Origin of the sequence: Pseudoalteromonas sp. Of7M-16, from assembly GCF_022347805.1 — a bacterium.
Lineage (GTDB): Bacteria > Pseudomonadota > Gammaproteobacteria > Enterobacterales > Alteromonadaceae > Pseudoalteromonas > Pseudoalteromonas luteoviolacea_F.
The window spans coordinates 1-57671 of record NZ_JAKRFY010000012.1 but is presented as its reverse complement, the minus strand read 5'-3'; the positions used below and the strand labels follow the sequence as shown (position 1 = coordinate 57671).

General features: G+C 44.9%; 31 protein-coding genes and 3 tRNA genes (1 of these 34 running past the window's edge). 9 read left to right on the top strand and 25 right to left on the bottom strand.

Annotated elements, in window-relative coordinates; translation table 11 throughout:
* From MHN81_RS13780 to MHN81_RS13760, 5 genes are all read left to right on the top strand, one after another.
* Positions 1 to 526: the end of a protein-disulfide reductase DsbD gene (locus tag MHN81_RS13780; protein WP_023400703.1), read on the top strand. It extends 1307 nt beyond the left edge of the window; 526 of the gene's 1833 nt are visible here — the last part of the coding sequence; its start codon lies off the left edge, out of view; it ends in the stop codon at positions 524 to 526.
* A 216-nt stretch (positions 527 to 742) separates the two neighbouring features.
* Complete coding sequence (gene aroQ / locus MHN81_RS13775; RefSeq protein ID WP_036976820.1) at positions 743 to 1204, top strand: type II 3-dehydroquinate dehydratase; 462 nt, start codon at positions 743 to 745, stop codon at positions 1202 to 1204.
* A gap of 19 nt (positions 1205 to 1223) precedes the next feature.
* A complete protein-coding gene (accB, locus tag MHN81_RS13770) occupies positions 1224 to 1685 on the top strand; it encodes an acetyl-CoA carboxylase biotin carboxyl carrier protein (RefSeq protein ID WP_023400705.1) in 462 nt (153 codons plus the stop codon).
* 20 nt (positions 1686 to 1705) lie between these two features.
* Positions 1706 to 3046, top strand: a complete 1341-nt coding sequence (accC, locus tag MHN81_RS13765) for an acetyl-CoA carboxylase biotin carboxylase subunit (RefSeq protein WP_023400706.1) — start codon at positions 1706 to 1708, stop codon at positions 3044 to 3046.
* A 198-nt stretch (positions 3047 to 3244) separates the two neighbouring features.
* Positions 3245 to 3321, top strand: a tRNA-Ile gene (locus MHN81_RS13760).
* 296 nt (positions 3322 to 3617) lie between these two features.
* Here MHN81_RS13760 and MHN81_RS13755 read toward each other — a convergent pair.
* From MHN81_RS13755 to MHN81_RS13715, 9 genes are all read right to left on the bottom strand, one after another.
* Entirely contained in the window at positions 3618 to 4820 is a 1203-nt protein-coding gene (locus MHN81_RS13755) for a prohibitin family protein (RefSeq protein ID WP_239425973.1), read from the bottom strand.
* A complete protein-coding gene (locus MHN81_RS13750; RefSeq protein ID WP_023400711.1) occupies positions 4817 to 6421 on the bottom strand; it encodes a cyclic peptide export ABC transporter in 1605 nt (534 codons plus the stop codon). The genes MHN81_RS13755 and MHN81_RS13750 overlap by 4 nt, the downstream gene beginning before the upstream one ends.
* A 140-nt stretch (positions 6422 to 6561) precedes the next feature.
* A complete protein-coding gene (locus tag MHN81_RS13745) occupies positions 6562 to 6738 on the bottom strand; it encodes a hypothetical protein (RefSeq protein ID WP_023400712.1) in 177 nt (58 codons plus the stop codon).
* 79 nt (positions 6739 to 6817) lie between these two features.
* On the bottom strand, positions 6818 to 7381 hold the full coding sequence (locus MHN81_RS13740) for a DUF697 domain-containing protein (RefSeq protein WP_211013014.1): 564 nt from the start codon (positions 7379 to 7381) through the stop codon (positions 6818 to 6820).
* A 217-nt stretch (positions 7382 to 7598) separates the two neighbouring features.
* Positions 7599 to 8969: a serine hydrolase domain-containing protein gene (locus MHN81_RS13735; protein ID WP_023400714.1), complete on the bottom strand. Its 1371-nt coding sequence runs from the start codon at positions 8967 to 8969 to the stop codon at positions 7599 to 7601.
* A 95-nt stretch (positions 8970 to 9064) separates the two neighbouring features.
* Positions 9065 to 10033, bottom strand: coding sequence for a TauD/TfdA family dioxygenase (locus MHN81_RS13730; RefSeq protein WP_239425972.1), 969 nt, complete (start codon positions 10031 to 10033; stop codon positions 9065 to 9067).
* Positions 10034 to 10079: 46 nt separating this feature from the next.
* Positions 10080 to 22151, bottom strand: coding sequence for a non-ribosomal peptide synthetase (locus MHN81_RS13725; RefSeq protein WP_239425971.1), 12072 nt, complete (start codon positions 22149 to 22151; stop codon positions 10080 to 10082).
* Positions 22148 to 32041 (bottom strand): non-ribosomal peptide synthetase, encoded by a 9894-nt coding sequence (locus MHN81_RS13720; protein ID WP_239425970.1) that lies wholly within the window; start codon positions 32039 to 32041, stop codon positions 22148 to 22150. The genes MHN81_RS13725 and MHN81_RS13720 overlap by 4 nt, the downstream gene beginning before the upstream one ends.
* Positions 32042 to 32043: 2 nt before the next feature.
* Complete coding sequence (locus MHN81_RS13715; RefSeq protein WP_239425969.1) at positions 32044 to 42063, bottom strand: non-ribosomal peptide synthetase/type I polyketide synthase; 10020 nt, start codon at positions 42061 to 42063, stop codon at positions 32044 to 32046.
* A gap of 931 nt (positions 42064 to 42994) precedes the next feature.
* Between MHN81_RS13715 and MHN81_RS13710 the strand changes: the two genes are divergently transcribed.
* The 4 genes from MHN81_RS13710 to MHN81_RS13695 all read left to right on the top strand — a co-directional run bounded on the left by MHN81_RS13710 (position 42995) and on the right by MHN81_RS13695 (position 46926).
* Positions 42995 to 45481 (top strand): EAL domain-containing protein, encoded by a 2487-nt coding sequence (locus MHN81_RS13710; protein WP_239425968.1) that lies wholly within the window; start codon positions 42995 to 42997, stop codon positions 45479 to 45481.
* A 43-nt stretch (positions 45482 to 45524) separates the two neighbouring features.
* Positions 45525 to 45959 carry a zinc uptake transcriptional repressor Zur gene (gene zur, locus MHN81_RS13705; RefSeq protein WP_023400720.1) on the top strand — a complete coding sequence of 145 codons (435 nt, stop codon included), beginning with the start codon at positions 45525 to 45527 and terminating at the stop codon, positions 45957 to 45959.
* 71 nt (positions 45960 to 46030) lie between these two features.
* A complete protein-coding gene (locus MHN81_RS13700; RefSeq protein ID WP_023400721.1) occupies positions 46031 to 46498 on the top strand; it encodes a chemotaxis protein CheX in 468 nt (155 codons plus the stop codon).
* The gene (locus MHN81_RS13695) at positions 46495 to 46926 is read left to right on the top strand and encodes a secondary thiamine-phosphate synthase enzyme YjbQ (protein ID WP_023400722.1); all 432 of its coding nucleotides are present in this window, start codon (positions 46495 to 46497) and stop codon (positions 46924 to 46926) included. Before MHN81_RS13700 ends, MHN81_RS13695 begins: the two co-directional genes overlap by 4 nt.
* Positions 46927 to 46933: 7 nt before the next feature.
* Here the strand turns inward: MHN81_RS13695 and alr are convergent, their stop codons facing one another.
* The 16 genes from alr to MHN81_RS13610 all read right to left on the bottom strand — a co-directional run bounded on the left by alr (position 46934) and on the right by MHN81_RS13610 (position 57649).
* The gene (gene alr / locus MHN81_RS13690) at positions 46934 to 48019 is read right to left on the bottom strand and encodes an alanine racemase (protein WP_239425967.1); all 1086 of its coding nucleotides are present in this window, start codon (positions 48017 to 48019) and stop codon (positions 46934 to 46936) included.
* 26 nt (positions 48020 to 48045) lie between these two features.
* The gene (gene dnaB, locus MHN81_RS13685) at positions 48046 to 49425 is read right to left on the bottom strand and encodes a replicative DNA helicase (RefSeq protein WP_023400724.1); all 1380 of its coding nucleotides are present in this window, start codon (positions 49423 to 49425) and stop codon (positions 48046 to 48048) included.
* 129 nt (positions 49426 to 49554) lie between these two features.
* Entirely contained in the window at positions 49555 to 50499 is a 945-nt protein-coding gene (locus MHN81_RS13680) for a DUF4097 family beta strand repeat-containing protein (protein WP_023400725.1), read from the bottom strand.
* A gap of 10 nt (positions 50500 to 50509) precedes the next feature.
* A complete protein-coding gene (locus tag MHN81_RS13675; RefSeq protein WP_023400726.1) occupies positions 50510 to 51013 on the bottom strand; it encodes an Anti-sigma-K factor rskA in 504 nt (167 codons plus the stop codon).
* On the bottom strand, positions 51006 to 51551 hold the full coding sequence (locus MHN81_RS13670; protein ID WP_023400727.1) for a sigma-70 family RNA polymerase sigma factor: 546 nt from the start codon (positions 51549 to 51551) through the stop codon (positions 51006 to 51008). Before MHN81_RS13670 ends, MHN81_RS13675 begins: the two co-directional genes overlap by 8 nt.
* A gap of 257 nt (positions 51552 to 51808) precedes the next feature.
* Complete coding sequence (locus MHN81_RS13665) at positions 51809 to 53638, bottom strand: DUF583 domain-containing protein (protein WP_023400728.1); 1830 nt, start codon at positions 53636 to 53638, stop codon at positions 51809 to 51811.
* Positions 53638 to 54147, bottom strand: a complete 510-nt coding sequence (locus tag MHN81_RS13660; RefSeq protein WP_052027411.1) for a hypothetical protein — start codon at positions 54145 to 54147, stop codon at positions 53638 to 53640. Before MHN81_RS13660 ends, MHN81_RS13665 begins: the two co-directional genes overlap by 1 nt.
* A gap of 16 nt (positions 54148 to 54163) precedes the next feature.
* The gene (locus MHN81_RS13655) at positions 54164 to 54658 is read right to left on the bottom strand and encodes a prepilin-type N-terminal cleavage/methylation domain-containing protein (RefSeq protein ID WP_239425966.1); all 495 of its coding nucleotides are present in this window, start codon (positions 54656 to 54658) and stop codon (positions 54164 to 54166) included.
* Entirely contained in the window at positions 54601 to 55065 is a 465-nt protein-coding gene (locus MHN81_RS13650; RefSeq protein WP_023400731.1) for a GspH/FimT family pseudopilin, read from the bottom strand. The genes MHN81_RS13655 and MHN81_RS13650 overlap by 58 nt, the downstream gene beginning before the upstream one ends.
* On the bottom strand, positions 55049 to 55468 hold the full coding sequence (locus tag MHN81_RS13645) for a type IV pilin protein (RefSeq protein WP_023400732.1): 420 nt from the start codon (positions 55466 to 55468) through the stop codon (positions 55049 to 55051). The genes MHN81_RS13650 and MHN81_RS13645 overlap by 17 nt, the downstream gene beginning before the upstream one ends.
* A gap of 349 nt (positions 55469 to 55817) precedes the next feature.
* A complete protein-coding gene (gene rplI / locus MHN81_RS13635) occupies positions 55818 to 56270 on the bottom strand; it encodes a 50S ribosomal protein L9 (protein WP_023400733.1) in 453 nt (150 codons plus the stop codon).
* A 35-nt stretch (positions 56271 to 56305) separates the two neighbouring features.
* Positions 56306 to 56533 (bottom strand): 30S ribosomal protein S18, encoded by a 228-nt coding sequence (gene rpsR, locus MHN81_RS13630; protein WP_005493466.1) that lies wholly within the window; start codon positions 56531 to 56533, stop codon positions 56306 to 56308.
* 11 nt (positions 56534 to 56544) lie between these two features.
* A complete protein-coding gene (gene priB / locus MHN81_RS13625; RefSeq protein ID WP_036976831.1) occupies positions 56545 to 56874 on the bottom strand; it encodes a primosomal replication protein N in 330 nt (109 codons plus the stop codon).
* A 37-nt stretch (positions 56875 to 56911) separates the two neighbouring features.
* Positions 56912 to 57253 carry a 30S ribosomal protein S6 gene (gene rpsF, locus MHN81_RS13620; RefSeq protein ID WP_023400735.1) on the bottom strand — a complete coding sequence of 114 codons (342 nt, stop codon included), beginning with the start codon at positions 57251 to 57253 and terminating at the stop codon, positions 56912 to 56914.
* A gap of 197 nt (positions 57254 to 57450) precedes the next feature.
* Positions 57451 to 57526 (bottom strand) — tRNA-Gly (locus tag MHN81_RS13615).
* Positions 57527 to 57573: 47 nt separating this feature from the next.
* Positions 57574 to 57649, bottom strand: a tRNA-Gly gene (locus MHN81_RS13610).
* Positions 57650 to 57671 lie beyond the last annotated feature (22 nt).

Here is a 57671-nt window from a genome sequence, read left to right as displayed (position 1 = left end):
GCACTATTGGCAAAGCGCACAATCGCAAGGTAAAGGGAAAACATTTTTATGGGCACTGTCGATGACCTTGTTTGTCAGCGCCTTTTTCATGGGTAAGTCAGTCCTTTTCCCACAGCCTGTGACACAAATAAGCGTTGCATCAGGTCCAATCGAAGAGAAAAAGTTTAGATTGATAGAAGGACTTGATGGACTGCATAGCGAAGTCGCTAAAGCAAATCAGCAGGGGCAAATTGCGGTCGTTGATTTATATGCTGACTGGTGTGTGGCGTGTAAAGAGTTTGAAAAGTACACTTTCCCAGAGGCGCAAGTACAAAAAGAGTTCCAACACTTTGAACTGTTGAAGCTGGATCTTACTGAGAGTAACGACACCACTTTCGAGATCATGGAGTACTTCACGGTGTTTGGTTTACCTAGCATGCTGTTCTTCGACAAAGACGGAAAAGAGATCCCTGAATTACGTGTAACTGGCTTTATGAGTGCGGAAGACTTTGCCAAGCACCTACAAAAAGTCCGTAACTATTACTAATCCTCCCCTTTACCCACAGCCTATTTGAATATTTAAGTCAAATAGGCTGTACTTTATCTCTGATTAGACCAGTATTTTGCTGCTATTTACCTCGAACACTCTATAATAGTTCACGAACGTGAGAAATATTTGCTATTTAAGGCGCAAGCGCTTAAGTTAGACAAAGTAAAAGACGAAAAGTCTCGTTATTTCCCATTTAAAGGAATTTCACGCATTATGTCAGCAAATTTTAAGGTTTTAGTACTTAATGGTCCAAATTTGAACATGTTGGGCCGACGCGAGCCAGATAAATATGGCACACAGACCTTAGCGGAAATAATGCAGTCACTTATAAAGTGCGCAGAACAACATAATGTGATGCTGACTCATTTTCAGAGCAACAGTGAAGCAGAGCTGATCAATACCATCCATGACCATTACGGCGAAGTGGATTGTATTATCATCAATCCAGCAGCTTTCACACACACGAGTATCGCCATACGCGATGCCTTGCTCAGTATCAGCGTCCCATTTTATGAAGTGCATATTTCAAATGTGCACGCACGTGAGCCATTTCGTCATAACTCCTACTTCTCGGATGTAGCGAAAGGCGTCATATGTGGATTAGGTGCAATTGGCTATCAAGCTGCATTAATGGCAGCGATTGACCAGTTGCGCAAACAAGATAACTCAAATTAACTAACAGGCGGGCCAAGTTATGGATATTCGCAAGATTAAAAAACTAATCGAACTAGTAGAAGAATCAGGTATTGCAGAGCTAGAGATCACCGAAGGTGAAGAGTCAGTACGTATTAACCGTCACAGCAGTGCTCCTGTTATGGCTCAGCCTCAGCAATTCGCTGTTCCTGCACCTGCTGCAGCTCCAGTAGCTGCTCCTGCGGCGGCACCAGCAGCTGACGCACCGGCAGAAGCCGCAACTCCTGCAGGCCACCAAGTTAAGTCTCCAATGGTTGGTACTTTCTACTCAGCGTCTTCTCCAACTGCTGCGGCTTACGTTGAAGTTGGCACAAAAGTAAACGTTGGTGACACACTTTGCATCGTAGAAGCGATGAAGATGATGAATCAGATCGAATCTGACAAGGCCGGTACTGTTAAAGCTATCCTAGTTGAAAACGGCGAGCCAGTTGAATTTGATCAGCCGCTATTCATCATCGAATAATTCCCAAGAAGGCAAACACTATGTTAGATAAAGTAGTCATTGCAAACCGAGGTGAAATTGCACTTCGTGTATTGCGTGCCTGCAAGGAGCTTGGGATTAAAACGGTTGCAGTACACTCTACTGCTGACCGTGACCTTAAACACGTTCTACTTGCAGACGAAACAATTTGTATCGGTAAACCAGCTGCGGCTGAGAGTTACCTAGATATTCCTCGCATTATCGCTGCGGCAGAAGTAACAGACGCTGTTGCTATCCACCCAGGATACGGTTTCTTATCAGAAAACGCTGACTTTGCTGATCAAGTTGAGCAAAGTGGCTTTATCTTTATCGGTCCAAAGGGCGACACTATTCGTTTGATGGGTGATAAAGTTTCTGCAATCGAAGCTATGCGTAAAGCTGGCGTACCTTGTGTACCAGGTTCTGACGGCCCATTAACAGAAGACAACGAGCGCAACGTGCAAATCGCTAAGCGCATCGGTTACCCTGTTATCATCAAAGCAGCAGGCGGCGGCGGTGGTCGTGGTATGCGTGTTGTTCGCTCAGAAGAAGAGTTACTAGACTCAATTGCACTGACACAAACTGAAGCGCAGCAGTTCTTCGGCAATGGCATGGTTTACATGGAGAAATTCCTAGAAAACCCACGTCACATCGAAGTACAAGTACTTGCTGACGGTCAAGGCAATGCGATTCACCTAGGTGAGCGTGACTGTTCAATGCAGCGTCGTCACCAAAAAGTAGTTGAAGAAGCGCCAGCACCGGGTATCACAGCAGAAATGCGTAAGTTCATCGGTGACCGTTGTACTCGTGCATGTATCGAAATCGGTTATCGCGGTGCTGGTACATTCGAATTCCTATACGAGAATGGCGAATTCTACTTCATCGAAATGAATACTCGTATTCAGGTAGAGCACCCAGTAACAGAAATGGTTACAGGTGTTGACCTAATCAAAGAGCAGCTGAAAATTGCTGCGGGTCAACCTTTATCAATCACACAAGATGATGTTGTGATCAAAGGTCACGCTATCGAGTGTCGTATCAACGCTGAAGACCCAGAGTCGTTCATCCCGTCTCCAGGTAAGATCACGCGTTTCCACCCTGCTGGTGGTTTAGGTATTCGTTGGGACAGCCACATTTACGCTGACTACACAGTACCACCACACTACGATTCAATGATCGGTAAATTAATCACTTATGGTGAGAACCGTGACGTTGCAATCGCACGTGCTCGCAATGCGTTAAACGAACTTGTGATTGACGGTATCAAAACAAATACACCGTTGCACAAAAAGATCTTAGCAGACGAAAACTTCCAAAATGGTGGCACAAACATCCACTATCTAGAGAAGAAACTAGGTCTGTAATTGACGTATTAGTAAAAAAGCCGGTATTTACCGGCTTTTTTGTTTTCTTTGATTCGTCCTAATCATGACTTTTTGCGTTTTTATTAATCAATTGAACAAGATAAGTTATATTTTTCAGTTTTAGATAGTGACAAGCGACGAAAAAGTTCATATACTGCCAGCGCTTCATAAGATTGTTTTCACACAATCACAAAAAATGGCCCTATAGCTCAGTTGGTTAGAGCACCCGACTCATAATCGGTAGGTCCCTGGTTCGAGTCCAGGTGGGGCCACCATTTTCTGAAAGAAAAATTCCCATTTAAATCCGAAATAACTTCTGAACAAACCTTTTCAATTAAACATATATTTTAGTGTTAGCTCCTACACTCTTCAAAGAAGCACTTCTTCTTTACATTATGACTCCATTTCAGTTTTAGGTTCCTTTTCCTTATCACCGCCTAAGCGCTCCTAAATATTCACAACCACTTTTGTTTCTGTGCACTTTGATTTGGGGACTTGTTATGGCAACACGATAGGCAATTCGCTAAGCCAATATAAAAACGCCTCTGTTTTACCAGAGGCGCTTTAGTCTCTACTTTAAATATTCCATAGGTTCACCGGTTTGCAGCGACCTATCAGATAGGGTTTTATCAGGCTGGCGTAAATCAGGTTTTAGTTTGTGGCCAAATTTATCGACACTATTTAAGTAATCGCCTTTTTTACCTATATCACTTTGCTCCTGCAATTTAGCTTCAAGCTCTCCCGGTTTATGGGTTTCTTTAAAGCTGCTGTTTTGCGGGGTGAGGCTGCTTTCAGTATTCAAAATAAGGGGCAAGCCGTCTTTGCCGCTACCAATGACCACTACCTTGGCATTGTTAGATTTGGCCAGCTCAATGGTGGCTTCAATACCACGCCATTTAAGGTATGCCTCAGAGATCCCATCGCTGACCATCTCTTGAAATAGGGCAATACCCTTGGCTTCTTCCTCTTTGCGCAGCGCTTCTTTTTTGGCAACTTCGACGCGCATTTTGTACTCTTCCAAAATATAGTTTTGATTGACCTTAGAGATAATCGCACCATGAACTTTATCAGGTAAATCAACTCGTTTTATCAGCACATCATCCAGATTTACAAGGTGGTGGCCCGCCATCATTTGTGCCTCCTGGCGCAACATGGATTTCTCTTTAAGCTCTAGTTCATTGAGTACTTGTCCTAGTAACTCTTCTTGTACCTCTTTGCGTTGATTGCCATATACCTGCTCTGCATTATATTGAGACACTATCATACGTACCCCAGAACTAACTTCCGGAAGAATGATTTCATCCACATAATCTGGGCCAACTAACTTGTGTAGATAGGGGATAAAGTCCACCTCAGGGCGGTAACGTACCGTAATGTCCAATGTAATACGTAACCCTTCATTGGTGATGGCGTATACATTGGTGTGTGCGGTTTGATAACGGCTGGAATAGATTGTCAGCGTATCCCAAGGGAAGACTAATACCGTTCCTTCATGTAGCGGTGCATCTAAATAAGTACCGCCCGCAAAACGTTTCCATAGCACCCCAACTTCACCCGAGTCGACCTTAATAAAAATAACCGGGATCAATGCAATCACAATGAAAATTGTGACTAACAAAGTTAAGCCAGCGCGAAAGCGCCACGATAAAATCCGTCGTCTGAGTTTAGGTTGGTAGCGCTTCAGTATGCGCATTAAGATATTAGATAGGATTATCGCCACTATGGCACTGATGATTATCGTCAGTGTTATATCAGAAGGGAGAATGATGTTCATGATGTTACTCCTTTACCCTCAACTTCATGGTGTTCCATTAACTGTCCTTCAACCATTTTTAGGTGTACATCTGCCAGATGGAAATAGGCATCATCATGGGTGATGGCGATGACCGTATTGCCTCTAGCTTTGAGCTTAGGCAGTACTTGCTCATAGAATTTCCGCCTAAATATGGGATCTTGATCCGCCGCCCATTCATCGAAAATATAAATTGGGCGATTCTCTAAAATAGTACTTAATAACGCTAGCCGCTTTCTCTGCCCCGATGACAGATCAATGCTGCTAAACGCACCGTCTACCACTTTGACCTTGGTGTTCATCTCTAAAAATGCCAACCAATCGTCGATTTCCTCTTGGCTGGTATGATGAATACCGTACAGCTGTTTGAATAAATGGAAATCGGCAAACACTGCGGTAAATAAGCTGCGATACGCCTCTTTAAGATTATCTGTGATAGGTTGGCCATCAACGAGGATCTGCCCGCCTTGCAACTCATACAGTCCCGTAAGCATGCGGATAAAAGTCGTTTTACCACTGCCATTACCGCCAGTAATAAAAGTGACTTGGCCACGTTTTAAGGTCAAATCAACCGGCCCAACAAAAAACGGTCTGTCGCCGCCTTTTTGGCCATGTTGGTAATATGTCCCTTCGAGTTTGAGTTCCTCAAAGTCATGAACATGAGAAAAGTGGTCTGTATCGAGATGACGATTGTCCACTTTGGCACGTTTTAAGTCTTCCTCTAGCGTCAGGACATTTTGCGCAGCTTCGGTGGCGGTGGTGTAAATTGGGATCCCACCAACAATGCTGGTAATTGGACCAATTAAAAACAGTGATGCAGTGGTTACTTTTATCACCACATCGGTATACACATGAGACAAGCTCGGAACAATAAATACCATGGCCCCAGTTGCAGCAAAAAAGGTTATTTGCGATAACACAAAGTCGGTCGCAAATAACGTTTGTGTGGTCGTTTTGGCTTTTTTGGCCCGCGCTGAGTCCATCACAAATTCATGCTCTAAATCATCAGCGCGGGGAACACTGAGCTTTACTTCTTTAAACCCGTCGAGCAAGTCAGACAAGCGCTGGATCAGCATGTTTTCACTTTCAAAAGACAGCTGCATATTGCGTTGAATTTCATTGGCGCGCAATCGGTGAATACTGGCTCCCATTAAAATTAGGATGGAGATCACCAAAAACGCCACAAAGGAATGCCAGGCAATATAAAGGGAGGTAAAAAACACTAAACTAATTGACTGTCCGATGATCACAAACAATTGTGCAGACTGCGAAATAGTCTGTAACTCTTTGCTCAGCGTATTAAAAATACGCTCTTTGCCAATGGTTTCTAGTGTCGACAGTTCGGTATGACGCACGCATTCAAATAACTCAACACGCAGCCGATCAATGGCTTTTTCAACCATTTTAGCGGCTTTAGTCATCAGCCTTTGCTGGGTCAGACCGTAAATTGAAATTGTCAGGATAAACAGCACCAAATAATAGAGAATATGATTCTCTTTGTGGATATCTGAAATGTTTTCAGACACATTGTTTATCAAGGCAAGGACTAACGCATTAGCAAGGCCAGAGATACAGCCCAACATCACGAAAGTCCTTTTCTTTATTTTTATATTCCGACTGATTAAATCGTATAATACCATTTTGATTTTCTTATCATTGTTGTTATCGGCTCGATAGCCTAAAAGCGAGTTTTATCGCCAAGCGCACATAATCTGGTTTAAAACTAGTCGTCTTCAGCATCCTGCTCTGGCTTGCGGCCCTGTGTCAGCAGCAACATCAATAAACTAACAATTGGCGTCAAAAACAATGAGATAAGAAAAAAGCCCACAGGCCCGGCAAATGTATTGCGTCCCCAATAACCTGATAAAATACATAACACCAAATACAATGCCACTATCATAATGTACTCCTCAAAAGCCCAATGTTGATAAATAAACCAACAGTTAGCCTGTTGGTTTATTATGGTTCAGCCACTGTGATTACACAGTGGCATTGCTCGGTTGTGTGCTGGCATTACCCTTATCTTTACGATATTTTGCTGCAATATCTGCAATATCGCCCTTAATGCTCGCAAGATTAAGGTCAATCAAAGTGCCACCATTTTCAAAATGACGAATGAAAGTGCTGCCTACTGCGTGTGTAGATGCGGCAGACACTACAGGCATAAATGCGATTGCACTCAGCGTGCCAATTACCGGTACCGCTTTTAAGAAGCTGCTCAACCCAGCTCCACCAAGCGTTTGCGGAAATGACCCACCGATCACAGCACTGACCGTGCCACGCAATTTATTGTCACTGTATGACTGACCATACACATTGGCAATTTCGCCAATCATCTTCATTTGAATGCCCGTCAAAGCCACTAAATCAACCGCTGGAATTGGGATTAACCCAGAACCAAACGACCACTTAGAGTACTTGTCGACAATGATCTGCGCCACGGCTGCTCGGTCTTCTGCCTGAACTACAGTGCTTTGCGGCTCCGTAGCAGAAGCATTTGCTTCATTTGCCTTGTCGTCCTTTGCTGTTTTTGTCGCTGTCATAATTCATCCTCTATGATGTAGATTTAAACAGTTGTGAACCCACCAAGTTCATGCGAAGTGTTTAAACATCATTAAACTTTGCATTTACTTGCCCTTATCACTGCAATTTCACGTGAAAAAGCAGAAATTCGCTTCTTTAAGGCCGACAAAAGCACAGAGACACACTTCACCCAACACTCTACCGCAGGCAGCCTTATTCTGATTTTTGTTACTTCACTTAATTTATCGTGCCATCCAATACACCTTGGCACTGCTCAGTACGATGTCGATCGTTATAAAAAATAATGTTGCGAAGCTCTTCTGCAATACAATCGGACTCATAACCGGTTTTGTTGTAATTGCTAAAGGCCATCACAGCTTGATCACGCTCTAACAATCGTGAAAAGCTCGTCACCCATGAATATGGGTAGCTTCCAGAGTACTGTAAAAACTTTTCATATTTGTTCAAATTGGTACTGTTTGGATCATCTGGGCAATCTGGCACTTTGCCGTACTGATTCGGATCGATATACGTCACAAACCAACCGTAGCCAAAGTATTCACACTCATCTTCGCTTTGTGTATTTTGGTAAGGCGCAAACGCCATTTCTTTTTGTGCTTCATTTAAAATCGTATCCCCATACAAGCCTTGATCCCACTTGGACATATCTTTCACTGTGGAGTACATATCTCCTGCGGAATAGAGCACCAGAGGATTGCTGTAAGGGTTTTTAAAGATATTTTCATACGGTGCAGGACCACCTGTTTCTGGTGGACGTCCCGTGGTGAGCGGCAAATATTGGTTTTGGTCAAAGACATACCCAGTGGTCATATTTTCAACTATACCAATGGCATTGAATGTGCCGCTGTCTTGCATATTGAGCGGGTCTAATATTTGCTCTTTAACAATATTTCTAAAATAAAAGTTCGAGTCGATTTGACCTTGCTTGCCCGCTGCTAATTGCTCGAGAATATTACCGATTATGTAATAGTTACAATTGCTATAGTCAAATTTGGAACCCGGCTCAAAGCTCGGCTTATTATCTTGCTCTTTGCATGTACAAAAGCGATTGCTAAATCCCTCAGGTCCATTTAAATTCGTTACATCATTGTATAAATATGGCCGCCAACCCCAGTTTAAAAACACCTCCGGGTTCGCGCTATAATCATTGATCCCCGACGACATGCTCAATAAATTGTGCAGCGAAACATCCGCGCACTGGTTGTCTGGATACCAAGGTAAATAGTCGCGGATCGTTTTGCTGTGTAGATCCTCACCAGCAAGCGTGCGCAGTAAAATAGCGGCAGCAAACTCCTTGGTATTGGAGCCAATACGGAATTTAGAATCAGAGGTATTGGCGACATCATATTGAATGTTTTGTGGACCACAATTAGTCTCATACACCACATCCTCGCCTGAGGTGATATAAATACTGCCAAAAAATACCATTTTATCGCAGTAGTCTCTCACCGTGACTTTGAACTTTTCAATCTGCTCAGCCGTGATTGTATTGTCTTGCGCCACACTGTTTTTAAAACAAGAAGTTAGTAATAAACTCATACAGCATAGGCATACTACCTTGAGTTGTTGCTGATAAAACCCGTTCATTGTGTGTTTCCCTAGCGTTGTTTAGTTACTTTGCCAACTTCTTTACTACTAACAAACCCGTTTTCGACACGAAAAACGCGCATATAGCCTGTTACCTAGCCATACGCCGCTTTTGCCATGCCCACCAGTACCTTTCTGGTGCCTGTATACGCTTCTCGACCATGTGTATACAGCATGTTGTCGAGCAGCATAATGTCATTGCGCTGCCACTGATAAGCAAAGGTCAGCGATTGATAGACCTCATTGATAGTTGCTATGTCGCTTGCATCAATGTCACTGCCATCACCGAAATAAGCATTGCGCGGTAAATTGTCCATTCCTATACTCTCGCGCATCGATTCGGGTAGCTGATTATCAATGCTTGAACAATGAAATAAATGCGCCTGATTGAACCAGACTTTTTCACCCGTTTTTGGATGCGTCACTACCGCTGGCCTGATTTGCCGTGTCTGCAAATGATTGTCAGATTTCCACTCAAAGATAATGTCGTTCTTCCAGCAATATGCTTCAACATCAGCTTTATTTTGCGTTTGAAATACTTCCTGCCAAGGCAAGTCTATCTCGCCATAATTGCGCACGTACATCACCCCGAGCCGTTCAAACTTGTCTCGCAGTGCAACAGGTAACTGCCGATAGACGGCGCGGCTATCCGCAAGAGGCGTATTGCCACCCGTTTTAGCTGGCACCACGCAGAAAAACCCCATTCTCATTGGCCAGCAATTAGAATAGGCATTTTCATTGTGTTGTAATATCACCTGATCAGCATGATATTCTGTGGTGGTGTAAATATTGTTTCTCAGTGCTGTTCGCGGTGACGAACGATAAATATATTGGGCCAAAGGCTCTTGAAAAATGGTTTCTAAAATAGTGCTAAACTGATTGGTACTGACGATGTTCAATCCGCGTAACAATGCCACACCATCCCTGTCTACCCATTCATTGATCTCTTTTATGTGACCTTTAACCCAAGCCAACCCGCTTTGCTTGTGAGCGGACAGATCATGCACAAAACTATTTATTCCTGTCCTCATATCCTCTTTGTCGAGCGCTAGTAACTGATCCATTCTATTCCCATCCTTAACTAGGTAAGATAAAATTACAACATAATATTTACATTTTGCTATGCAGTATGTAGTGATCTTCTATCTGTTCAACGAGTGCTTTCATATCCGTTGTCTTTTGCAATATCGACAGGTGATCACCTGTGATTTCCAGCGTATCTAAATTCGCCACCACGCGCTGCCAGCCCATGTCCAATTTCACTGCTCGCCCCTCAAATTCAGTGGTGTTTTCGGCTTTGATTACTGTGACTTTTGTATTTGTCAGTGGCTTATCAATCGCCACATCTGCCAGTACTTGCGCTTTGTAAACTTGATAAAAATTGCTTAACTGCTGCACTGATATCTGCACATCTTTTTGTGCGAGCCACTCTGACAAAATCGCTAACTTTGCCATTCCAGCCATTTGAATATAGTGCTCAATTTCATTTTGTCGCGGCGAAATACAGAAAAAAGTACACAAGTCTTGCAACATAAATTTATCAATTTGCTGCGCATCCACAGCTGGTTTGGCTTTGCTTGGCCGTGGTGTATCTAAAATTGTCAGGGAATCACAGGTAAAACCGCTGCTTTGTGATAATTGAGCCAATTCGTAACCAATAAATGCGCCAAATGAATGTGCAACAATATGCACATGAGTAAACTCTGTTTGGTTCTGCAGCGCTTGTAAATAGTGTTTGGCGGTCAAGTGAATATTGCCAATCAGTTCAGGGTTATCGGCAATAGCATCAGGTTGTAAACCATACACAGGTATGCGTTTGTCTAGCATGTTCACCAGTTTGACGAACGACATTAACAAACCACCAGCACCCGCAATAACAACGAGCGGTGTGAATCCGATTTCACCGTGTTGCAGGCACATCAACGTATTTGGCATACCGCTTTGCTGCGACTGAGAAGACAACTGTGAGTCAATATAACTCGCCAGTTTTCTCACTGAGCTATGTTGCATTATCGCCGCGATTGGTACATTTAAGTGTAGTTGAGACTGAATCTCAGCGACCAACTGCATAATCAGCAGAGAGTGACCTCCAAGGGCAAAGAAATCATCATCCAAGCCCACTGTGTCTACTTTGAGTAACAGGCCAAATTGTGCTGCAATGCGTTTTTCGAGTGTGCTTTGTGGTGCTTCTACTGCATTAGTGTGAAGAGACAACGCTTGTGCTCGCACAGTCAAAGCTCGGCGATCTAACTTTCCACTCGCGGTGTGTGGTAACGCGTCAATCGGCTCGATGATATTAGGCACCATATAACTGGGTAACTTAATACTAAGCTGCGAAGTAACCTGTGACATATCTTGGCATGTGGATAGCCTTTCAACAAAAGCGACCAACTGCTCATTGCCACTGCCATCTTGGCGCACCACGACGGCACAACTTGCGATGCCGTCAATTGTCATAAGCTGGCTTTCGATGTCAGCGAGCTCAATACGATAGCCGCGCACCTTAACTTGACCATCACGACGACCTAAAAAGACCACTTCGCCACGCGTATTGACTTTCACCAGATCGCCCGTTTTATAGAGCCTTAATCCGGATACTGGGTGGCAAATAAACGCTTTAGCGGTTTTTTGCTCATCGCCCAAGTACCCTCTCGCTAGACCGACACCACTAATGTAAAGCTCCCCTACCACATAGTCAGGTACCGCTCTGAGTTGAGCATCCAATACATGTAGCTGCAATCCTGCCACAGGCCGCCCAATCGCAATATCACCATCTTGCCATTGGGTAACTTCTTGCAAGGTGGCAGATATAGTTGTCTCCGTTGGTCCATAGGCGTTTATCAACCGTATACTTGGGTTCTGGTGCTGCTGCCAAGCTTTAAGCGCAGCCAACTGCATTTGCTCGCCGCCAATGGTGATGAGTCGCAAGCCTGGGTTAAATTGCAGTGGGGCCGCACATAATTGATGCCAGTAGGCAGTCGGTAAACTCATTAAACTGATATCAGCCTCATGAGTTAACTGACAAAGCCTTTGGGTATCGAGCAATTGGGACTGTTCACTGATCACCAAGGTGGCACCATTGAGCAACGTACAAAAAACCTCTTCAGCAAATACATCAAAGCTAAAGCTGGCAAACTGGAGGTAATTGTCTTGCGGCGCAATACCGTACTGCGCAGACAAAGAGTTTACGTAATTTAAAATACTACGCTGTTCAACCATCACCCCTTTTGGCACCCCTGTTGTGCCCGAGGTATAAATCACATAGCCCAAGTCTGCACTTGAGATCTCTCGTTGCACTGGCAGATCAGAATAACTCGTGAGTAAATTATTTAATTCACCGAGCAGGTATGTTGAACAAGGTACATTTTCAGCTTGCCAAATCACCTGATCAGCCAAAACCAAGGAGGCTTTGCACGACTCGACAATCTGCTGTTTTCGCTGTTGAGGAAGGCCCGAAGTCATCGGCACATAGGCCGCCCCCGCTTTTAATACGCCCAAAATTGCCACTATCAACGAAGGGCTCGGCACGAGACAAAGGCCCACAATGGGTTGCTCTGAATGATGCCCAAATTGCTCGACAAGCCAGTGGGCAAGCTGGTTAGAGCGTTTATCCAATTCTCGATAACTCAGCGTACTACCAAAGGGCTCTTGCTTGTCGGCAAAATATGTAATAGCTGTTTCATCGCCATATGCCACAGCCGCTTGTGCAAATGCAGCAGGTAGTGTTTGCTCTCGTGCACCTTGATGTGAGGTGTTTGAGGCGGGCTCGAATGGACCCGAATTTAGCTCAAATGTAGCAAAAGCGGTGTTGCCTTGAGGCGTCAGACAATGTGCCAACTCATTCAGTTTACGCTGCGGGTTTGCACAGACTTGTGTCAGCAAGTGGCTGAGCATCGCAACAAACTGCGCACCGTGACGCCGCGTAAGCAAGCTACTTTGATAACACAAAGTCAGCGACAACTGCTGCTCACCGCCAACAACTAAGGTCAGCGGGTAGTGTGTTTGATCCCGGTAGTCACTACCAATGATGTCAAAAGGTAGATCCGGCCCTTGCGTCAATGGCGAGGTCGGATAGTTTTCAAACACATAAAGTACATCAAAAAGGTCTTGGCTATTGTCAATGCGACTCCAGCGATGCACGTCACTCAAACTGGTATGAGGGTGTTCACTTAAAGCAGTCACGTTTTCTTTAAACTGCTGTAAAAAAGTCGCCACACTCATGTGCATGTCTACCTCGGTGTAGACCACTTGAGTGTTGATGTATGGGCCGACTCTATCCGCCATATTGTTCAATTGGGCAGGACGCCCTGCAATGGTCTGCCCAAACATCACATCCTTTCGACCACAACAAACACTCAGCCAATATGCAAACACACCTTGGATCATATGATTAGATGTCAGACCCAATTCGGCCGCGCTCTGTCCAATGGCGTTACACAGCGACTCACTGAGCACTTCATGCTGTTCGATATACTCTGTGGTAGACGTTGCCCCCGAGTTTAAATGCTCGCTGATTAACATTGGCGTATCAAGCTCAGCTAGATAGCTTTGCCAAAAGCGCGTTTCTTTTTGTATGTCGCGCGCCTGTATATAACCAATAAAGTCGGCAAAATTATCCTGTTGAGTGGTAGCGCTATACCCTGCGATCCGCGCCCGATAAAAACGTAAAATCTCGCTAAATAAAACCGGTAAAGACCACCCATCCATGATCATATGGTGATAAGTCCAAATAAACCCAACGCGCTGCGCCGACATGGGCACGAGTTGCACCCGCATGCTATGACCACCATCTAAGATGGGTCCTTGGTCATACGCTTGACGCGCCTTCACCTTCATATATTCAGCCTGCGCGTCTACTGCGATTCCTTCACACGGTACAATTTCAATGGGTAGTTCACTTTCACGCAATACAACTTGAACTGGCTGACCATCAACCATCTCAAAGCGACTGCGCAAAATACTGTGTTGTTTGATAACCTGTTGCCAAGCATACACAAATGCCTCGCAATCAAATTCTCCGGCAAAGGTAAAACAACACTGTTCAAGGTAGGGGCGTGCTGAGTCATCAGTGGCTTTGGCCAATTGAGTCTGAAACCACATGCCCTGCTGCAATGGGCTCAATGGGTAGATATCCTCCACCGAATCAATCGGATATTTCGCAATCAACTGATTGAGTTTTCTCTCAGAGCACGCGGGCAATAAACTGAAGTCACTCTGGGTATAATGGCGTACTTGCTGTTGCGTACAGTGTAAAGCCACCGTATCAATGGCACGGTGCAGCTGCTGAACAAATGCGTCTGCTGCCTCTGGCGACACCCTTTGTGTATCAAACTCAAATTGAATGGATAAACATGCATTCTGAATGGCAGAGGTCATTTGCATGGCATAAAAACAGTGATTGTTTGCACTTATCAATGTCCCTGATGACTCTGCAGCATCACAGATCACACCGCCTGTTTGGATCACACTGTCAAGCTGACCAAGGTAGTTGAAAAATATCAGCCCGTTGGTGTCTAGATGCAATGCCTCGCGTACCGCAGGATCAGGATGAAAATAGCGTAAAGCGCCAAAATCGCTGGCCTTATCTTGGGTTGCAGCCAGTGTTTCTTTGACTTTGCATATCATATCGCTGAGTGCACTCGAATTGACATACAAATGCAGCGGATACATAGCTGTCATCCAACCTAGCGTTTGACTGCTATCAATGCTGTTTTGCGATATATCACGACCATGTCCTTCCATCATGATCACATGTGATTGCGCACCATACAACTGATTAACTGTTAAGTGCAGTGCTGACAGCAATAGCACTTGAATATTGGTGCCGTAAGGCTGATTTGCGTGGATCAGCAAGGCTTGAGTCATCGAACTAGACAGCTTCAATTGCCGTTTACCCAAGGTGTATTGTTTTGCTATTGGCGTATCTATCTCAAATAGCGTCTGCGCTCGTGCCGCTTGCACGGCGAACTGCCAATCAGTACTGTTTGCTACGTACTTAGCATGATCTACAAATGCCTCGGCGACTTGTTGAAGACTAACGGGCGGACAAGGCAACATGATTGTTTGTCCATTACTACTCGCCAAAAGCCCCTGAGATAAATCTTCCAGTAAAATACGCCATGACACACCATCAATTAACAAGTGGTGTGCAATGATACACAAGCGATTTTGGTCGCTGTGGAGCCCACTTCTAACAAATAGGAAGCGAATTAATGGTTCACCGTTAAAACATAAACTCTGCTGATACTGCTCACATAAACGCTGCAATTCACCTTGCCAATGGGAAGCATTACTTAAATCCGACACGTGCAATAAGGAAGCCGCTGATACATGCTCACTAAAATACATGGTCTCACTACGAGGGTGATCCACAACTAACCTCAAGCTATCATGGCGTGAAATTAAAGCCGTGATAACTGCACTTAATTGGCTTGCTTCAATGCCTTTGCCTAACCCCAACATCACAGCTTGGTTCCAATGGGTCGGCTCTTCAAACTGCTGCTCAAAAAACCACTGCTGTGCAGGCAGCAAGGTGGCTGTTCCACAACTGGCCACATAGTTTGATTGAACATCATTTAATGTTTGGCTCTGACCAATATGGGCGCTCAATTGCGCCACACTGGGATAAGTGAATACATCTGAAACAGCCAGTTCAACCCCCTGAGCTCGGGCCCGGGTGGCAATCTGAATACTGAGGATAGAATCTCCACCCATAGCAAAGAAGTCATCTTCCAAACCGAGTGTGGGGCGTTTGAGTAGTTCCCGGTAGATACTAAGCAGAATATCGCTATGCGCTGAAGCTGTAGTTTGCTTCTGAGAAGCAGCTGGCAAAGTGGCCATCTTGCCAACTCGGGCGCGCAGTGCGCCTTTATCAAGTTTGCCGTGGGAAGTCAGCGGCATATTAGCCAGCAGTACGTATTCACTGGGCAGCATGTGTGCTGGCAACACCTGTCTCAACCGAGTTTCTAACTCGGTGGTCAAAGCTCGCTCTTGCAATTGGCCCGTTTGCGTCACAAATGCGATAAGTCGAGGTCGGGCACCGTCATCATCACACAGCATTACCGTCGCCTGCTCTATGCTTGGCAATTTACTGAGCTGTGCCGTGATCTCATCGAGCTCGATACGGTAACCGCGTAACTTCACTTGGTCATCATTGCGCCCAACATAAGCAATACGCCCACAGGCAAGCTGTCGAACTAGATCACCACTGCGATAAACACGCAACGTCTCACCATTGGGCGCAGTCCACAGTTCAAAACGTTCATCCGTTAAGTCCTGACGATTTAGATAGCCACTCGCTAGACTGGCGCCTGCTATATATAGCTCACCAATGGCCCCTGCTGGCTGTTGTTGTTGCTGTCCATTGAGGATCAACAATTGCGTGTTATCAATCGGCAGACCTATATCTGGCACATCTAAACTGGGGTCAACTATTCCTGATGTCGTTACTACGGCACTTTCGGTAGGGCCATAATTATTGACGAGGTTAAAACCGTATCGAGTCATATCAACTTGGCCCAGTTTGTCGCCACCGACCAGCAAATAACGCAAGGTTTTAGGTGAAAACTCGTGATCCGCCATCACAGCTTGTGCTACTGGGGTCGCCAAAAAGCTATGTGTTACGCCGTACTCATCCATAGTTTGAGTCATCAAGCGTGCGTCACTGTAGTTTGCTTTTGCTACGAACAACAAGGTCGCGCCCGATACCAGATAGGGCCACACCTCCCAAGCTGCAGCGTCAAACGCGACACTGGCTGTCTGTGTCGAGACCGATTGTGCGTTCACCATAAAGGTGCGCTGATGCCACTGGCACAGGTTCATCAAACCTCGATGTTTATTCATCACCCCTTTAGGCTGACCAGTTGTGCCAGAGGTGTAAATCACATAGGCAAGTTGCTCTGCATTAGTTGGCAGTGGTCGCGACGCGCACTCTTTAATGGCGTCTAAATTCAAAGCATCTAAATTGATAAGCGCCTTTGTTTCAATACCTGAACGCTCTAACAATTCGGCACATTCGGAATTTGTAAGTACAAACTTACATCGACTATCCTGAGCAATGTAACGGAGTCGTTCTAAGGGGTACTCTGGGTCAACAGGTACATAGCAAGCTTCAGCTCTCATCACTGCCAACATCGCCTTGACCCACATACTACCTGCTGGTAAGCACACCATAACTCGCTCTTGTGTTTGCAGCCCAGCAGCCACTAAATAAGCTGCCAACTGATCTGCAAAACACAGTAATTCACCATAGCTCGTGCTACTGCCTTGTGGGTCAATTAACGCGACTTTGTCGGCCAATTGAGAATTTTGATGCGCCCAAAGTGGCGTTAAAATACAAGGTGAATTGATTGCATGGTTCTCTCCACAAAGCATATGCTCGCGCCAGCGTTCATGCGCCACTAAAGGAATATCAACAACAGGCTGCGTGATGTCTGTCACTGCCGACTGCACGAAAGTCGTAAACGCATCAGCTAAGTTTTTTATGCTACTGAGATTGAATAGCTCGGAATCAAATACCCAATTCAATCGGATCCCATCAAGCTGTTCGCTGCATGTCAGTTCTAATTCAAACTTCGCGTGCGTTTGCGGCTGGTCAAGTGAACAGACCTCAAGTCCATCCAACAATAACTGACTGTCCTCTTTGGGGTCAAAAGCGAAACTAATTTGAAACAGGCTGTGGTGACTTAAATCTTTACGCTGCTCACACAATTCCACGATTTGCTCAAATGGTAACGATTGATGAGTGTGAACCGCTAATATGTGCGCTTTTTGTTGCACCAGCACATCGTGTAAAGACATTTTCTCAGTAAACTGGGTGCGGATAGGCAGAACATTAATGAAAAAGCCAACGATATGCTTCAGCTGTGCATTCTCGCGGCCAGAAAACGGCGAACCAATAACCACATCAGAAACCTGGCTAATACGCGCAACACACAAAGAGAATAACGTGTGCAACCACATAAAGTGGCTTATTCCCAATGATTGGCACTGGGCAGTTATCTGTTGGCACAGCGATGTGTCAAAATAACTCTCATATTGAGCACCCAGCTGCAATGATTGGTTGTTTCTTGCCCCATCGAGTGCCAAGCTATGAACTTTAGGAGCCCCAGCCAAATGCGCTTGCCAAAACTCTCTATGTGACTCACCAGCGAGACCTTGCAAATGCGCTCTTTGCCAAGCCGCATAATCCAAGTATGTAAGCACAGCTTCGTTTTCCATGCTGACAGCCAGCTTACTTCCTCCTCGTGCCTGTTGATATGCTTGGGCAAGATCTAAAACAAGGCGGCGTAAAGACTGTGCATCACAGGCTATGTGGTGCAAATTAATACGCAACTTATATTGAGTAGGTGCTATTTTCAGTAGCAACACCCTAAGCATCAGATCTTGCTCTAAATTAAAAGCACATTGACTATCATCACGCTGCAATTTCAGCCAAGCCACCTCAAATTGCTGTGGTGTTTGGCCACTAACATCAAGCACACTCACCGGGCTTTTGCTGCATGGCTGAACGGCCTGCCTCGGTACGCCGGCTTGGTCCACAATCAGTACGGTTCTTAATATAGGGTGTTGCTCTAATACCTGTCGCCAGGCCTGCTCAAAAGCGGGAATATCCAATTCACCTTGCAGTGAGAATGACATAGGCACATGATATAAAGCGTGGTTATGTGACCTTCCTTGCAAGCTATCTAACGCCCATAGACGTTGCTGCGCAAAAGATAAAGGCCCGGTTGTTTGATGCGTAGGCGATATTGTTATCTCAGCTTTGTGAGACGACAATGACTTTTCGTTGACCGAATTGGCCAGAGCTTTGACACTCGGATATTGAAAAATATCGCTCAGTGATACATCCAGTGCATACTGTGACTGCAAACAATGGCTCAACTCAACGGCAAGCAAAGAGTGACCACCTAAGGTGAAAAAGTCATCGTGTAACCCGATAGTTTGCGGGCATTGCAACACTGATTTGAAAGCCGCTGCGACTTGACATTGCACTTCAGTAACTGGCACCTCAAATTCAACTTTGCTGCCTTCCCATTGATGCTGCGCTCGCAATGCTTTTTTATCCACCTTGCCATTGGCTGTCAATGGAATACTCGGTAACGACGACAAGGTCGTCGGCAGCATAAAATCAGGTAGCGTCTCTTTTAGAAAAGCAGTTAACTCAGACCTTAAATCAATAAACTCAGCACCTTGATGTTCGGTAATAAATGCTGCGATATAAGCGCCTTGCACAGGGTGCTGATTAAGTATTACTACCACCTCATCAACCCACGGGTGCAACCTCAGCTGATTTTCTATTTCCCCTAACTCAATACGATAACCTCTGACTTTTACTTGATCGTCTATTCGACCAATGTACGTCATTTCACCGTTTGGCGATAAGCGTACTAAATCTCCCGAACGGTAGAGGCGCTCGTTGTGCCCTGCGGCTAGACACAGTTCAGAAAATCTCGCCTGATTCAGCTCTGGACGTTGCCAATAACCTCGTGCAACTCCTTCTCCACCAACATATAGCTCGCCAACAGCCCCCTGAGGCAAGAGTCGCTGTTTATCATCTAATACATAGCAGGATGTGGTGTAAATTGGCTGACCAATATTGCTTTGTCCAAGTGTTAGGTCATCGTCACTTAATCGCTTAAAAGTCACATGTACTGTGGTTTCGGTGATCCCATACATGTTGATCAACTGGCAACTAGGTAACAGTGTACGCCACGGTCTAATTTTACTTGGTTGTAGTGCCTCACCACCAAAAATGACATAGCGAACTGCCGCTGTCTGACCTGTTTTACCCAGCATTCTTTGCATACAACTTTGCAGTACATAAAACGCACTTGGGGTTTGATTTAAAACACTGACTTGTTCTTTTAACAATAGCTGAGCAAACGCTTGGGTATCTTTAGCTGTTGCCTTATCTACCACCACCAGCTTTGCGCCAAACAGCAGTGCGCCATACATTTCCCACACAGAAAAATCAAAGCAAAAAGAGTGAAACAAGCTCCATACATCTTGTTCATTGAAATCAAATAAACTAGGTTCTGTGAACAGCAAGCGAACCACGTGACGGTGCTCTATTTGCACCCCTTTTGGCTTACCTGTTGTGCCAGAGGTATAAATGACATACGCAAGTTGCTCAGGCTTAATTACCGGTGCGTCGAAGCGACAGTTTAAATATTCAGCTATCGCATCTTCAACGACTACACATGTCACGTCGAATAGGGAAAACTGCACAGCAGTGTGCCTGTCACACAGTAATAACTCGCTACCCACATCGGTCAAGATATATTCAATTCTCTCTTGAGGGTAACTGGGGTCAATCGGCACATAGGCCCCACCCGCTTTTAAAATGGCAAGTAAAGCGATCACCATCTCATTGCTGCGTACCATACTCACAGGCAGTAGCTGCTGAGACTGCACACCTTGCGCTACTATGGCACTGGCAAGGGCGTTAACTCGCAGACCAAGTTCACTATAAGTGAGAGCATGCTTGCCGTCGGTAATGGCAATGCGCTCTGAACAGCGCATAACTTGATCATCAAAAAGTGACACTATGCTGTGATCTTGTGGCCAACTCACCTCATGACATTGCGTCTGAGACAATAACTTTTGTATATGTTGCGTGTCTAGCAGTGGCAGCGATCCGACAGCCATAGTCGGATTGTGCAAAATAGCCTCTAACATCACAGCAAAGCTGTTCGCCCAATTTTGAATGGTCTCAAAGTGGAATAAATCGCTGTCATACTTCCAATTTAAGCACAGCACTTGGCCATCTAACTGGGCATGTAGCTCCAAGTCGCACTTTACTGCAATAGACTGTGCATTACTTTCTTTGGACTCACTGACTTTAAGGCCGTTCAGCTCAAGCGGGCTTGGCTGAGTTTGAGTCAGTGAAAACAAAATTTGTACCAGCGGATGGTGGCTCAAATCTCGGCTTTGACCGAGCTGTTCTACCAATTTGTCAAAGGGCAGAGCCCGATACTCTAGCGAAGCCAAATTTCGCGCTTTTTGCTCGGCAAACCACTGCTCACATGACAGTTCACTGTCAATTTTAGCGTGCATCACCAGAGTATTCACGAACATCCCTATAAGGTGCTCAAACTCCGGATGATCGCGCCCTAATACAGGTGTGCCAACAACCACGTTTGACTGCTGATTTATGCGCGCAACAAACAGCATAAAGCTGCTTATCAGCCACATAAACAACGAACTTTGCTGCGCCGCTGACTCGGCGATAATTCGCTGACTCAATGACTCGGGCAAATGCTGAATATACCTCGCCCCGCGATCAGTTTGTATCGCTTGCCTCGGCTTATCACTTGGCAAAGATTGCAGCGGCTCTAGTCCAGCTAACTGCGATTTGAAGTAGTTGATATGCGGGATAAAGTAATCGTCACTTAAATGTGTTTGTTGCCACGCAGCATAGTCGAGGTATTGCCGTTCAAGGGTCTGTAACTCAGGTGATGCATTGCTTACATTGGCATTGTAGATGGCTGCAATTTCTGCGACTAAATTAGCCATAGAGGCACCATCGGAGACAATATGATGCATATTAAAAAAAAGTGTGTGCTGCTGCGCATCAGACACCACCAAAACTCGGATCAAACAGTCTTTATCGAGCTTAAATGGTCGCTCACAAAACGCCTTTATATGTGCATCTATGTGGCCCTCTTTGTCTGACGCAGTGAGGTGCTCCATGTCCACATATTCGAACGGAACACTATCCGTATCTTGGATAACAAGATAGGGTTTACCATTGGATTCAGGCCCTGCAACAAAGCGGCAACGTAAGATCTCATGTCGCTGTATTACTGACTCAATGGCGTTTTTCATCGCATCTATATTGAGCATACCAGTTAAGCAAAAAGAGGCGGGCATATAGTACTGTCGGCCACCTTGAAGCTGCTCAATAAACCACAACCCCTCTTGGGCAAAACTGAGTGGCAAGCGTCCTCTGCGATCCGCCAGCGGGATCTGTTCAGGCGCTATGACTGCGTCTTTTTGTGCTTGTTTCTGAAAATACGCAACTAAATTGGCTTTATTAGCAACCACCTTGGCTTTTAATTGTTCGGGAAACCCCTGCTGTTGACGAAACGCTAACTTGCCATCTTTTTCATACAAGGTGACGCCTGCATCCAGCGCTTGTGTGATTAAATCTTCTATCTCTTGTAACTGAGCGTTTATCACAGGAACATCTCCTCTGACGAATCACTTTCGTTATCAGTACGTTGGGTTTGCTCATAAGCAGTATGGATCCTGACCCACTTGGTCAAAGCGGCAATGGTCGGCCGTTCAAACAAGACTTGCATCGGCATAGCAATATTCAACTGCTCCTGCATTAAACCGACACATTGTGCGGCCAATAGTGAATGACCACCAAGGGTGAAAAAGTTATCTGTGATGCCAAATGTTTCAACGTTCAATACTTGAGCAAATATTGTATGTAACGCGCTTTCCAACTCAGTGCTCGGTGCGATAATGCTTTGCGTTTCAAGACATTGTTGCGCCCACGCATGCAGTCGCGCAACATCAAGCTTGCCATTGCCTGTCAAAGGTAAATGGGGCACTTGAATAAATCGATGGGGCAACATATACGCAGGTAACTGTAATGCGAGCCCTTCGCTATAGGTCATGCTGCAAACTTCATCCAGTAATTGTGGCTGTTGCTCCACGTCATTTGGCATGCTGTCAAGAACCACATAGGCTTCTAAATTATCCCTTTTATCGTTGAGTAATACCCGTGCTTCTCGCACCCCTTTTTGTTGTTTTAAGTGATGTGAAATCTCGCTCAATTCAATTCGATAACCACGCAGCTTTACTTGTTCATCAACACGTCCACAAAAGATAAGCTGCAAACTCTGAGATGCGGCTTCCCACTGCCACTTCGCTTTGTCTCCTGTGCGATAAAAGCGCTCTTCTCGATTTGAGGTAGCGAGCGTTAAATTGACAAACTTGTCTTGATTGAGTTGTGACTGTCCCAAGTACCCTGCCGTCACACCCTTTCCTGAAACATATAATTCTCCTAGCACACCAGCTGGCACTGGTTGATGAAATTCATCGAGCACCACACAGTGACTGTATGGCATGCCTTGCCCAATGGGCACGTCATGTACTAAGGCTGCTCTCAACTGCGCAATAGTTTTACTGTTGCATCGATAAATACTCGTGCCAACGGTCGCCTCTGTCGGGCCGTATTCGTTTACCCATTGCACCTCAGGCAGAAAAGTATCTAGCTCGCTCAGCAAACTACACGGGAGTACCTCTCCACCCACAATAACGTGGTGCTGGGCATTGAACTGGCGTTTAAGTGACAGCCGCTTGGCCACTTCCAACGTACCTTGAAGATGCGCTGGGGTTACTTTGAATAGACAAGACTCTTGACCAAACAGGCGCTTTGCCAATTCAACCAACATGGTATCGTTGTCTTCAAGCAACTCGACCCCTAGCCCAGCGAGCAGTCCTCCCCACAGGGATGTCACCGTCGCATCAAAAGCAACCGGAGTACTGACGACAGCGCGGTTCAATGCGCCATTGGTATACTCACGAATAGCGTAAGATAAATAGTAATGTAGGTTTTGGTGACTGATCTGCACACCTTTAGGCTGCCCTGTTGTACCCGAGGTATAAATTACGTAGGCCAATGCATCAACATCAGGACTAGGTAACCCCTCTTGACTGGCCGTTTCAGGCCAATTTGCACTGTCACTCACTGAGAACAAAGTTAATGGAGACTGTGCAACCGAGTCCGACAAATTGGCCAATTCACGCACTAAACCATCACTGGTGATAAGCCCTGACGCCCCGCTGTCTTGCATAATGTATTGCATCCGTGCGGCGGGGAGTTTTGGGTCCACCGGTACATATGCGCAACCAGCTCTAAGCACAGCCAATAGCGTCACAGTCATATCCACATTCGGAGGTAAACAAACAGCTAATTTATCGCCCGCGGAGATGCCATTCTCTAGCAAGTGATGCGCAAAACATCCTGCTCGCTGCCATAGCGCACCATAGTTGAGAGACTGACCATATGCGTCGGTTACTGCAATGCGGTCTTTGTGCATATAAGCCACATTTTCAAAACGCTCATGTAAACACACGGGCACATCATATTCACACGCCGCCTCAGGCTTTTTCGTCAGCTTATGTTTTTGATCTTCAGTTAAAATTGCCAAGCGGCCAACTGGCTGATCTGAGCTCGACAGCGCCGCATTCACCAACACGGTATATGCCTCAGCCATTGACTTAATGGTATGCTCTGTAAATAACGCACTACTGTAGCGCCATTCAATCTCAATCTCTTTGCCTTGCTCCGTGGCATTCACCTCTAAGTCAAACTTCATATTAGGCGCATCATCGCACTCTTCCTCAATATGTAGGTCCGGAAGAGCCATATCCACAACATCGTTATTTTGCAGCGCAAATAAAATCTGAAACAGCGGTTGATGACTTAAACTTCGCTGTGGTTTGAGCGCCTCAACAACTTGCTCAAAAGGCAGTGATTGGTGAGCAAAGGCGTCCAGGATCACCTTTTTTTGCTGCGCTAGCCACTGATTAAACGTTAACCTGTGATCTGCCTGCGCGCGAATAACAACTGTATTGACAAAAAAACCGATTAAATCACTGAGCTGGCGCTGGTCGCGGCCTGCCACGGGCGAGCCAATTGCCACGTCATTTACGCCACTGTAGCGCATTATCAAAAGAGCAAATACGCTATGTAACCACATAAATAAAGTCACCGACTCATTTTGACAGTGTGCTTTAATTGCTTGAGTGGTCGCTGTATCGAGTCTCAACGTCAACTGCTTACCCGCCAATTGCTGAACCTTAGGGCGAGCGAAATCTAACGGCAACTGATGTAAAGTCGGGCTATCTGTTAATTGAGATTGCCAGTAGTTAATTGCCGCTTGCTGTTTTTGTGGTGTGTAAAACCCTCTTTGCCAGTGAGCAAAATCGGCATATTGCACCGCGAGAGGCTGGGTCAAATGGTGCTCAAGTGCAAACTTATCTTCACCACTGTGATGGCGATAAAATGCGATAATTTCATTTACTAATACCGCCATAGACCAACCATCACTGGCAATATGGTGCATATTAAAATGCACCCAATACGCCCTTTGAGCCCGTTTCACCACAACCACACGAAGCATGACATCCTGACTCAAATCAAAAGGTTTTTGGCATAACGTCGCTTTGATATGAACTTCTCGCTGTTGCTGCTCTGAAGGGTCCAGTGCTGAGATATCTTCCACTATCAACGGTACTTCTACATGATCTCTGACTAATTGCTCTGGTGATTCTCCACTGGCGCCTGGTAATACAATAGTCCGTAGTACTTCATGGCGTTGAATTACGCTCCTCAAGGCAGCCCCAAACGCCGTCAGGTCTAAATCTCCTGTAAAAGTAAAGCTGGCGGGCATATGATATTGCGCACTGCCGCTTTGCAATTGATCGATAAGCCACAACCGCTGCTGAGAAAAAGACAAAGGCAGTGTTTTTGTGCGTGAAACAACTGGTATGTCATCGTCCACTGTGAGCCTTTCAAATTTCGGCAATGCCGCTGCAAGCGCAGCTATACTCGGGGTTTTAAATAATTGAGGTAAGGTAATATCCAGCTGCATTTGTTGGCGAATTTGGCTAATTAGTTTGATGGCCAATAAGGAATGGCCGCCAAGTTCAAAAAAGCTATCTTCTAACCCTATTTGAGTCGCTGGTAAGATTTGCTGATAGAGTACAAGTAGCGCTTGCTGCGAAGGCGTTAATTGTAATTGTTGTGTACTTGAAGCTGTATCAACGTCCTTATTTTGTTGCGATTCAAATTCAAGCGCTGCCATTAATGCCGCTTTATCAACTTTGCCATTTCGCGTTAATGGCATCACAGTAACTACATTAAATACGGCGGGCAGCATATACCCGGGGAGGTGCTCTGAAAGCTGATGCCGTAATTGTCGCTCTGACATACTTGGCGTATCTTGCCACATGATATGTGCCGCTAAAGTTTGCGTAGCATCATCTACCGTCAGCACACAATCGGCTATCCCTTCAATATCTAAAATAATGTCCGCAATAGCCTCTAAATCAATGCGATACCCTCGCAATTTAATTTGCTCATCGGCACGTCCTAGGTAGCGCAGATAAGCAGGCTCTTGGCACGCATCTAGCCGCCATTTCACCCGATCTCCAGAGCGATATACGGGCTGAGGATGGGCCCGTATAATCTCTCGCCTTGAAAACTTGCTGGCCGTTAGCTCTGGCTGATTTAAATAGCCTGTGCTCACCATATTGCCTGCTATCAACAATTCTCCGGGCATATTGCGCGCTGCAGGTTGCTCAAATTCATCAACCACCAGCATAGTTACACCATCAAGTGGTAAACCGATTGGTACATCAGGAGTTTCAGACAGCACGTCTGTAGGCATGCTTGGTGGGATCTCAAAAACACTGACTCCCACAGTAGTTTCTGTAGGGCCATACTCATTCACTATATGGATGTTAGGCAACTTCCCTTTCAGCTTAACCACCACATCTGAACTAAGTGCCTCACCACCGACAATTAATCGGTGACCCGTTTCACAAATTGCCGCATCACTCGTCAGTGTTAATACAGCTCGCAAATGAGCGGGGGTTAGCTTAAATAAAGTGGCCCTAGGTGACCACAGCTTATCTATTAATGTCGTGATCAGAGTCGCTCCTTGCGACAAAATACTTAATTCGCCGCCACTGACAAGCGTTGGGACGATGGCCGTGACCGTTGCGTCAAAAGCCATTGGAGTGCTCATAACACATGTGAGAGGCTCCATTGTTGCGTAGTTACGTATGGCATGATGTAGATAGCCATGCAAATTACCGTGACTAATGGGTACGCCTTTGGGCTGCCCTGTCGATCCTGAGGTATAGATGATGTAACAACACTGTGTCGCTATTGGTTCTTCACATGGAGGTAAATCCGCCTCGCTTGGTGCGCTACTTGGGTAGGCTGAGAGTAGTGACTCTTGCTCTAGTGCATCGTCAAGCAATAAAAAGTCGCTACCCGCTTCAATGAGCCTTTCTGCATCCTCGCTGAGCGCTAAAGTCAACATCACATCGGCATCTGAAAAAATATGCTGCAAGGTTTGGGATGGCGTTTCATGGTGCAATGGCACATAAACATGATTGGCTTTAAGCACGCCTAACATGGCAATTGGTACCAAAGGTCCAGCTGGCAGCGCCAATGCAATGCGAGTTTGCGGCTCAAACGCCATTTCTAATAAACAGTGCGCCAACTGATTCGCAATTTGCTCAACTTTGGCGTAACTCCAGTTTTGCTCAGCAAAGCTGATAGCGGTGTTATTGGGAAGCTGAGCTGCTATTTTTGAAAACTGAGTCGCCCACGAAGACACCGTCGGGTCTACTAATTCAATGGGTGCAGTCGCACGAACAAATTTTTGCTGCGCATCATCATCCCATAGTGCTAATTGCGACAATGCAATACTTGGCTGCTCAATACATTGGCGCAATATGTAGAGGTATTGCTGGTGGAAAGCTTCAATACTGGCACTATCCCACAGCGCAGTATCATAAAGCCATTCAATACTGCATTGTTGCTGCCCGTCTATAATACTCACTTCCAAATCTAATTTGGCACTGCGCGGGCCTTGTGGCAGTAATTGGATATCTAACCCTTGCAGCTGTAATACTTCATTCACCTCGTTGTTGACTCGAAAAACGACTTGAGCCAGTGGATGAATCGAAAGACTACGAGGCACATCTAGCGCTTCTACTAATACATCGAAGGGCACCATTTGATGCGCTTGCGCTTCTAAAAACTGCTCCTTACTTGCCGCCAATGCTGCGTCAAATTGCGTCTCTGGGGTGAATATGTCCCTCAATACCAGAGTATTAATAAAGTTGCCTATCAGCGGCTCAAACGCTTTTAGCTCTCTCCCTGAGACAGGTGTTGCTAAAACAATATCACGCTGCTGTTGTGCTCTGCTCATCCACAGGCTAAATGTCGTTTTGAGTACTTGGAACAATGTGCTGTTGGTGCGCTGACAAAATGAGCCTACATCCTCTCGTAATCGCCGTGGTATCTCAAAGCAGGCTAACTCACCCCCTTGAATCACATTGTTTTGTCTCGCCCTATCTGTTGGCAGTGAATGTAACTGAGGCAGATCTTTTAACTCATCGCGCCAATAATTTAAACTTTGTTGCCACAGCTCAGTTTGAGATAAACGCTGCTGCCAATCAATATAGTCAATATAGCTGTGTTCAGGTCGCTGCTCGCACTGCTCTGTTCCCCCTTGATATGCTTGGCTCAATGCCTCTGCCAATACCGCAATTGACCAGCCGTCGGAGACGATGTGGTGCATGGTGATCAGCAACACATGTTCGTTGCGGTTTAATCTCAGCAGTGCAGCTCGCAGCATTAAATCACGCCCTAAGTCAAAACTTTGCTGTGCATCTGCTCGAATAAATTTGTCGATACTCGCTTGCTGATCCTCAGTAACAAGGGTCGATATGTCCTGATAATGAAGTGAGAATTCACGAGCTATATTGTCTTTTTGATAAGCCTCGCCCTGTTCATCCTGATGAAACGTAAAGCGTAACATCGTATGGCCATGTATGACGGACCTAAACGCACATTCAAGGCGCTGGTGGTCTAGTTCACCCGCAAGTTTATAAACACCTTGCAGATTATATTGCTCGCTGTGGCCTTGCATTCGGTCAATGAACCAAATCCGCTGCTGTGCAAAAGAAAGCGGGGATTGAGTTTGATCAGGTACGTGATGCAAAGGTGCGATGTCTATTGAAGTATCTTGTGCCTCAATACACATGGCCAGCTCAGCCACACTTGGGTTGGCAAAAATTTGCTTCAAACTGAGCGACACGCCGCACTGCGCTTTGATCTCATTGAGTAAGCGCATTGCAAGCAATGAATGGCCGCCAATTGCAAAGAAACTATGGTCGATACCAACACCAGTGCAACCAGTCAGTGATGCAAAAATACTGATGAGCTGATGGTGCAAAACACTCTCTGGCTGACGCGTCGGTACAGCGACCACAAGCTGTCGATGTTGAAGTTGTTTACGGTCAATTTTGCCACTACTGAGTTTTGGTAAAGAGGGTTGGTGAATTAGATACGCTGGGATCATGTATGCTGGTAAACAGGCTTTGAGCTGCTGACGAATTTGCTGTTCGCACTGAGCTAAGTCTGTTTCCATAGCATTCGTAACAAAATAGCCTACCAAAGTATTTTGTTGGGCCACTTCACGGCAAATTACCGCAGCCAACTGCACATCATCGAGAGATTGCAACTTGCTTTCAATTTCAGCAATATCTACCCTAAAACCATTAATTTTAGGTTGTTTGTCGAACCGTCCAACAAATTCAAGCTGGCCGTCAAAATTGAGCTTTACGCAGTCACCAGTCCGATAATAACGGCTCTGGCGTTCCGCATCACAGGGTAAAGATACGAAAGCCTTGGCCGTTTCTAACGGCGCATTGATATACTCATTTGCGAGACTATCTCCTGCAATATATAACTCGCCGGGCACACCTTTTGGCACTGCCTGCTGCTGTGGATCCAAAACAGCAAATTGCACATGTTTAAATGGTTTACCAATTGGGATACATAGTGCTTCGCGGTGTTCTAATACCTCATAGACACAGACACCAATACAAGCTTCCGTCGGCCCATAATGATTGAAAATCTTCGCTTCTTTATTCAAAGATTGTAGCTGTTGCGTCAATGTCCCTGTGAGTGACTCCCCGCCTAACACCCACTGAGATATTGCAGGTTTTGAAGTCTGCAACCAAGGAAGCAGCGCGTTAGCCAAAGAGGGAGTTAATTTGACCAAATTTACGTTATGTGCGACACAAGTTTGTACCAGCTGCTCGGGCTCAACGCTATCACACAGCACCACACAGCCCCCGCCAGATAACACGGGGAAGATGCCAGTCAGACCTAAGTCAGTTGCTAATCCCGTCACAACAGCCGAGCAGGTGTGTTGATCGAAATGAATACGCTCTGATACACCTGAGACATAATTAACCAGCGCATGATGCGAAATCACCACCCCCTTAGGGCTGCCTGTACTGCCTGAAGTAAACATCACATAAGCGAGATCCGAATTCAACGGCATGGCTGGCAAGCCCTGAGCGAAACTCAATTCATGCAGGGCATTAGTATCTAAAACATCTACCCCTTTATTTTTAAGAGGCTGCATATCTGGCAAGTGCTCACTGGCACACAATAACAGCTGACTGTCTGCCTGAGCCATGATCTCCGCGACCCGCGCAACTGGTGTCGCATCATCAATGGGCAAATAGGCGACCCCTGCGCGTATCGCGCCCAACATCCAAACGAAACTTTGAATACTCCTGTTTACCAACAAGGTGATTGGGGTAGAAGTTTGCTGATGTCTACTATGTAACCTCGCTGCGACGTCTTCTAGCTGCGAGATCAAGGCTGCATATGTCACCGAAGTGGGCTGTTGATCAAATGATCGACTCGGCTCGATCAAGGCCGTGTGTTCGCTGTATTCCTGGGCATTTTGATAAAGTGCATCTAATACAGTACCTGAAAATTGCTCCCTGCCATTGAGGGGTGGTACTGAAACTAGGCTTGTTGCGGTGGAGTGTAATACAACTTGACTACTCACTTGCTGTGATGAGTCACACGCTACATCGAGCAAAGCGACGTAGTCTTCACTCAGCTGTTCAATAAATCGCGGATCAAATAAGTGTTTTGCATAATCAAAACTAAACTGCACACCCTCTGCACAGTCGCTCACATTTAAAGTGAGATCAAACTTTGCGGTGTGATTATCAAGTGCAAACAGTTCACTGTTTACGGTGTCGTTGCCAACGGTGTGACCAGTAATGCCATTGTAGTTAAAAAGAATCTGAAATAATGCCGAGTGTGCGGTGGATTTCGCAATATCTAGCGCGTCGATGATCTCTTCAACGGCAACACTTTGATATTGTAATCCCTCTTTAACTAATTCGTGAGTCGCGGTTAAAACTTGTTGCAGAGATAAATGCTCAGTCAGAGTTAAACGCAATGGTAATGTATTGATGAAGCACCCTACTATCCCCTCAAACTCGGGTCGGATGCGGTTCAAAACAGGGACTCCAAGGGTGATATCTTTTGCTTGTCCATAGCGGTGTAGAAGTAGGTAAAATAACCCTAAAAAACCTGCAAATTGTGTCACGCCTAATCGCTGGCAAAGCGCGCTAAAGCGCTCAGCTTTTGGTTGTGGGATCAACACCTCAGCATGCGCACCGAGATATTCTTTGTGGACACTTCTAGGGCGGCTAGTCGGTAATTCGAATACTTCAAAGCCAGCCAGTTTTTGCTGCCAATAGTTGAGCTGTTGCTGATATTCATCACTTTGCTGGTACTTGTTTTCCCAATGGACAAAATCCAAATACTGCATGCTCATAGGCTCACTTACCAAACCCGCTAATTCGTCAACGAGAGATTGGGTAAATAGGCGAATAGACCAGCCATCAGCGACAATATGGTGCATACACACATATAGCCAGTGACCTTGTCCATGATCTACCAGTAAACGTGCTCGAACCAGTAAATCATGTTCTAAGTCAAATTGATATGCCAGCTCGTCTTGTATCAAAGATGACACAGATGCAAAATCGTCTGCCTCAGGCGCATCCTGTTGCTGTAAGATCAGCTTGGCATCTGGGTTAACCAGCTGTACAACCTCATCTCCTTGCTGTTTAAATTGACTTCGCAGCACATCATGGCGCTGCAATACTGTATTAATTGCCAGCTCAACCTGCTCTACACTATAGGCTTTTGATAACCGCAAGAGCCCAGCCATATTGTACGCACATAAATGTGCTTCATATTGCTCGATAAACCAAATCCGTTGCTGAGATCGAGATAATTTACCTAACTTTTGATGATGCCGCTGCATGTAGGCAATAAGTGCTTGCTTGTGCTCTTTTATCAGCGCTAACTTTTGTGCCGGAATGTCACTGTGCCGACTTCTGAGCTTTAAACGCCCATCTTGTACATATAAAAAAATACCTTGGCCATCCAACTCGGCCAACAAAGTTTTAATCGCTGAATTTTCCATTTTTATAAGTCCATCTCTGTCATGGATTGATCATCAAAAGCCGCGCTAATATCACGCCCACTAACTATGTCACTTATAACTTCCACTTGGGTTGCATCCGGGCCTGTCTGAGCCGCGCTTTGAAGGTCAGTAAGACGCTGAGCCAGCAATGAGATGCTGCTAAAATCAAATATATCTGCCACAGTACAGCGTACCGAATAGTTTCGATTTACCCTCGAAACGAGCTGCATAGCCAATACAGAATTACCACCGCAATCAAAAAAGCTACTATCCACACTCAACTTTTCGACAGGAAGCAGAGCCACAAAGAACTCATGAAGAGACTTTTCAAGCGCTGTTTCAGGCGCGCGATAGCGTACTTCCTGCTCAGTCGATAGCTGCGGCAACAACAGGGCTTGAGTATCTACCTTACCATTTGGAGTTCGTGGCCATTGGCTCAACCAGCTAACATACTCAGGGACCATATAACTGGGTAGTTTCATCATCAAATGTTGTCTAATTGCGCTGTATTCCCACTGCACGTCTTGACGTGTGCCCATTAAACAAAATGCACATAGATGCGAACTGCCTTGTTCAGTTGTTTTTACCAATACACGTACATCATCTTGACCCAGCAATTTGCGCAGCTGGTATTCGACTTCCGCCAATTCAATACGATGCCCATGCAGCTTCACCTGACTATCCAGCCGCCCTTGAAGCTCTAACCGACCATCTGGCAAACGCCTCGCTCGGTCGCCCGTTTTGTAACAACGCAGCACTTGCTCATGCACAGTATGAGAGACAAAACGCTGTGCAGTAAGCGCCTTGCGATTGAGATAACCCAGCGCCAGACCTGCACCCGTTATCCACAACTCGCCCCACACCCCAATGGGTAGCGGCACGCTATCACCACTGGTCTGCTCAGGCATCACCAATAGCCCAGTATTGACTATTCCGTCACCTATCGTAATATCATGCTCATCGGTTATACATGCCACGCTAGACCAGATGGTGGTTTCGGTAGGGCCATACATATTCCAAACGCTTGCACCCTGCGCTAACAAGCTTCCCGCCAAGCTTTTTTCCAAAGGCTCACCGCCACAAAGCACCGTAAGATTCGATACACAACTTGGTGCAGCCTTTATCAGTAATTGCCAAAGTGTCGGTGTCGCCTGCATAAAAGAGATCTGCTCCCGCTCAATCAATTCCGCGATAGCAAGTGGATCACTGCATACAGCATCACTGGCGACAATCACTGAAGCGCCTGAAACTAGTGGTAGAAATAGCTCCAAGGCAGCAATATCAAATGCCGTTGTGGTAATAGCTAAAACTCGGTCATGTTGCGCTATGCCAGGTGTGTTTTGCATCGAAACCAAAAAGTTGCTCAATGCACCATGGGAGATTTCTACACCCTTAGGTCGACCACTTGAACCTGAGGTATATATGACATAAGCACGTTGCTCAGACTCAATACTGCGACTTGGAGGTGTACTCTGGCATGCATCGATAGACTCAGCTTCAAAATCAATATCGATACACTGAGTGTGTGCGTCAGTCATGGTCTTTATTTCTGCACACGGTGCGTCACACAGCAATAAACCGGCCTGTGAATCAGCCAAAACTTCTTTCACTCTCGCTTGCGGATAACTCACATCAATGGGCAAGTAAGCTGCGCCTGTTTTTAATACGGCCAATAGTGTCACCACCAGCTTCGCACTGCGGGACATCGCCACCGCAACCAAACTACCTTTGCCAATACCCTGTTGAATTAAATAGTTGGCTAACTGATTAGATTGTGTTGCTAAGTCTTGGTAACTGAGCTGGAAAAGGTCATCCTGTACCGCTACCCGCTGCGGTGTTTTTAATACTTGCTCAGACAGCAGTTCGGTGAGAGGAGCATCATCTGAAAACGATTGTGACCTTGCTAACTGACGGCTGTTCAAAGCATGATGTACTTCACATTTATGCAGTGCCAATACATCACTGCTTAGTGTTTGGTCGACCGTAATCAACTCTGTCATTGCCAGCCAAGCACGGACATAACTGCTGATCATCTCCTCATCGAATCGATCACCTTGATAATCGAGTTCTAACCACCACTGCTCACCTATATTTAAGATATTGCATGACAGATCAAATTGGCCAAAGTGCGTTTCGTTAGCGATGGGGGTAAGATCTAGCCCAGCGAACTCTGGCAGAGCTTGTACACGGTCAAAGTTAAAAACAGTATTGGGCAGCGTCCAAGCTTGCTCACACAATTGTGAATAGGGGTAATGCTGGTGCTCTAATGCGGTTAATAATTGTGCTTGTACTTGCGAGATGAGCGCACCAAATGTCAGGCTTAAGTCGATGTCTAGCTGCAGTGGCAACATATTTGTGCAATAGCCCACAAGCTGCTCATCCAGCACATCTGCATCAAATTCCGGTGACAATAACTGACGATCTGAAACTGGAATATTCACAGCGATACGGTTTTGCTGAGACAACCTTTGCAACCAGACCATGTAACAAGCTAGCAAGGTTGCAAATAATCCACACCCTTGAGACTTAGCTAGGCCATGCAGGTTTTGTATGGCTAGCTCTGGCAGCGCATACCTCAGCGACCTTACTTCAAAGTTAGACTGCGCTTTGGCTGCGCGCTTAAGTGGCAACGCGAGCTGCTCGCTACCAGCTAACTGCGCATGCCAGTACACTTCATCTTTTTGCTGAGTTGCAGAATCATCATAACTTGCTAGCGCTTGCACATAAGCTTCATAACCAGGCACACCCGCTACAAAGGAGCCCCCGCCATTGTTGTAATAGTGTGCAATGCTTGCCAAGATTATTTGCAAAGAGATACCATCACAGACGATATGGTGTGCAATAACACTTAGATAATGCTGCTGATTGTCATCGCTGAGCAAACAAATACGGCATAAAGCGTCTCGCTCAAATGCAAAGCGCTGATAACGTAATTCCGTTAACTGTCGCTGGGCATTTTGCAAAGTTAACGGATGCTCCGTACGGCAGACTTCCAGTTCGGGCATTGCCCGTGCAACATGCACCAACTCATTAATATCAACACCAAAACTAAGCTGCGGAAATGCCTGCACCACATGCTGCACAGCACTTTTGAGCCTCTCTATGTCAAGAGCACCTGACAATCCGATACTGGCCTGAAGGTGGTATGCCAGTGCGCCATTCTCGCTACGAAGCGCCAAAGCCAATAACTGCTTTTGACCCTGAGTTAAAGCAACTGGCTCTGTCGTGTGATTTACTTTGCCTGCGCCATCAGGTTCGACCGCAGCATTTTGCTGCTGACCGAAGTAACCAGCACCTTTTAACGCCAGTGCGCTGCCTTTTACTGCACCAATAACAAATTCAATGTCTTCATCACTATGTGATGCACTGATAAAGCAATTTCGCCCTTCCCAAATAAACACACCTCGGTTAAGCAGCTCGTAGAAAAAGACATCTAGGTTTTGACTAAACTGAAAACGAAACAGTGAAGAAAATGATGTGATAGCAACCGGAATATCATGTTGTGCAAAAAATGCATTCAAGGTGTCACGCAAATAGCTAGTTTTTTGTTCAAGCGCAGTTTGAAGGGAGGCACCTTGGCGTTTGATCTCTTTGAGCACAGCTACTGCACTGGCCATACTCAACGGATGTTTACAGAAAGTGCCAGCAAAAAATGTGGTATCAGCCTCTGGGAATGAATTATCGCCATATTGCCACATCCCCCCATCGATGCCATCTAGGTACTCGGCACTTCCTGCCACCACACCTATCGGCAGTCCACCACCCACAATTTTGCCATAGGTAGCCATATCTGCCTGCACACCCAGCAACCTTTGCACGCCGCCTGGATGTGCTCTAAACCCAGTTATCATCTCATCAAAAATCAACGCAATACCAAGCGACTGCGTAAGCGCTCTAAGTTGCTTCAAAAACTTAAAGGGTTGCAGATCTGGGTGTCGACTTTGCACAGGCTCAACCAGTACTGCTGCAATATCATGACCATTGGCTTTAATTTGCTCCAGTGCTGACTCATCACCGTATTTGAGCACTAAATTGTCATCAATTGCGCCCTGACGTACACCTGAGCACATGGGCTCCACCCCTTCATTACCAGGGGCTGCAGCAGCCAACGTACCATCAAAATGGCCGTGATACGCGCCTTCAAACTGTACAACAAGATGACGCTTGGTTTTGTTTCGAGCCAGCCTCAGTGCCGTCATCACAGCTTCGGTGCCCGAATTACAAAAAGACACGCGTTCGAGCCCAGTCAATTCACTAATTAGTGATGCGGCCTCACACGCCAGCGGGCTGGCAAGCCCCAATTGAATGCCATTATTTAACTGCTGTGAAATTGCCTCAGTAATAAAAGCGGGCTTGTGACCAAACAAGTTCACACCAAAATCCATGGTGATGTCGATATACTCGTTATCATCAATATCCCAAATACGCGATCCTTCACAGCGCTGTGCATAAATGGGATAGAGCATTTCTTTGCTGGATAATCTAAACCCAGCAGAAGCTCGACAATCAGCGAGCTGTTCACGGTGCTGAGCAATCAACTGCTTGGACGTCGCGGTCTTTTTGCAATATTGTGCGCTCAATGCCTCACCGTGCTGGCGCATCGCTTTGGTGCCTGCGCTATGGTGCAATTGTTTGCCTTGAAATCCTGGCAATATTGCCGACGTTGTGTTTACTTTGGAGTTGCTCTTTGGCGGCACACTCTTTGGTTTATCAGCCTCTGTGTGGTTAGCTACTGCTTTCATTTGGTGCTTAGTGTTCTGAGGATGTCCGCTGAGCCAAGACAGCTGCTGTGCGGTTACTTCAGATACACTTTGCTGAGCAGCTTCACAACTCACACTCGCTGCGGCTTGCAGTTGGGCCTGGCAAATACTTACTATCACATTACTTTCGATTTGTGTCGCCGTAGTCACGACACTGTCACTGATCTGCACAGCTGCGTTCGGCTCACTCTGTTCATCAACTGAAACGTCCGTTAAATAATCACTGTGCTGTGCAATGTAGTCGACTAAGTTAGTGACATTACTTAGCTCTTCATAAAACTGCCTGACACTAAATTCTAAATCGAATTGTTTTTCAAAGATGCGCACCGCTCGCATAATCATCAACGAGTCCACCCCCATTTCTAAGAGTGCCAAGTGAGGGTCTATCTGCACGGTCGACATACCTAATTCTTTTGCCAACGTCGACAATACAAACTCTTCAATCGCTTGTGTTCTTTGCAACTCATTGCTTGCTGCTTGCGGCGGCACTGGTTCGGATCTCGATACCACATCAGTCGCCCCAATCCAATGAGTATGCTGATCGAATGGATAAAGAGGAAGCGGCTCTCGGAAAGTGTCATTTTGAGATTGCGATGGATAAAGCTTCGCCCAGTCAACCTCCATTCCAAGCTCATAAAATGTTGCGATACTATTTCCAAGACGCGCGCGATCACACCCTTTATCATGCAGCACATGTAGATAAGGCCCTTCAACTTGAGGAAGGTTTTCTTGTGCCAACGCACTCAAAATCGGTTTAGGGCCAAGCTCTAAAACACAAACTGGTGCCAGCTCACTCAGCTCGTGCAAACACGCATCAAAACACACTGGCTCAACGATTTGCTCGCACCAATATTCAGGCTTCGTCAGCCTTGAGTCTTCTGCTTTTCCGGTAACTGACGAAATAAACTTCACAGTAGGTTTCTGTAATGTGATGGTGTTCAGTGCTTTTGCAAATTCATCCAACATAGGGCGCATTAAAGGCGAATGAAACGCAGCACCAGTATTTAGCTCTTTCACGCGTATTTCTGAACGTGCTAACTCTTTTGAAATGTGCGCAATGGCGTTGTCACTGCCTGAAAATACCACGCCAGCTTCACCGTGATACCCAGAAATAGCCGCATCTTGGTCATATGCCGCAATTACTGCCTGAGCACGCTGTTTTGTACATCTGGCCGCAATCATTTTGCCGCCAGCATCCAATTCATGCATCAGCTGGGCGCGTGTCACTATAAGCTTAGTTGCGTCAGACAAAGACATCACGCCCGCAATACATGCCGCCGCATATTCTCCGACACTGTGGCTAATAAGTACCTCTGGCACAGCGCCTAAACTGAGTAACAACTTCGCCATCGCATATTCAACTGCGAAAATAGCCACTTGAGTCCAGCGAATTTGATTTAATAATTGACCTTGTGGATCTTGGTACAAAACCACTGTTAAACGTTCATCAAAATATGGCGATAACAAAGCTTCACATTCGTCAATGGCTGCTTTAAATACTGTTTGTGACGCGTACAGTGATTTACCCATATCCGGATATTGTGAGCCTTGCCCTGTGAACAAAAATACTGTTGTTGGCGAATGATGCTGAGTTGCATTTCTCTGCGCGATATCAGATTCTGCGCACGTCGTGAGTTGCTCTATTAAGGCCTCACGCTCAGTGCCATAAAAAGCCTTTTTTACCCCTTTTAAATCAGGCGCTGTCGCCGTCTGATAAACTAAGCGACCAAATTGCGCATCGGCTAAAGTTTGCAACTGCTCAGCATACTGATGGGCCCACCGCGATAGCGCTTTTGGTGATTTTGCTGACAGTGGCAGAACATAACAATTAGCTTGCTCTGCTGAGCGACCTTGCTCCGTTTGTTGAGGCGGGGGCGCCAATATGACATGCGCATTAGTACCACCAAAACCAAATGAGCTCACAGCAGCTAGCGCCAATTTATTTTTGTAGACGGGCCAATCTATAACTTTTTTGGGGACCGTGATTGCACATTTATCCCAAGCTATATGGCTGTTTAATTTCTCGCTATAGCGCTGAGCTGGTATTTTTTGGTGCGTCATACACAGCATGGTTTTAATTAAACCCGCCAATCCTGCAGCCGATTCCAGATGACCAATATTGGCTTTAACTGAACCGACGATAAGCTTACTTTGACGCCGTTGACCGTATATTTGCTGCAACGCCGAGACTTCTATGGGGTCCCCAAGTTCAGTACCGGTTCCATGTGCTTCTACATAATGAATGTCTTGCGCCTCAACACCCGCGTGTGCAAGCGCCGCCTTGATGACTTGCTGCTGCGCTCGTCCATTCGGTGCTGTAATTCCGTTACTGCGACCATCTTGGTTGACTGCACTGCCTTTGATCACGCCATAAATAGGATCTTTGTCAGCCAGTGCTTGCGTGAGTGGTTTGATTAATATTGAACCTACCCCCTCACTGCGCACATAGCCATTGGCGCTATCCGAAAAAGTCTTACACCTGCCATCGCTTGCCAACATTTGTGCGTTATCGCATGCTTGCGACACATCGTCGTTCAAGATTAAATTCACCCCAGCAACCAACGCTTGCTTTATATCTCCCGCACGCACGGCCTGCACTGCGTGATGCAATGCAACCAGCGACGAAGAGCAGGCGGTATCAATTGCCAAACTCGGGCCAGTAAAATTGTAATAGTAAGATAAGCGATTGGCCGCAATGCTGAGTGCCGTTCCAGTACCTAGGTACGCGCTGCTTTTTTCTACTTGTTGAGATTCAGAAAAATAATCGCTTTGTGAGATCCCTACATACACACCGATCCGTTGACCCGTTAACTCGGACGGCATATAACCGGCTGATTGAATGGCATGATATGTGTTTTCTAGTAGCAGCCGCTGTTGCGGATCTATGTGCTGCGCTTCACTTGGCGATATACCAAATACGGTATGATCAAACTCAGAGATCCCCTTTATATATCCCCCAAAGCGATTGGCATTGACCTGCGGGCAAAGTTGCTGACGGGCATCGCTTGGGGTCGTGATGGCGTCGTGTTCATCCATCAATATTTGCCACAATGAGTCTAGATCACTAGCCTCTGGGTAGCGACAAGCCATACCAATGATCGCAATGTCGGTTTCCTGCTGTGGCGCTTGCTCCACAGCTTGTGTTTGAGAGTCCGTGCTTTTTGAATTTGGCTGTAGTTTGGCCTCAAACTTTTGCGCTGGATGCCCATCACCACTGCTAGCTAGTAGAGATTTTACCTCATCAAATTGGCACAAGTAGCCCGCTAACTCTGCAATACTTGGGTACTCATACAAGATGGTTGACTCCAATTCAATACCATGCAGCTCCATCAATTCACCAGAAATACGCACCGCTTTCATGGAATCAACACCCAAAGATAAAAAGGATGCATCGATATCTAACTTGGTACTTTCAATGCCAACTTCCATAGCAATGATATTTTGCAGCAACTTGCAAACTGCAGTAGACAATGCCGAATCTGAATGGATTGTCACAGGGGCTTCAGGCGCTTGACGCTGCGGCTCTTTCTCCGGTTTAAACGCAGCCAATGCTTCAAAGCGGGCTTGCTCATAGCGCGCTTTATTCTCTTGGCGCTGTACTTTGCCGCTCGAAGTTTTACACAGCCTGCCAGGCTTAATTAACACAACATCATAGGGCGCAATACCATGGTGCTCGACAACCGCGCTGATAATTTTCTCTATCACCTGTGCTTTATTCACTTTACGGATTGCTGTGCGCTTTAGCTGCTGCACGATCACCAAGCGCTCTTCACTATCTGCATAAATAGAAAAAGCAGCACCACCATTGCTCTCTAACGCATCATCCGAATCACTTACTGTTAGCTCTATATCTTGCGGATAATAATTTTTGCCACGGAAAATCAAAACATCTTTACATCTACCTGTGACAAACAGCGCTTGCTGATGCAAAAAACCGAGATCGCCGGTACGCAAGTAAGGCCCGTCCCCTTCTTCGGCTATATGAGCTTGAAAAACCTCTTTCGTGAGTTCTGGTTTATTCCAGTAACCCCTTGCAACACTGGCGCCTTTAACCCAGATCTCACCGACTTCTCCATCTTGGCAACGAAGGAGTGTATTCGGTGAGACAATGGCAATTTCATGATCACACCAAGCATGCCCACTCGAAACAGCCAGATATTCAGGAATAGAACACCTGTCCCGATTATCGATGATGCGTTCCTGTATCTTAGCCAGCCCTTCAAGCATCTTTTCGTTGTTTAGGCTGAGTACTTTTGGTGATTCAAGCAACGCGCCACCACTGGCAAACAAGGTTGTTTCGGCCATTCCATAGCATGGAGAAAGGCTCCCTTTGCGTAATCCGCACCGTTTAAACTTGTTGTAAAAGCGCTCTAATGTCGTCGCTCGTACCGGCTCAGCACCATTGAGTGCTGACTGCCAGTGTGATAAATCAAGTGCCTCTAACTCCTCTTCCTTGATCGTATCCACACAGAGGTCATAGGCAAAATTTGGAGCACTTGACGTCACACCTTTGAATTCACTTAATAATTTAAGCCAGCGTAACGGTTTTTGCAGGAAGTAAGTGGGATTCATTAAACAGGCTGGCGCGCCGATATAAATGGGTTGCAGTATGCCAAAAATCAGTCCCATATCATGAAAATGAGGCAACCAACTTACTATGGGCGTTTCGCTACTATGGCCAAACGCAATTTTCATCATCTCTTCGTTGTCGGTGATGTTGTCATGGCTCACCATCACACCTTTGGGTGAACCTGTTGATCCGGACGTGTACTGCAGAAAAGCCAGATCCTGACCTCTTACTGTAATAGGCTGCCAGCTGCTCGGATCTGATTCTATCGCATCAGTCGTATATAAGGCCAAACCTGTAAGACTTGTTTCCGACTCAAACAGCGGCCGTGCAATCTCATTGACTTTTTCGCTGGTTAACACACCTTTTGCTCCAGCATCTTCAATAATACTGCGCAGCCGGGTTATATTTTGATTTTTTTTCGGAGGATAAACAGGTACAGCGACAATGCCAGCATATAAACAGGCGAAAAATGCTTCAATAAATGCAAACCCAGAATTATACAGAAGTAACGCGCGATCACCTCGTTCAAACTGCTTGTCCAATTGGGATGCTATTTGCCTTGCGCGACTATCAAGTTGTTTATAAGTTAAGGTTTGACTGGGAAGGTCGTCAGAGAAGAAATATTGATACGCAGTGTCATCACCACGTGTGTTTGCCAATGTAACTAACGTAGTCACTAAGTCTGTTTTCATGCCATGCCCACAAAAAAGAGTGATTAAGTGATCTCTCAGTTAGGAGCTAAGCGCTATTTTAGGCTTTAATATTTGTGCAATGAAGGCCGCTGCAGCAATCCTAGCTCTAACCACAAAAATTGAAAAAAACTAATCAATTTAAAATTCACAACGAACCGAGAGGTACTACACAAATTTAATACAATCTATGTATACGCTCTGAGGCGCGTAAATATTTGAAGGTTAATTAACCACTAAACACTGCAAGTTAAGTTAATAGACTACACCTTTTACTACCACTCAAACATCATAAACTAATGATTTATATTGAGTACTTATAAAAGAAAATGCTACTCATGCAGGCAAGACAACCAGACAACGAAACTCATTACCTAAAATTCAGAATATTCTTTATTAATTTATTACTATCACAAAGATGCTATCACACAAAATAAAAAAATAAATCAAAATTACTAAAAATTAACAAATGTACAAGATATAACCCTGCGTAAACCCTAAACTTTATCGAGTATTAAGCACTCACCCAGCTTATTTAATACCCACCTCTTAACGGGTAAAAGCCGCAGCTCTTGGTGTGAAAAAGCACGTTTTTTTATTTCTTTTATTCGGTGTGAATGAGCAGACTAACAGACATGTATTAAAGCTATTTGACGGCTATGGATGGATAAAGAAACTAGCTTTGTTACTCAATACGTGCCTAACACGATGTAACAACACCAATCTATCAGCGATTTAAACACAGATCGGTCATTGATATCTTTCGAATTAAACTATACTGAATCTAGGGTGGCCACAAACGAGCATGTTCTGCAGCTTGCGGTGGTAGCCATTGAGTTTGATAAATAACCACAAACGGCCGTCATTAACGGATTAATTATTGAGTCACAGGCTGTTTGTTGCCAACAAGGTGCGTGGTATTGAAGGATTAGAAATGGATAAAGCATATTCGATCAACCTAAAGGTTTGGTTAACTCTCCTTTCCACTATCTCAGCCGCTGTGTTTGCCTCTGTGCTCATCGTATTCAGTTACCAAATTAAAAAAGATTTCATAATTGAGCAAACTTTACATACCGCTACACAAATCACCGCAAACATAGCAAATACCGTGACCAGTACTGCCTCGTCAGGCTTTTTCACAGCTGGCGATCCCCGTGAATTGATAGAATCACTGCGCTCAGTTGTTGTCATTGACAAACAACTTGTTGTGCGTGACAGCATTGACAAAAGCCAAATTGGCTTAAGCGCCAACACTCTTTTTCCTCAACTTGAGCAAGTAGCCAATCAACATGAGACTGAAGAGCCACGACATTTCTTCGACTCGCAAACAAATACGCTGGTCACTTACCAAGAGATCCCAGCATCGGTGCAAGATGCAGATAATGCGATTTTTGATCCCCCTTATTTTATCTACAGTCAATTTGACCTCACCGAGACATTTTCACAACTGCTCATCCATTACAATCACAATGCTTGGTTTATTATTTTCGCGATTGTTTTTATTTCAGTCTTGGCTTTGCTTGTCACCTATTATTTTATTCACCGCCCCATATCTGAGCTCACCCAGATCAGTAACAAACTGAGTGATTTTGAGTTTATTGCCGAGCATCAAATTAAGGGGGATGGCGAACTAAAACATCTGGCTAATAACCTAGCACGTGCTGCACATACATTAGATATCGGTTTTAAACAGCAAAAACTCGCAGAACAAAATGCGCTTGATAGACACAGCGTATTGCAGGGGATATTTTCAGCACTGCCTGATATCTTTTTTATTATTGATAGGCAGAGCAAAATTTTAGAGTGTCATTATGGCCGGGACGATAACCTGCCAGTACCAGAAAAACAATTTGTAGGGCAACAGCTAATTGATATTTTGCCATCGCATGCAGCCAAGCATTTTGCCAAAGCAATTTCCACCATTGAGCAGAGTAGCCAGCTTACACAAATAGAGTATAAACTGGAAAATACAGACAGTACAAAGCACTTTGAAGCGCGGTTAAACGCGATACCTCAGTCGGACAAACTCGTCATTGCTGTGCGAGATATCACAGACAAAAAACGCCAAGAAGAGGTGATACTTAAACATGCTTTTTACGATACATTGACCAACTTGCCCAATCGATTTTTAGCACTTGATAGACTCCAGCAGATGATCCATGAAGCCAAACGAAACCAACAACTTATTGCAGTCGGCTTCATTGACTTAGACGATTTTAAAAAGGTCAATGACTCAATGGGTCATGAAGTTGGAGACAAAGTGCTTGTTCATTCTGCTTCCGTATTAAAGGGAGCACTGCGTAAACATGATACGGTTGCACGTCTTGGCGGAGATGAGTTCATTATTTTACTGGGAGACATCCAGACACATCATGACATAACCGCTATTGCGACTAAATTAGTCCAACTTTTCCGCTCTCCTTTTGAGATTGATGAACGGGCCTTTACCATTTCTTTGAGTTTGGGCGTTGCGGTTTTTCCAGATGATGCTGACACCCCAAATGAACTTTTAAGAAAAGCTGACTCCGCCATGTACAGTGCCAAGCACATGGGCCGAAATACCTTTTCATTCTTCACCGAGAGTATGAGTCAAGATCTAAACCGCCGCCTAAAACTTGAAGATAGTATGCGCAGCGCCTTGGTCAATCAAGAATTTGAAGTCTATTTTCAACCTCAATATGATTTATCTAGCCGCTTTGTTGTGGGTGCTGAAGCATTGCTACGCTGGTATAATACTGAGCTTGGATGGGTCTCCCCAGCTGAGTTTATCCCATTGGCTGAACAAACGGGTTATATTATTGAATTAGGTGAATTTGTGCTAGAGCAGGCGATGCAACAAATTTGCACACTGCAAGACTTCCACCCTCACCCATACCGTATTGCTGTTAACCTCTCACCGAGACAGTTTAAAGACCCCAATCTTGTAAACTCTATTAGCCGTATGATTAATAAATACCAGATTGATACCCAATTGCTCGAACTAGAAATTACAGAAGGCGTTCTACTTACAGGAGACGCATTGGTTAAAGATGCCTTATTCGAATTTCACCAACTAGGTGTCCTCGTTTCAATGGATGACTTTGGTACTGGGTATTCTTCTTTAAACTATTTAAGGTTATACCCTTTTGATGTTGTCAAAATCGACCAAAGCTTTATTTTCGACATGCACACCAGTGAGCAAGTCAGGCAATTGGTCCATACCATTATCACTATGGCCCACAATTTAGGTATAAAAGTTATCGCCGAAGGTATCGAAACCCAACTACAATTAGATATTTTAGCAGCCCTTGGATGTGATTTAGGTCAAGGCTACTTTTTGGGTAAACCCATGGCAAAAATTGATTTTGAGGCGTGGTTAGCGCAATATGCACACCAACCTTTGAATATTGAGAATAAATCCTTGTCGATACAAGACTATTAAAATGAATATGTTAGTATTGAGAAGTAGTGTAAGGATTTAGAATATGAATATAGAACTACTAGTTTCCAAAGCAAAGCAGGTCTGTGACAATCGCGGGGCGCGTTTTACACCTATTAGAGAAAAGGTGTTTCGCCTGCTTGCAACTAAGCAAGGTGGTGTTGGCGCTTATGACCTGTTAGAAGAACTGAAATTAACAGAGAGTAGTGCCAAACCCGCAACGGTTTACCGTGCGCTAGACTTTTTGGCTGAGCTAGGTTTCATCCATAAAATCGAAAGCACAAACTCATTTATGTTGTGTCACCATTTTGATCATATCCACCCTGTACAACTGCTGATATGTGATAGCTGTGGGCATGTTCAAGAGTTGCACTCAACTGCCATTTCTCATGAGTTAAACAATTTATCAGCAGAAAAAGGCTTTAAAGTAAAAGCACAAACAATCGAAGCACATGGGCTTTGCGAAAAGTGCCAACAGTAGTGCAGCCGTCAAAAAAGCCACTACACTTAAACTAATGTCTGCAATAATGAATAAAACAAGGGACCTAAAATATGAATGTTGAGTTCATCAACCCTTTTTTATCTTCACTAATAAATGTATTAGCGACAATGGCGCAAACGGAGCTAACGCCCGGTAAGCCTAAGATAAAAAAAGATGAAGTCGCCCGTGGAGATGTATCTGGGCTAATCGGTATGGTTGGCCCACAAACCAAAGGCTCTTTTTCAATTACCTTTGACGAAAGCCTTGCCCTCGCGATTATGGAGCGAATGCTTGGTGAAAGACCTGAAAAGATAAATGAAGAGGTCACTGATATGGTTGGAGAAATCACCAATATGGTCACCGGTGGAGCAAAAAATCTACTTGGTGAAAAGGGGTATGATTTCGACATGGCAACACCTTTGGTTGTATCTGGACCTGGACACACCATCACGCATAAGTGTGAAGGTGCTAAAATAATCATGCCATTCACATCTGAGGATGGTAATGCAAATATTGAGGTCAGCTTCGACAAACTATGAGTTGGCACCAATCTGTGATCACGTTGAAGCCTCGTCCTCGAGGCTTTCACCTCATTGACGATGAGCTTTTGACACATATTCCACAGCTGAGCTATTACAAGGTCGGCTTGCTCCACTTATTTATTCAACATACGTCGGCTAGTTTGACGATCAATGAAAATGCCGATCCAACTGTACGTATGGATATGGAGAGCCATTTCAATCACTTTGTGCCTCAAAATCAGCATTATTATCGTCATGACTATGAAGGAGACGATGACATGCCAGCTCACATAAAATCGAGTACACTCGGGTGTGAAATCACCATCCCGATCTATCAGGGACAATTAAAACTGGGTACTTGGCAGGGCATATATCTGGGTGAGCATAGAGATCAAGGTGGTCCTCGAAATATCGTAGCGACACTACAAGGACAGCTCTTAGAGTGAGTTATACTCACTCCTCGTTGCAGTATTCATAGCTTACGCGTGGCGTGACATTACACAACAATTCATAAGGGATGGTATCAGCACACCTTGCAACCTCTTCGACAGGCAAGGTTGGTCCCCACATTTCAACTTCATCTCCAACTTGAATGTGCGCAGCATTTTCACCGACATCAACACTGATCATGTCCATTGATACACTACCCACAATCCCATATCGCTTGCCTTTAATAACCACTGGTGTGCCTTGCCTAGCGTGTCGTGGGTAACCATCACCGTAACCCATAGCGACCACAGCCAAAGTGGTTGCTTTTTGGCATTGCCACCTCCCTCCGTAGCCAACACGATCACCTTCAGTGACTTGTTTGATGGCGATCACCCGTGTTTTTAGTCGCATCACAGGTTTTAGTTGGTGATCCACTCCAGCCTGATCCAACATCGGTGACACCCCATAAAGCATCAGTCCTGATCTAACCCAGTCAAAATGCGCATCTGGCCAACCAATCACGCCAGCAGAATTCGCCAAACACAATGCTTCACGTCGCTCTGAAACCAATGACGCAAACAAATCTATTTGGACTTGGGTAAAGTCATTACTGACGTCATCTGCACATGGAAAGTGAGTCATTAAATTTACTGCTGGCTTGACGTTTTGGCATTGCTTTAAGCGCTGGTAAAAATCATCAAATTGTTCGGGCTCAATGCCTAACCTGTGCATGCCTGTATCAACTTTAAGCCATACGGATATTGGCATTTCTAAGTTGCTCTGCTCGATGGCAAGTAACTGGCTTTCATCATGAACAACTGTTTCAAAGTTATTTGCGAGCAAAATAGGTAAGTCGCTGGGATCGAAAAAACCTTCCAACAAAATAATTGGTTTTGTCAGTCCCCCTGCACGCAATGCCAAAGCCTCGTCGATACGTGCAACTGCAAACGCATCAGCATCTGATAAACATTGCGCAATTTTGACCAAACCGTGACCATATGCATTGGCCTTTAGCACCGCCATTATTTTCGAGCTAGGCGCAATTTCTTTCACCCTAGCTAGGTTATAACGCAGTGCTGGTATATTAATTTCCGCTGTGGCTAACCGCATTCACAGGTACCCTTATCTATTTGGGCTTAGTACTCATCATCTAGTGCTGGCCCAGCATAATTATCAAAACGAGAGTATTGGCCTTGGAAGGTTAACCTAACCTTACCAATTGGACCATTACGCTGCTTACCTATGATAATTTCAGCGGTGCCTTTGTCAGGGCTATCATCGTTATAAACCTCATCACGATAAATAAACATGATCAAGTCAGCATCCTGCTCAATCGAGCCCGATTCCCTAAGATCTGAGTTGACTGGACGTTTGTCAGCACGTTGCTCTAGCGTACGGTTAAGCTGGGACAGCGCAATCACTGGACATTCTAGCTCTTTAGCAAGTGCTTTTAACGAGCGGGATATCTCTGCTATCTCCAATGTACGGTTGTCAGACAAACTAGGAACACGCATTAACTGCAAATAGTCAACCATGATCATACTGATCCCACCGTGATCACGGGCAATACGACGAGCTCGAGAACGAACATCGGTCGGCGTCAAGCCTGACGCATCATCGATATACATTTGCCCTTTTTCCATTAGCAGTCCCATGGTTGAAGACAATCGCGCCCAATCATCGTCGTCTAGCTGGCCTGTTCTCACCTTTGTCTGGTTAATACGGCCAAGTGATGCCAACATCCTCATCATGATCTGCTCTGACGGCATCTCTAGGGAGTAAATTAGAACAGGCTTGTCCTGCGTCATTGCCGCGTGCTCAGCCAAGTTCATCGCAAATGTTGTTTTACCCATTGATGGACGTGCCGCAACGATGATCAAATCGGAAGGCTGTAAACCCGCAGTCATTTGATCCAGATCTGAATAACCAGAGCTAACCCCTGTTACACCATCTTGTGGCGATTGATAGAGCTCTTCGATCTTATCTATGGTCTTTTCTAAAATACTATGAATATTTTGCGGACCTTCAGTGCTTTTGCTGCGCTGCTCAGCAATCTTAAAAACCTTACTTTCAGCTAAATCCAATAAATCGTGACTTGTACGTCCCTCAGGATTAAAGCCAGCTTCGGCGATTTCGTTTGCAACCGAGATCATCTCTCGTACAACCGCACGCTCGCGTACAATACTGGCATATGCATCTATGTTAGCGGCACTTGGGGTGTTTTTCGCTATCTCCGCGAGATAGGCAAACCCACCAATTGAGTCTAATTGGTTATTCTTTTCTAGGTTTTCAGAAATGGTAATAAGATCAATTGGCTGACCAAGCTCGACGAGTTTAGTCATGGCTTCAAAGATCAGTTTATGCGTACGAGTGTAAAAGTCTTGTGCAACAACAAGTTCAGCAACCCGGTCAAACGCTTGGTTATCAAGCATCAAGCCTCCCAGTACAGATTGCTCTGCTTCAATGGAGTGCGGTGGAACTTTTAGTGTATCGACTTGTTGATCAGGTTTGGCCATATTACGACAAAAACAAATGAGTGGATTTGTTATTGTAACCTTAAATCTTGCAAAACTGAATGCTGATAAGCTTAGACGTGCAGTGTAAAACGCAAAAACTAAGCCCAATCTAAATTGGGCCAGGGTTGTTTAGTTGGCTTTTTTCAATTCGATGCGGCCGCTTACCGTATCTATTTCGATATCCGCATCGCCTGAGCCTACTGTAAATTGAAGCTCTCTAGAAGGGCCATACTTTGCTTTTTGAACCTTATCAGCACTTAGCTCATTGGTGATTTTTCCACCAGCATGTGCATCAATGTCGAACTTGGCAGAAATATCTCGTGGGAAGTATAAGTCTGCGTCCCCGCTTACAGACTCTAGATTTACCCGTGCATTTGGCAATAGTTCTTTCACCCGCACTTCAATTTCCCCGTTGACGGTGTTAAGTCTCAACTCTTGCAATTTTGCAATGTCAAACTCAACCTCACCATTCACATTTTCTAACCGGATCTCAGTTGCCTGCGTGTTACTCTCAATGGAGCCATTCACCGCATTGAACCTAATCTTCCCCTTGGAATCCACATCTTCAATATCACCATTGACGGTTTCATAGCGAATGCGCCCGTCTAATTCCTTGCCATCAATATCTCCGTTGACAGTCTCAAGACGCACTTTCCCAGCGATTTGAGAAGCTTTAATGTCACCATTAACTGTTTTTATGTACGCACCAGCTAACAGTTGGGAAGCTTCAACATCGACTTGTACACCTTCAAATATCAGCTCACTTTGCTTTGGCATATAAATTTTCAGTTCAGAACCTTCATGCTTACGTCCCCAACCTCGTGAGTTGGAGGGCATTTTAACGATAAATCTGGTTTTGCTGCCTTTGGTGTCTAATTTGTAGCCCTTTGCATTATCATCAAGCTCTCCGACGACTTTGAATGCAGCTTTGTCCCAAGTCAGTATTTCCACGTTACCTCGTTGGTTTTCTATAAAAACTTTACCATCTGTTGGAATTTCGATTTCTTTATCAATTTTTTCACCAGCCAAAGTTACCAGAGGGAACATGGCTAAACTCAACATCAATGCTTTCATCCTACTTCTCCTAAATTTCCTGCCAACGAGGTTGATGTACTCGTTCAATTAAATCTAATTGTTGTTGATAAACCTGAGCCAACATTTGCAGCAACGCTGCATTTTGTGGATCGTTTTGAAGAGCCAGCTTAATGGCTTGTTCTGCTTCTTCTAATTCTTGCAACTGCACTTGCCAATCATTTGTCAGTGCAGGCTGATTGCCATATTGCACCAACAAGATTTGTTTCTGTTGTTCAAAATACTGACTCATTTGCATCATATTATTTTGCTCTGGCGTACTGAGCGTAAAATACATCACACACATGCCAATACAGGTTGCAGCCGCAATCGCAGAGACTTGTCGCCAAACGCCTGCGGATTTATATTTTTGCGGCTCGCTGTCATTTTTTGGCTGTTCATTAATTGCCTTTTCGATCCCTTGCCACAATGCTCGCTGAGGCTCAGGTTGTTGCACTTGTTCTTGTGTATTAGCTATTTGTTGAGACAAGAACTCGTCAAAGTTTGGCTTAGTCATTTTCATACCACTCCTGTAACAACTTTTTTGCTCTGTGATACTGAGATTTACTCGACCCCACAGCCATATCTAACATGACTGCTATCTCTTCATGTCGATACCCCTCTACACCATGCAATACGAAAACAAGCCTTGCTCTTTCCGGTAATCTAAGCACGAGCTTGTCTAGTCCATTAAGATCCCCACACAGTGCGATACTTGCTTCATCCATCCCACTATTTTCAAAACTGACTACTTTTTGTAACCAGTTTTTGTGTTTGCGCAAATAACTTATTGCGATATTTGACGTCACGCTATGCAGCCAGGTTGTAAATTTAGATTGGCCATTAAATTGCGCTATTTTATGCCACAGCTGCACAAATACTTCTTGGCAGGCATCTTCCGCGTGAGCCTGATCCGCCAATAACCGCAAACACAGCGCATAGACCCGCCGATGGCATTGCTGGTACAGAGCGGCAAAAGCAACCTGATCACCTTGCTGAGTACGTTTGACCAAATCATCTAATTCATCAAACGGGTGTTTGGCATCAACTAACATATTTAAATTCCTTTACCGCGAGGTAATGATGATGACACATTTACTTCAAAAGAGCAGTCTGTCTAATACAGTTCAATATCCTATCGAAATATTTTTGAAGCGTGTCAATCAGGTATCATCTTCACAGCGCCTTTCATATTGAGTAAGACGCGCAGTAAAGCAAAAAAGGTTTAAATCAGATGTGATAATTTTATAAAAAGTGGCAATCGATATTAGCTGAGCCAAAGAAGGTGAGAGTCATTAGGTGAGCTTGCCTATCAGGAGCCCCCTTGGTTGCTTGGTTGTGCTGGCTCCTCGCTAAACGCTTCGGGGTGTTTGTATCGCCAGCCCTTGAAGGTCAATTTAGCTGGTTGTTTCACCGTACCGCCATTGCCTAATTTAAGCTTTTTTAACGCCTCATCAAAATGGATACCACTCCCGCCATTTGCTTCAATTGTGGCACCGCGCACGGTGCCAAAAAACTGTCCGCTGCCATTCATGGAAATAGAAGTCAATGGTGCATAGATAACGGCATACAAAGATGATGTTCCACTTACAATGACACCGTGTTTATTTGCATTGCTATTGTCATTTGGGTCAGGCTTGTAAGATGAAAAAATATTGAATGTGCCAAAGCCACTCTCTGTAATACCTGGCTTTTCTGTCACCACCTGAGCACTGGCACCTAATTTTACTTTACCCGTGACAAAGATTGTCAAACTCGCGTCTTTTTCAATATTAAGCCGACTATTGCCCGTCATGATAAAGTCACCATCAATAAGCCAAATAACATCACCTCCTTTGATATTGGGTTTATTAACTTTCTTAATATTAACCACAGCGTCACCACCAATGGTCAGGTTCTTCATGCCATATACATATTCACTGTCTGGCTTGAGCCTTCCGTGTACCTGTTTATTTGTATCAAATAGATAAATGCTCGTTTCACTTGAGGTTTCTTGTTTAATGACTTCTATACCGTTATATCGTTTTTGCTCCAACTTGCTCTGTTGAGGTTGAAACGTATACGTTTGATTAGACTTCACCTCTACATTTTCATATCCGTTATTAGCAATGATGATATTGGGCATGTTACCGGGTAGCGCGAGCGGATCACATTCATCGACCGTTGTATCGTCATGGTTAGGAGAGTCAGGATCGTATACACGTACTGCCGAGACATTGGGGTTGACGTTAAACTTTGAGGCTGAATAATTAACTCCGTCCTGAGAATGCTCATCGGCCATCTCAAACTTGCCTGTACCACCATATTGAATATCCAAAGGATCATTCTTGGTATTCAAAATATCAGCACCCCAGAGCATCTCTACATTGCCGTTTGCTCGCACGACACCTTGAATATCACCGCCTCGATGAATGACAAACCCTTGCGTCAAAACATCCCCCTCAACACGCATACCACTACCATGAGAGATATCAATTCCGGTATTTGATTGCACGTTACCAATAACTGGAGATGAGCCTTTGAGATATAATACCCCCGACGCTTTTACATCCCCTTTAATTGGCGAGTGACCTGATAACACCACGTCTGAATCACCAATAACTGTATTCACATCGCCGTTGTTACCCTGCGTATCTTCATAGCTCCCCGCCTCAGAGTCATAGCTATCAACCACCCCGCTACCTGATAAATTTACGCCTTTACAGCCCGTCACGGGGTTATTAAAAGTCGGCTCAAGCACCGCATCGGTAAATTCAAAAATTGCCACCATATTGTTAGCGGCGTTTTCACCATACCTTTGACCCAAGCTGGCAACTTCAATAATACCGGCTTGTGGAGAGCTTATTTTTGTTGAGAACTGGCCTTTGCTGTATTCACCACCCGAATGACCAGAGTTTGCCGCAAGTAAGGCTGCCATAGTGGCTCCCTCATTTTGACTTACATAGTCATTGAGACCATCTGCACTGGCAAAAACACCTTTTTCAGCCTGTAAGCGCGCGTTTAAATCTTTTTGAAAGTTACCACTTAGACGCTCTTGTACCAGTGTGTCCTTCATTGAAGTAAACACTACAACACTTGCCATGGTGCTCAGCAGCATCACTTTAATGAGTGTAAAGCCAGATTGTCGTGAAAAACGTTTCATCAGTTATTCACCCTCTCTTGAGGTACTTTCCAAACCGCCTTATCTAACACCAGACGGTTTGCAGCGATATCAATTTGAAGCCCTTCTTTAAATTGCGGTGGTACATCTTTAGGCGTCACGGTAATACTGGTTAAGATCCCAGATTGAGCAAAGTTCAGAGCTTGAACCCCCCTCAATAGCTGGACAGGACCATTGCCTATGTCACAAGTCAAGTAGCCGTTCGACAAAGTATATAACTCTGAGTAATTTGCAGTGGGCACACTGCCATCACATGCCAACCGCAATGCTTCTTGATGCACCCGCAATGCCGCTCCGCCATTTTCAACTTCTGGCTCAGCGTGTGTCTGCTTAATGCTACGAGTCATTACTTGACTCATGTAACGAATAACTTCTTGTGCATGGGATAATTCTTTACTCGCCACAACAGTGCTTTTAATTGCGGTATAGGACATCGCAACGCCGGATAACAAAAATAACCCGGCGGCCATTGCGACGAGTAACTCGATCAACGTGTATCCTCGCAGTTTAAGGGGTGCAATCTGAACTTGGCACATGAACATAGCTTGCTACTAATGTTATTTGATTTAACGCGCTATTGTCTTCAATTCGCTTATCCTCCCAGCTTACAGTGAATCTCACATCTCGACGCTCGGAAGCTGGCGTGTTTATATTGTCGTTATATTTGTCCGGAGACAGTTTGAGCACAAAGCGGTTGTCTTTAGGCTGTAAATCGGCGATGCGTGGATTATTAATAAGCAAGAGGTTTTGATTGATATGCTCGTAATAACACAGATCACTCCACATCCGCTCAATCGCATTCTGACCTTTTACCAAAGCAACGGTGTAATTGAAGCTATTATTGGCAAATTGTAGTGACTTCAATTGAGCACCAGCCAACCCCAGCAAAGCGACGCCGGCGATCACAATAGACACCATCACTTCAATTAGTGAAAACCCTTTTTCTAAGCGCAATTCTCTGCAGCCTCGCCTATCCAGCTTTGACCACTTTTCAATATGCATAGTCGATAATCTAACGTGCTATTGTCATTGTCACTCACTAAAATATTACTCACTTGGTTTAATTCACCGGTCGATCTTACCTCACGATCAACCAGTCCTACATAAATAGATTCGTGTTCAATTGTAAACGTACGTAACGTTGCTTCTTCACCATCAACCATGGTATTGACCAACCATTGCGAGTTTTGCTTAACCAGTTTAACTGTTTGTTCTCTTTTCACCGCTTCGCTTCGAGCAAACTGGTATGCGCTATTCAAAAGGTGGACATTAGAATCAACACGATCTTGTTTAATGTAGGTGATGACAGACGGCATTGCCAGACTTGCAAGTACAGCAACCAGTGCCACACACACCAATAATTCAATTAAGGTCACGCCACGCTGTTTTGAATTACCAACAATCATCATTTTGCCCCTCTGAATACTCTGTACCCTGCTCATCTAATGTCAACATGCCACATACATCCGAAATCTGAGTCGTGCCCGTCTTTGGTGTCGCGCTAATTTTGAATTTTAAGCTTCTATAATTGCCTACAATCCCAGGTGGTTTGCCAAGTGCTGTATATTTTAATGTGTAATATTGCAGCTCTTTTTCAAATTTATATTCATCTGGGTAGCCCCCGTTTCTGGAGTAAATGCGCTCCAACGCAACCGCTTCTTGATACATAATTTGCTGTATATCTGCGCGGTAACCCTTGCGTAGGTAATCCAAATAACTAGGTAAAGCAACGCTCGCTAACACCGCGACCAGCGCAACAGCGATAAGCAATTCAATTAACGTAAAGCCACGTAAGCTACGACGATTAAACATTGTTCTCCAAACTAAAATGATAACGCTGTCATAATTTGCCAATACCACTGTATGTTATTTGGACAGCAAAAAAAAGCATCTAATAAAAAAGAGTTAACTAAATTATCACAAATCAACTTTATATAAAATGGGTACGATATTACATGACATTACCATTTGTACCTATCTTTTCAATATACAAACGTTTAATTATGTCATTTGTGATTTAGATTAATTATCCAACTGTTGTCTGAATCTTCCGTGAGCAATCGTGATGTTCATCGATTTTATGCACTGAAATTGTGTCGTTGTTATTTTTCAGGGGAGGGAATAAAACCGCACACAGGGTGTGCGGTTTATGCTTAATAAATTAAGCTTCTGCGATAACGATAACTTTGATAGTTGCCGTTACGTCAGAGTGTACTTGAATAGCTACGTCGAATTCACCAGTCTCACGGATAGTACCTAGAGGTAGGCGAACTTCAGCTTTAGCTACTTCAACACCAACAGCAGAAATCGCTTCAGCGATGTCACGAGTACCGATAGAGCCAAATAGCTTACCTTCGTCACCCGCTTTAGAAACTAGTGTTACTTCAGCTAGTGCTTCAAGTTTTTCAGCACGAGCTTGAGAAGCTGTTAGTTCTTCTGCGATTTTTGCTTCTAGCTCAGCGCGGCGAGCTTCGAAAGTTTCGATGTTAGCTTTGTTTGCAGGAACTGCTTTACCCTTAGGGAATAAGAAGTTACGTGCGAAGCCAGATTTAACAGAAACCTGGTCACCTAGGTTACCTAGGTTAGCGATCTTGTCTAGTAGAATAACTTGCATGTCTCTACACCTTTTAAAAACTATTAATCAGCTGCTTACTTGTGTAAGTCAGTGTACGGAAGAAGGGCTAGGTAGCGAGCACGCTTGATAGCTGCTGCTAGCTGACGCTGGTACTTAGCGCTTGTACCTGTGATACGGCTAGGTACGATTTTGCCACTTTCAGTTACATAGTTTTTAAGAGTAGCTAGATCTTTGTAATCGATTTGTTGTACGCCTTCTGCTTTGAAACGGCAGAACTTACGACGTCTGAAATAACGTGCCATGAGTAATTTCCTCAATTAATTCTTTCAATATGTTGTGCATGTAGTACAAGTTGACTCAAACCATTTCGGCTTTCGTGGCGATTTAAAAATCCCCTAACTTGCAACCCTTGCCCAACGTATAAATGCTCTAGTTGACTTCGGAATTTATCACCACTGGCTACAACTTGAATACGAACATAACTGTTACGGTTAAGGTCGGCTTCAACTTGCATCGATTTATGCTCTAAAACAAAAATACAATGTGCTATGCCAGCAGGACTTTGACTATATTTCGGTGTTTTGCAAACAATCCCAGATAAAACAAACTGGTTTGTATATGGGTCTGCTTGATTTTGCACCATTACCTCTAGAGGTGAGTCAAATCCGAATCAATAACGATTAAGCAGATGCTGCTTCTTTTTTCTCTTCTTTAGCAAGAGGAGAAGCTTCTGTTACAGCGTTTTTAGTACGCATAACTAGGTTACGTAGCACTGCATCGTTGTAGCGGAAAGAAGTTTCAAGTTCGTTGATTACTTCAGTAGGCGCTTCAACGTTCAAAAGAACATAGTGTGCTTTGTGAAGCTTTTCGATTGGGTAAGCCAGTTGACGACGACCCCAGTCTTCTAAACGGTGGATAGTACCGCCAGCTTCAGTGATAGAACCAGTATAACGCTCGATCATACCTGGAACTTGCTCACTTTGGTCTGGGTGAACCATGAATACGATTTCGTAATGACGCATGGATATTCCTTACGGTTAGTATAGCCTCGTCCCGTTTCGGCCGGCCGGGTTAAGGCAAGGAACGACTAATATGGCCGAAAGAGCGCGTATTTTACGCATAGTGCTAAAAATAAGCAATCTTTTTATGCAAGAATTCGGAATTAATAGAGAAAAAAGTTATAAGAATTTGAAAAAAGAAAGAATATTAAGAAAGGAGTTGGAGCGGCACACGAGGTTCGAACTCGTGACCTCGACCTTGGCAAGGTCGCGCTCTACCAGCTGAGCTAGTGCCGCTTCATAGGACTATTCATTATTTTAACAGTCGAATAAAACTGAAAGTTTGGAGCGGCACACGAGGTTCGAACTCGTGACCTCGACCTTGGCAAGGTCGCGCTCTACCAGCTGAGCTAGTGCCGCATCACATTTGCTTATTATTTAA

What these genes read in the sequence shown, in the direction of transcription:
- aroQ (WP_036976820.1), top strand. Translation starts at nt 743, where the DNA reads ATGTCAGCAAATTTTAAGGTTTTAGTACTTAATGGTCCAAATTTGAAC.
- accB (WP_023400705.1), top strand. Translation starts at nt 1,224, where the DNA reads ATGGATATTCGCAAGATTAAAAAACTAATCGAACTAGTAGAAGAATCA.
- accC (WP_023400706.1), top strand. Translation starts at nt 1,706, where the DNA reads ATGTTAGATAAAGTAGTCATTGCAAACCGAGGTGAAATTGCACTTCGT.
- MHN81_RS13755 (WP_239425973.1), bottom strand. Translation starts at nt 4,820, where the DNA reads ATGAACATCATTCTCCCTTCTGATATAACACTGACGATAATCATCAGT.
- MHN81_RS13750 (WP_023400711.1), bottom strand. Translation starts at nt 6,421, where the DNA reads ATGTTGGGCTGTATCTCTGGCCTTGCTAATGCGTTAGTCCTTGCCTTG.
- MHN81_RS13745 (WP_023400712.1), bottom strand. Translation starts at nt 6,738, where the DNA reads ATGATAGTGGCATTGTATTTGGTGTTATGTATTTTATCAGGTTATTGG.
- MHN81_RS13740 (WP_211013014.1), bottom strand. Translation starts at nt 7,381, where the DNA reads ATGACAGCGACAAAAACAGCAAAGGACGACAAGGCAAATGAAGCAAAT.
- MHN81_RS13735 (WP_023400714.1), bottom strand. Translation starts at nt 8,969, where the DNA reads ATGAACGGGTTTTATCAGCAACAACTCAAGGTAGTATGCCTATGCTGT.
- MHN81_RS13730 (WP_239425972.1), bottom strand. Translation starts at nt 10,033, where the DNA reads ATGGATCAGTTACTAGCGCTCGACAAAGAGGATATGAGGACAGGAATA.
- MHN81_RS13720 (WP_239425970.1), bottom strand. Translation starts at nt 32,041, where the DNA reads ATGGAAAATTCAGCGATTAAAACTTTGTTGGCCGAGTTGGATGGCCAA.
- MHN81_RS13715 (WP_239425969.1), bottom strand. Translation starts at nt 42,063, where the DNA reads ATGAAAACAGACTTAGTGACTACGTTAGTTACATTGGCAAACACACGT.
- MHN81_RS13710 (WP_239425968.1), top strand. Translation starts at nt 42,995, where the DNA reads ATGGATAAAGCATATTCGATCAACCTAAAGGTTTGGTTAACTCTCCTT.
- zur (WP_023400720.1), top strand. Translation starts at nt 45,525, where the DNA reads ATGAATATAGAACTACTAGTTTCCAAAGCAAAGCAGGTCTGTGACAAT.
- MHN81_RS13700 (WP_023400721.1), top strand. Translation starts at nt 46,031, where the DNA reads ATGAATGTTGAGTTCATCAACCCTTTTTTATCTTCACTAATAAATGTA.
- MHN81_RS13695 (WP_023400722.1), top strand. Translation starts at nt 46,495, where the DNA reads ATGAGTTGGCACCAATCTGTGATCACGTTGAAGCCTCGTCCTCGAGGC.
- alr (WP_239425967.1), bottom strand. Translation starts at nt 48,019, where the DNA reads ATGCGGTTAGCCACAGCGGAAATTAATATACCAGCACTGCGTTATAAC.
- dnaB (WP_023400724.1), bottom strand. Translation starts at nt 49,425, where the DNA reads ATGGCCAAACCTGATCAACAAGTCGATACACTAAAAGTTCCACCGCAC.
- MHN81_RS13680 (WP_023400725.1), bottom strand. Translation starts at nt 50,499, where the DNA reads ATGAAAGCATTGATGTTGAGTTTAGCCATGTTCCCTCTGGTAACTTTG.
- MHN81_RS13675 (WP_023400726.1), bottom strand. Translation starts at nt 51,013, where the DNA reads ATGACTAAGCCAAACTTTGACGAGTTCTTGTCTCAACAAATAGCTAAT.
- MHN81_RS13670 (WP_023400727.1), bottom strand. Translation starts at nt 51,551, where the DNA reads ATGTTAGTTGATGCCAAACACCCGTTTGATGAATTAGATGATTTGGTC.
- MHN81_RS13665 (WP_023400728.1), bottom strand. Translation starts at nt 53,638, where the DNA reads ATGAAACGTTTTTCACGACAATCTGGCTTTACACTCATTAAAGTGATG.
- MHN81_RS13655 (WP_239425966.1), bottom strand. Translation starts at nt 54,658, where the DNA reads ATGCATATTGAAAAGTGGTCAAAGCTGGATAGGCGAGGCTGCAGAGAA.
- MHN81_RS13650 (WP_023400731.1), bottom strand. Translation starts at nt 55,065, where the DNA reads ATGATGATTGTTGGTAATTCAAAACAGCGTGGCGTGACCTTAATTGAA.
- MHN81_RS13645 (WP_023400732.1), bottom strand. Translation starts at nt 55,468, where the DNA reads ATGTTTAATCGTCGTAGCTTACGTGGCTTTACGTTAATTGAATTGCTT.
- rplI (WP_023400733.1), bottom strand. Translation starts at nt 56,270, where the DNA reads ATGCAAGTTATTCTACTAGACAAGATCGCTAACCTAGGTAACCTAGGT.
- rpsR (WP_005493466.1), bottom strand. Translation starts at nt 56,533, where the DNA reads ATGGCACGTTATTTCAGACGTCGTAAGTTCTGCCGTTTCAAAGCAGAA.
- priB (WP_036976831.1), bottom strand. Translation starts at nt 56,874, where the DNA reads ATGGTGCAAAATCAAGCAGACCCATATACAAACCAGTTTGTTTTATCT.
- rpsF (WP_023400735.1), bottom strand. Translation starts at nt 57,253, where the DNA reads ATGCGTCATTACGAAATCGTATTCATGGTTCACCCAGACCAAAGTGAG.